54 protein-coding genes (1 of these 54 running past the window's edge) are annotated in these 57,671 nt (G+C 37.5%); 26 read left to right on the top strand and 28 right to left on the bottom strand.

The genetic code is table 11. The features are described 5' to 3' along the window. The 19 genes from BUC06_RS18770 to BUC06_RS18680 all read right to left on the bottom strand — a co-directional run. Positions 1-685, bottom strand: the 5' portion of a protein-coding gene (locus BUC06_RS18770; RefSeq protein WP_073335532.1) for an SMUG2 DNA glycosylase family protein. It extends 2 nt beyond the left edge of the window; only the first 685 of its 687 coding nucleotides appear in the window; it begins with the start codon at positions 683-685; its stop codon straddles the left edge of the window (only 1 of its three bases is visible, at position 1). After that, entirely contained in the window at positions 678-1,412 is a 735-nt protein-coding gene (locus BUC06_RS18765; RefSeq protein WP_073335531.1) for a DUF4241 domain-containing protein, read from the bottom strand. The genes BUC06_RS18770 and BUC06_RS18765 overlap by 8 nt, the downstream gene beginning before the upstream one ends. A gap of 48 nt (positions 1,413-1,460) precedes the next feature. Continuing rightward, on the bottom strand, positions 1,461-1,997 hold the full coding sequence (locus BUC06_RS18760) for an SMI1/KNR4 family protein (RefSeq protein WP_073335530.1): 537 nt from the start codon (positions 1,995-1,997) through the stop codon (positions 1,461-1,463). 185 nt (positions 1,998-2,182) lie between these two features. Next, the gene (paaZ, locus tag BUC06_RS18755) at positions 2,183-4,678 is read right to left on the bottom strand and encodes a phenylacetic acid degradation bifunctional protein PaaZ (protein ID WP_073335529.1); all 2,496 of its coding nucleotides are present in this window, start codon (positions 4,676-4,678) and stop codon (positions 2,183-2,185) included. Between the two features lie 26 nt (positions 4,679-4,704). After that, positions 4,705-4,974 (bottom strand): hypothetical protein, encoded by a 270-nt coding sequence (locus BUC06_RS18750; RefSeq protein ID WP_073335528.1) that lies wholly within the window; start codon positions 4,972-4,974, stop codon positions 4,705-4,707. Beyond that, positions 4,971-5,663, bottom strand: coding sequence for a DUF6624 domain-containing protein (locus BUC06_RS18745; RefSeq protein ID WP_228423831.1), 693 nt, complete (start codon positions 5,661-5,663; stop codon positions 4,971-4,973). Before BUC06_RS18745 ends, BUC06_RS18750 begins: the two co-directional genes overlap by 4 nt. Before the next feature lie 3 nt (positions 5,664-5,666). Further along, positions 5,667-6,509, bottom strand: coding sequence for an alpha/beta hydrolase (locus tag BUC06_RS18740; protein WP_228423829.1), 843 nt, complete (start codon positions 6,507-6,509; stop codon positions 5,667-5,669). A gap of 41 nt (positions 6,510-6,550) precedes the next feature. Further along, positions 6,551-7,144 (bottom strand): acyltransferase, encoded by a 594-nt coding sequence (locus BUC06_RS18735; protein ID WP_073335526.1) that lies wholly within the window; start codon positions 7,142-7,144, stop codon positions 6,551-6,553. Between the two features lie 132 nt (positions 7,145-7,276). After that, the gene (pcaF, locus tag BUC06_RS18730) at positions 7,277-8,482 is read right to left on the bottom strand and encodes a 3-oxoadipyl-CoA thiolase (RefSeq protein ID WP_073335525.1); all 1,206 of its coding nucleotides are present in this window, start codon (positions 8,480-8,482) and stop codon (positions 7,277-7,279) included. An 82-nt stretch (positions 8,483-8,564) separates the two neighbouring features. Then, positions 8,565-8,978: a PaaI family thioesterase gene (locus BUC06_RS18725; protein ID WP_073335524.1), complete on the bottom strand. Its 414-nt coding sequence runs from the start codon at positions 8,976-8,978 to the stop codon at positions 8,565-8,567. Positions 8,979-9,057: 79 nt separating this feature from the next. After that, positions 9,058-10,191 carry a 3-hydroxyacyl-CoA dehydrogenase NAD-binding domain-containing protein gene (locus BUC06_RS18720; RefSeq protein WP_073335523.1) on the bottom strand — a complete coding sequence of 378 codons (1,134 nt, stop codon included), beginning with the start codon at positions 10,189-10,191 and terminating at the stop codon, positions 9,058-9,060. 89 nt (positions 10,192-10,280) lie between these two features. Continuing rightward, on the bottom strand, positions 10,281-11,081 hold the full coding sequence (locus BUC06_RS18715; RefSeq protein ID WP_073335522.1) for an enoyl-CoA hydratase/isomerase family protein: 801 nt from the start codon (positions 11,079-11,081) through the stop codon (positions 10,281-10,283). A 204-nt stretch (positions 11,082-11,285) separates the two neighbouring features. Continuing rightward, positions 11,286-11,750: a 1,2-phenylacetyl-CoA epoxidase subunit PaaD gene (paaD, locus tag BUC06_RS18710; RefSeq protein WP_073335521.1), complete on the bottom strand. Its 465-nt coding sequence runs from the start codon at positions 11,748-11,750 to the stop codon at positions 11,286-11,288. A 75-nt stretch (positions 11,751-11,825) separates the two neighbouring features. Beyond that, positions 11,826-12,575, bottom strand: a complete 750-nt coding sequence (paaC, locus tag BUC06_RS18705; RefSeq protein ID WP_073335520.1) for a 1,2-phenylacetyl-CoA epoxidase subunit PaaC — start codon at positions 12,573-12,575, stop codon at positions 11,826-11,828. A gap of 73 nt (positions 12,576-12,648) precedes the next feature. Next, entirely contained in the window at positions 12,649-12,930 is a 282-nt protein-coding gene (gene paaB, locus BUC06_RS18700) for a 1,2-phenylacetyl-CoA epoxidase subunit PaaB (protein ID WP_034725794.1), read from the bottom strand. Between the two features lie 109 nt (positions 12,931-13,039). Continuing rightward, positions 13,040-13,978, bottom strand: coding sequence for a 1,2-phenylacetyl-CoA epoxidase subunit PaaA (gene paaA, locus BUC06_RS18695; RefSeq protein WP_073335519.1), 939 nt, complete (start codon positions 13,976-13,978; stop codon positions 13,040-13,042). Between the two features lie 87 nt (positions 13,979-14,065). Beyond that, positions 14,066-15,151 (bottom strand): 2Fe-2S iron-sulfur cluster-binding protein, encoded by a 1,086-nt coding sequence (locus tag BUC06_RS18690; protein WP_073335518.1) that lies wholly within the window; start codon positions 15,149-15,151, stop codon positions 14,066-14,068. Beyond that, positions 15,151-16,467: a phenylacetate--CoA ligase family protein gene (locus BUC06_RS18685; RefSeq protein WP_073335517.1), complete on the bottom strand. Its 1,317-nt coding sequence runs from the start codon at positions 16,465-16,467 to the stop codon at positions 15,151-15,153. Before BUC06_RS18685 ends, BUC06_RS18690 begins: the two co-directional genes overlap by 1 nt. 395 nt (positions 16,468-16,862) lie before the next feature. After that, a complete protein-coding gene (locus tag BUC06_RS18680; RefSeq protein WP_073335516.1) occupies positions 16,863-17,441 on the bottom strand; it encodes a TetR/AcrR family transcriptional regulator in 579 nt (192 codons plus the stop codon). Between the two features lie 471 nt (positions 17,442-17,912). Here BUC06_RS18680 and clpB point away from each other — a divergent pair, with 471 nt between their 5' ends. The 8 genes from clpB to BUC06_RS18640 all read left to right on the top strand — a co-directional run bounded on the left by clpB (position 17,913) and on the right by BUC06_RS18640 (position 26,353). Next, positions 17,913-20,507 carry an ATP-dependent chaperone ClpB gene (gene clpB / locus BUC06_RS18675; protein WP_073335515.1) on the top strand — a complete coding sequence of 865 codons (2,595 nt, stop codon included), beginning with the start codon at positions 17,913-17,915 and terminating at the stop codon, positions 20,505-20,507. A gap of 149 nt (positions 20,508-20,656) precedes the next feature. Next, entirely contained in the window at positions 20,657-20,833 is a 177-nt protein-coding gene (locus BUC06_RS23905) for a hypothetical protein (protein WP_164466313.1), read from the top strand. A gap of 16 nt (positions 20,834-20,849) precedes the next feature. Beyond that, positions 20,850-21,005, top strand: a complete 156-nt coding sequence (locus BUC06_RS23900) for a hypothetical protein (protein ID WP_164466315.1) — start codon at positions 20,850-20,852, stop codon at positions 21,003-21,005. A 270-nt stretch (positions 21,006-21,275) separates the two neighbouring features. Continuing rightward, on the top strand, positions 21,276-22,277 hold the full coding sequence (locus BUC06_RS18665; RefSeq protein ID WP_073335513.1) for a zinc metalloprotease: 1,002 nt from the start codon (positions 21,276-21,278) through the stop codon (positions 22,275-22,277). A 177-nt stretch (positions 22,278-22,454) separates the two neighbouring features. Next, positions 22,455-22,994, top strand: a complete 540-nt coding sequence (locus BUC06_RS18660) for a hypothetical protein (protein WP_073335512.1) — start codon at positions 22,455-22,457, stop codon at positions 22,992-22,994. Between the two features lie 657 nt (positions 22,995-23,651). Further along, complete coding sequence (locus tag BUC06_RS18650) at positions 23,652-24,437, top strand: sensor histidine kinase (RefSeq protein ID WP_073335510.1); 786 nt, start codon at positions 23,652-23,654, stop codon at positions 24,435-24,437. After that, positions 24,434-25,075, top strand: a complete 642-nt coding sequence (locus BUC06_RS18645) for a response regulator transcription factor (RefSeq protein WP_073335509.1) — start codon at positions 24,434-24,436, stop codon at positions 25,073-25,075. The genes BUC06_RS18650 and BUC06_RS18645 overlap by 4 nt, the downstream gene beginning before the upstream one ends. Before the next feature lie 261 nt (positions 25,076-25,336). After that, entirely contained in the window at positions 25,337-26,353 is a 1,017-nt protein-coding gene (locus tag BUC06_RS18640) for a zinc metalloprotease (RefSeq protein WP_073335508.1), read from the top strand. 60 nt (positions 26,354-26,413) lie between these two features. Here the strand turns inward: BUC06_RS18640 and BUC06_RS18635 are convergent, their stop codons facing one another. Both BUC06_RS18635 and BUC06_RS18630 read right to left on the bottom strand, forming a co-directional pair. Continuing rightward, positions 26,414-28,279 (bottom strand): M1 family metallopeptidase, encoded by a 1,866-nt coding sequence (locus tag BUC06_RS18635; protein WP_073335507.1) that lies wholly within the window; start codon positions 28,277-28,279, stop codon positions 26,414-26,416. A 142-nt stretch (positions 28,280-28,421) separates the two neighbouring features. Further along, a complete protein-coding gene (locus BUC06_RS18630; RefSeq protein ID WP_073335506.1) occupies positions 28,422-30,794 on the bottom strand; it encodes an outer membrane beta-barrel family protein in 2,373 nt (790 codons plus the stop codon). Between the two features lie 139 nt (positions 30,795-30,933). Here BUC06_RS18630 and BUC06_RS18625 point away from each other — a divergent pair, with 139 nt between their 5' ends. Both BUC06_RS18625 and BUC06_RS18620 read left to right on the top strand, forming a co-directional pair. Beyond that, the gene (locus BUC06_RS18625; RefSeq protein ID WP_073335505.1) at positions 30,934-32,250 is read left to right on the top strand and encodes a sensor histidine kinase; all 1,317 of its coding nucleotides are present in this window, start codon (positions 30,934-30,936) and stop codon (positions 32,248-32,250) included. Continuing rightward, entirely contained in the window at positions 32,240-32,923 is a 684-nt protein-coding gene (locus BUC06_RS18620; RefSeq protein ID WP_073335504.1) for a response regulator transcription factor, read from the top strand. The genes BUC06_RS18625 and BUC06_RS18620 overlap by 11 nt, the downstream gene beginning before the upstream one ends. 7 nt (positions 32,924-32,930) lie before the next feature. Here BUC06_RS18620 and BUC06_RS18615 read toward each other — a convergent pair whose 3' ends face one another. The 4 genes from BUC06_RS18615 to BUC06_RS18600 all read right to left on the bottom strand — a co-directional run bounded on the left by BUC06_RS18615 (position 32,931) and on the right by BUC06_RS18600 (position 37,717). Further along, positions 32,931-33,758, bottom strand: coding sequence for an endonuclease/exonuclease/phosphatase family protein (locus tag BUC06_RS18615; RefSeq protein ID WP_073335503.1), 828 nt, complete (start codon positions 33,756-33,758; stop codon positions 32,931-32,933). 178 nt (positions 33,759-33,936) lie between these two features. Further along, on the bottom strand, positions 33,937-36,135 hold the full coding sequence (locus BUC06_RS18610) for a M1 family metallopeptidase (RefSeq protein ID WP_073335502.1): 2,199 nt from the start codon (positions 36,133-36,135) through the stop codon (positions 33,937-33,939). 87 nt (positions 36,136-36,222) lie between these two features. Then, positions 36,223-37,104: an SDR family oxidoreductase gene (locus BUC06_RS18605; protein ID WP_073335501.1), complete on the bottom strand. Its 882-nt coding sequence runs from the start codon at positions 37,102-37,104 to the stop codon at positions 36,223-36,225. 202 nt (positions 37,105-37,306) lie between these two features. Next, positions 37,307-37,717: a DUF1573 domain-containing protein gene (locus BUC06_RS18600; protein ID WP_073335500.1), complete on the bottom strand. Its 411-nt coding sequence runs from the start codon at positions 37,715-37,717 to the stop codon at positions 37,307-37,309. Positions 37,718-37,890: 173 nt separating this feature from the next. Between BUC06_RS18600 and BUC06_RS18595 the strand changes: the two genes are divergently transcribed. The 3 genes from BUC06_RS18595 (at position 37,891) to BUC06_RS18585 (ending at position 42,240) form a co-directional block, all read left to right on the top strand. Beyond that, positions 37,891-39,138 (top strand): sensor histidine kinase, encoded by a 1,248-nt coding sequence (locus BUC06_RS18595; RefSeq protein ID WP_073335499.1) that lies wholly within the window; start codon positions 37,891-37,893, stop codon positions 39,136-39,138. A 17-nt stretch (positions 39,139-39,155) separates the two neighbouring features. Beyond that, positions 39,156-39,836: a response regulator transcription factor gene (locus BUC06_RS18590; RefSeq protein ID WP_073335498.1), complete on the top strand. Its 681-nt coding sequence runs from the start codon at positions 39,156-39,158 to the stop codon at positions 39,834-39,836. A gap of 106 nt (positions 39,837-39,942) precedes the next feature. Continuing rightward, positions 39,943-42,240 (top strand): GH92 family glycosyl hydrolase, encoded by a 2,298-nt coding sequence (locus tag BUC06_RS18585; RefSeq protein ID WP_073335497.1) that lies wholly within the window; start codon positions 39,943-39,945, stop codon positions 42,238-42,240. Positions 42,241-42,545: 305 nt separating this feature from the next. On the opposite strand, the gene BUC06_RS18580 is transcribed toward BUC06_RS18585, so the two are convergent. Beyond that, positions 42,546-43,883, bottom strand: a complete 1,338-nt coding sequence (locus BUC06_RS18580; protein WP_073335496.1) for a dihydroorotase — start codon at positions 43,881-43,883, stop codon at positions 42,546-42,548. A 211-nt stretch (positions 43,884-44,094) separates the two neighbouring features. On the opposite strand from BUC06_RS18580, the gene BUC06_RS18575 reads away from it, so the two are divergent. From BUC06_RS18575 to ribA, 8 genes are all read left to right on the top strand, one after another. After that, positions 44,095-45,549, top strand: coding sequence for a lipopolysaccharide biosynthesis protein (locus BUC06_RS18575; RefSeq protein WP_073335495.1), 1,455 nt, complete (start codon positions 44,095-44,097; stop codon positions 45,547-45,549). A gap of 150 nt (positions 45,550-45,699) precedes the next feature. Beyond that, positions 45,700-46,716 (top strand): sugar phosphate nucleotidyltransferase, encoded by a 1,017-nt coding sequence (locus tag BUC06_RS18570; protein ID WP_073335494.1) that lies wholly within the window; start codon positions 45,700-45,702, stop codon positions 46,714-46,716. Between the two features lie 108 nt (positions 46,717-46,824). Then, positions 46,825-47,670 carry a lipoprotein insertase outer membrane protein LolB1 gene (locus BUC06_RS18565; protein ID WP_073335493.1) on the top strand — a complete coding sequence of 282 codons (846 nt, stop codon included), beginning with the start codon at positions 46,825-46,827 and terminating at the stop codon, positions 47,668-47,670. Beyond that, positions 47,667-49,229: a murein hydrolase activator EnvC family protein gene (locus tag BUC06_RS18560; protein WP_073335492.1), complete on the top strand. Its 1,563-nt coding sequence runs from the start codon at positions 47,667-47,669 to the stop codon at positions 49,227-49,229. The genes BUC06_RS18565 and BUC06_RS18560 overlap by 4 nt, the downstream gene beginning before the upstream one ends. Positions 49,230-49,261: 32 nt before the next feature. Beyond that, positions 49,262-49,480 (top strand): twin-arginine translocase TatA/TatE family subunit, encoded by a 219-nt coding sequence (locus BUC06_RS18555; protein WP_073335491.1) that lies wholly within the window; start codon positions 49,262-49,264, stop codon positions 49,478-49,480. A gap of 17 nt (positions 49,481-49,497) precedes the next feature. Next, positions 49,498-50,112: a DUF4254 domain-containing protein gene (locus tag BUC06_RS18550; protein ID WP_073335490.1), complete on the top strand. Its 615-nt coding sequence runs from the start codon at positions 49,498-49,500 to the stop codon at positions 50,110-50,112. Next, complete coding sequence (locus BUC06_RS18545) at positions 50,109-50,564, top strand: hypothetical protein (RefSeq protein ID WP_073335489.1); 456 nt, start codon at positions 50,109-50,111, stop codon at positions 50,562-50,564. The genes BUC06_RS18550 and BUC06_RS18545 overlap by 4 nt, the downstream gene beginning before the upstream one ends. Before the next feature lie 16 nt (positions 50,565-50,580). Next, a complete protein-coding gene (gene ribA, locus BUC06_RS18540) occupies positions 50,581-51,177 on the top strand; it encodes a GTP cyclohydrolase II (RefSeq protein ID WP_073335488.1) in 597 nt (198 codons plus the stop codon). Positions 51,178-51,237: 60 nt separating this feature from the next. On the opposite strand, the gene BUC06_RS18535 is transcribed toward ribA, so the two are convergent. Both BUC06_RS18535 and BUC06_RS18530 read right to left on the bottom strand, forming a co-directional pair. Next, positions 51,238-51,639 carry a hypothetical protein gene (locus BUC06_RS18535; protein ID WP_139263398.1) on the bottom strand — a complete coding sequence of 134 codons (402 nt, stop codon included), beginning with the start codon at positions 51,637-51,639 and terminating at the stop codon, positions 51,238-51,240. A 148-nt stretch (positions 51,640-51,787) separates the two neighbouring features. Continuing rightward, a complete protein-coding gene (locus BUC06_RS18530) occupies positions 51,788-52,336 on the bottom strand; it encodes a hypothetical protein (RefSeq protein WP_073335486.1) in 549 nt (182 codons plus the stop codon). 115 nt (positions 52,337-52,451) lie between these two features. Here BUC06_RS18530 and BUC06_RS18525 point away from each other — a divergent pair, with 115 nt between their 5' ends. The 5 genes from BUC06_RS18525 to BUC06_RS18505 all read left to right on the top strand — a co-directional run bounded on the left by BUC06_RS18525 (position 52,452) and on the right by BUC06_RS18505 (position 57,584). Next, on the top strand, positions 52,452-54,185 hold the full coding sequence (locus BUC06_RS18525; protein WP_073335485.1) for a glycoside hydrolase family 3 protein: 1,734 nt from the start codon (positions 52,452-52,454) through the stop codon (positions 54,183-54,185). Positions 54,186-54,189: 4 nt separating this feature from the next. Continuing rightward, positions 54,190-55,338, top strand: a complete 1,149-nt coding sequence (gene bshA / locus BUC06_RS18520) for an N-acetyl-alpha-D-glucosaminyl L-malate synthase BshA (RefSeq protein ID WP_073335484.1) — start codon at positions 54,190-54,192, stop codon at positions 55,336-55,338. Positions 55,339-55,580: 242 nt separating this feature from the next. Further along, a complete protein-coding gene (locus tag BUC06_RS18515) occupies positions 55,581-56,852 on the top strand; it encodes a DUF2851 family protein (protein ID WP_073335483.1) in 1,272 nt (423 codons plus the stop codon). Beyond that, entirely contained in the window at positions 56,845-57,066 is a 222-nt protein-coding gene (locus tag BUC06_RS18510) for a PspC family transcriptional regulator (RefSeq protein WP_034725857.1), read from the top strand. Before BUC06_RS18515 ends, BUC06_RS18510 begins: the two co-directional genes overlap by 8 nt. A gap of 2 nt (positions 57,067-57,068) precedes the next feature. After that, entirely contained in the window at positions 57,069-57,584 is a 516-nt protein-coding gene (locus BUC06_RS18505) for a GNAT family N-acetyltransferase (protein ID WP_073335482.1), read from the top strand. Positions 57,585-57,671: the final 87 nt, after the last annotated feature.

Genomic DNA, 57,671 nt, shown 5'->3' with positions numbered 1-57,671 from the left:
ATTTTTTTAATGCTAAAATATATTTGTCGATGTAGAGTTGTTTTTCTTTTGTTTTATACTGCTGGATATATCTTGGATGCTCAAGAACGGTCATCTTTTCAAATAGCTGAGCTTCTTTATTAAGCGCTGAAATAAATTCTGAATTCTTTTTCCCGAGAACAAAGACCTCGGAAGTATCTACTCCCAGACTGATATGCTTCTTCAGCGACTCGATCATGAAGTCTTTTACTGCTTCAAAGAGTTTTTTATCATCATAATAATTTGCGTTGAGCCAGCCTGTTTTTGTTTTTCTTACGATAGCCAGCGGAAAGGGCGAATTGATATAAATATCCTGATAAAATTCTTCTGCTCCTCCGTACTCAGACATCATATCATACATGAAAACTGATGAAACTTCATGGGTTCGCGCCGACTGCATTGTAATGCCACAAACAGCATCAAGCCTTTTGGTATCGGTAAAGGGAACGCCTGTCACTCCTGCTCCATGCCGGCTGGGATTGATTCCGATGATGAATTTCCTCCGGTTCAGATCATTATAATATTTGTGATAAAATTCCTGCATGACTATCATGGTTTCCGGATTATCAAGATATGGATTCAAGGCCTGAAAGCCGTCAGGAAGATCTCCTGAAAACTGTAAATTTTTATTGAAGGCTATGACTTTGTCGGCAAATGTTTTATTCATCTTCCCCATCTTCGTCCTCATCTGATAATGCCAGTTCAATATCAATAAACTGGATATACAATCCACAGATTTCACCTTTTGAATCGTATGCGAAATAGACAGGATAGCCTCCATCTCCGAAACCGCTTGCAAACATTGGAATATGATAGTCTGTACCGGGAACTTTCCAGTTGATCCAGTCTCCCAGCTCTCTCTGGTTTTGTGGGTATTCTTTAAAACTTTGTGCAAAATGCTCTGCAAAATAATCATCGTACATATTATCTACCTTCAGATTGGTACGGAATGTATCAAAATAAGACAGCACTTCTGCATCGGTAATAGAACCCAGTCCGGCATCTACCATGAATCCGAAATAGTCGCCTTCATTTAAATCTTCAAGATTTTCTATTCCAATCAGTGCTTCTCTATACAGGACAGGTTTTTCGTGAGTGAATTCTACTTTTACTGCAGCATAGCGGTTCCCCCATTCTTCCGATTTCACCACCGCAATTTTTACAGGAAAATCCCCTTTAGGAGCTTGCAGGAAATACGGTTTTTCTCCGGCATTCAAAAATACCAAAGGGTCTCTTACAATGAGTTTTCCGGAAGGCAGGGATACATTTCCGATCTCCATTACCTCCATTTTCTGCTCCAGAATTTCATCTGAAGTAAAATAGGTCTCCAAATCTACGGGACAGGTAAGAATGTCTTTTACCTCATCCCATTTTTGCATCCAGCTTTCATTCATTGTTTTATTTTTATGATTTGATTTTAAAGTTTAAAAATACCTGTTTATTTATTCATTGTCAAATTCATCTTCCTCTTTCAACCCTTTGATGAACGTTTCAAAGTCTTTGGCAAGAAATGTTTTCTTATAATCATCTTCCTGATCGATATGCACCACTTCCGGTTCTCCATCTTTACCACAATTGGAATAATCCAGTAAAACCATATCGTGACCCGCTGAAGGACAATCGCAGATATAAATACCGATTGGCGGATATCCCCATTCCTCAATCATAAACTGACTTCCGAGTTCTCCACAAATGGAATAGGTTTTCTCTCTTCCGATTCCCATAATCCCCGTAATGGCTATGTGATCATCTGCCCATGAGGTCTCTTCTGAAGTAGGAAAGCAGGATTTGTCAACCAATCCGCCATTTTGCAACCTCATCAGTTCAATATAAGACGCGGGAAGCTTATACCCTAGTTCTTCTTCTATTGAAGCAATAAGATCATCCTCCGGAAAAGGTTCTATATAATCTCTTACGGAATAAGTGCTTTCATTCCAGAAATCCGTAAAGTCAAAGTCTTTGAAAAATTGTAGTTCCATATTTTGTTTTAAATAAATGTGATTGTGTTGTAAAAGTAATTATCATTTTTAATAAAAACCCTTACTAAACCAAGATTTTTCATGCAGCAGATCCTTGTCAAGGTTTTGAACCTTGACAAGGATAATTAAAAAAATCCCTTTCGGTAAAAACCAAAAGGGATTATCAATTTATATTTTATTTTGCATTAAATCAATCCAAACTGTTCAAAGTGGTGGGTAAAATGCTTTTTATGCATCAGCTCCCACATTTCTTTATTCAGTTTTCCGAAGACATAATTCATATGCTCTGCCTGTGGATTTTCTTTGTAATAGACTGAAAATCTTTTTAAATTATCCAGGAAAGACTGTTTTGCAGCTTCAAGATTTTTATGTTTTAATTCCAGCAGAGTTTCATCTTCCGCAAGGAAAGGTGCCGGAAAATCTTTTGGCATTTTTCTGTGATTGTAAAGGGAGTCCTGCCATTTTTCCAATTGCTCTTCAGGCGTGAAACATTTATCCGCTTCCGGTTCGCCTAAACTTACCAAAACTCCGTGTTCCAGATGTTCAATCATTTGTTGAGGCGACATTTTACCCCAGTTTAATGATGTCGTTTCTGTTAAACCACCCAATATTTTCTGAACATTTTTCACATTCAGATCAATGAAAGGAGAATGCTTTGCCACCAATGTTAAGATGGTTGCTACGCAAACAACTTCCTCTCTCTGGTTAACTACTTCCACCAACCATTTTACAACGCCTGAAGGAATATTTCTTCCTTTTACGCCTCTGTTTATTTTTTCCTTTGCCGTTAAATAAACGGTGATGGTATCTCCTGCATAGACAGGTTTAAAGAATGAACAGTTTTCTAATCCGTAGTTGGCGATAACAGGTCCTTTTTTCCCTGAAACGAACAATCCTGCAGCTGCAGAAAGAATGAAATATCCGTGAGCTACCGTTTTATCGAAAATAGTTCCCGTTAAGCTTGTAGCATCGGTATGCGCATAGAAATGATCCCATGAAACATTGGAGAAGTTAACGATATCTGCATCAGTAACTGTTCTTCCAGCTGTTTCTAATGAATCTCCCACCTCAACCTCTTCAAAATATTTCTGGAACGGATGTTTATCCGAAAATTTCTTCTCTGCCCCCTGCTGATAAACTTTTGTAATGGCTGTCAAAACATCCGGAGAACCTTGAATCGCTGTCTTCTGAAGGAAAAAATGAAGACCGTTCAATCCACCCATTTCTTCACCTCCACCAGCTCTACCGGGACCACCGTGCATCAATGTAGGAAGTGGCGAACCGTGACCTGTACTTTCTTTGGCGTTATCTCTGTTCAGTACAAAAATTCTACCGTGCTGAGAAGCCATTTTCCATGAAGTTTCTGCGATAAATTTTTCGTCATGGGAAATAATAGATCCTACCAAACTTCCTTTTCCTCTTTTTGCCAGAGCTGCCGCTTCTTCTGCATCCTTGTAAGGCATTAAAGTGGAAACCGGTCCGAATGCTTCTACATCATGAGAGATGTTTTTCTCGAACGGTTTGTCGTTTAAGAATAATTTCGGGCTCATGAAAGCTCCGTTATCGTAATCTGCATCTATAAGTTCATGTTTTCCGTCGTAAACTAATTCTGTTTCTGTTTTTAAAATATTTACTTTTCTTACGACCTCATCATACTGCTGCTTTCCTACCAGTGATCCCATTCTGGTTTCCCTGCTCAATGGATTTCCAATTTTGGTTTGATCTAAAGCTTTAGATAAAGCATTCTGAACCTCTCCAATGAGGTGCTCAGGAACAATGATTCTTCTGATTGCTGTACATTTCTGACCTGCTTTAGTGGTCATTTCAGTACGAACTTCTTTGATGAAGAGATCAAATTCCGGAGTTCCGGGTTTTGCATCAAGACCCAAAATTGAACAGTTCAGTGAATCTGCTTCCATATTGAAACGTACTGCATTTCCAGCGATAGAAGGCATTGATTTCAGTTTTCTTCCTGTATTGGCAGAACCGGTAAATAACACAGAATCTCCATCCTGAACATAATCCAGAATATTTCCCGGCTCACCGCAAACCAATTGAAGAGCCCCTTCCGGAAGCACTCCGCTTTCGATCATATCCTGAAAAACAGCGTTTGTAAGATAAGAACCGTAAGGAGATGGTTTTACAATGGAAGGAACCCCCGCCAGCAATGATGTTGATAGTTTTTCAAGCATTCCCCAAACCGGAAAGTTATAGGCATTGATCTGTATAGAAACGCATTCACTTGGTGTCAGAATGTGAGTTCCCAGAAAAGTTCCGTTGGCAGAAATCTTCTGAGTTTCGCCATCTACCCAGAACGGAGTGTTTGGAAGCATTCTTTTCGCTAATCCGGAATAGGTAAAGAAAGTACCGAAACCTCCTTCTATATCTACCCATGAATCTGCGTGAGTAGCTCCGGTTTTATATGATAATTCGTAATATTTTTTCTTTCTTTCCAAAAGATAAAGAGCCACTTTTTTCAGCATCTCTCCTCTGTCATAGAACGTCATGGAAGAAAGGTTTTTGTAGCCTACTGTTCTTCCGTAGTCAAGAGCCTGCTCAAAATTAAGCCCTTCTGTATCTGAAACAGCGACCTGTTCTCCTGTAACGGCATTGTATAAAGGAACTCCGTTTCCGGTACCTTCTACCCATTCTCCGTAGATGTAATTTTTCAGTTTTTCCATATTATTTTTAACTTTTTACCTGACTTTTATTCTTTAACAATGAGTTGTACTATTTTTCTTCCTCCCATAAACAGCAAGAACAGAATAAGGGAAAAATCCAAAATCATGACTGCATCTACAAACAGAGTGTAGAGAAAGTCTTTCTGCTTTAATTTTCTGATCACTGTCTCTGATTCTACATGTTCAAGCGCATCAGAGATCCCTATTGATTCTTTAAGCAAATAGAATCCTGCATAATTGATTCCGATAAGAGCAATAAACAGGAACATCCAATATTTCTTCAGATGATCTATCATTTCTTTTTCTGAAGAAGATCCAAAGCTTCTTTCAATGTATATTTTTTGTATTCGATGCCTCCTGCATCTTTAGCATAATCTTCGATAGTCATGCCAAATCCGGAATTCTTTCTCAGTTCGTTGACATGGTCGGGATCTTTTATCGGCCATACAAACGACAGCGTTTCCGTTTTTCCTTCTTTTGTTGTAAAAATCGAACGGATCTGAGTCCCATAGATTTGCTCTTTGTTGTCGTACATCAGCTTCCTGTCCAACATCATGGCATACAGTCTGAATGGCAGTTCTTTTTCATCGGCTGCTTTTTTGATCAGAGGAAAGTATTTTTCGATTTTAGGAGAATGCTGGATTACATACCATACGGCATAATTCTCAGGCTCGCCCACCATAGATTTTCCTGGGTACCCATATTTTTCAATTATCTTCTCAACTTTAACAAGATTCTCCTGATCCTGATCGTCCATCTTTTTGATGAGTCCACTACCCACATCTTCCTTAGACAGGTTTTTCTCTTTTATGATCTCTGCCTTTCTTTCGGGCGTAATATTGGGCTGCATCAATTCCCGGTAGATCTGGTCGTCTTTATAGATCTGTGCTAGCTCTTTCTTAAGCTCAACATTGATATTTTTTTCATCAGGCTTCTGGCTGCTCATTAGAACAGAAAAGAAAATTGTAAAAAATAAATATCTCATCATTTACTTTTGGGGTTCTTTATAAGGGAACATTTTCACCAAACCTTCATACAAACTTCTATGAAGAATTGTTGCATGATTATCTCCTTCCATCATTTTATATTCTACCGTCCAGTTTTTTTTATTTGATTTTTTAAGAGTATCATAGAGATCTTCTGCATCTTTGACCATTACCGGATGCTCACCTTTTCCTACAGAAACATAAACGAATTTTTTGGTATCCGGGCTTTTTGAAAGTGCGTTCGGAGCCTGTTTTAACAAACTTTGATCATCCCACCACAAACTTGGGCTGATGATAAAATAATTACTGAACATTTCAGGCTTGTTTAAAAGAATTTCTGTGGCCAGAAGGCCTCCGAGTGACTGTCCGAAAAGGTATTTATCCGTTGTTTTATATTGATTTCCTATGTAAGGGAGCAACTCTTTTTGCAGAAAATCGATAAACTTAGCTGAATGACCTGTGGTAGGATAATCCTGCTGCAAATCTTTTAAATCTGTATGATAAGTAAAATCCCGTTTTCTATCAACATTGGCTATTCCAACAATGATGGTTTCCGGCATGGCATACATTTGATTAAAGAATTGTACCAGTCCTGAAACATGAATAAAGTCTTCATTCATTGATCCATCCAGAAGATAGATCACCGGATATGATTTTGTTTTATCAAAGCCTTGTGGAAGATAGATGTTTAAAGTTCTGTCTTCGTTTAAGATTCTGGACTTGAATGTTCTGATCTCTCCAATAGTCAACGGTTTTACTTTTTCATTCTGGGCTAAAACCATGAATTGAAAAGCAAACAGTATACTACAGGCAATGAGCATCTTTTTGATCATATTCGTTTTCATTGTATCATCAAACCTTATACGTTTTGATAAGGTTTAAAAGTTTATTTTAAATCCGCCCAGATGCTGTAATCCACAGTTTTGGTAGCGGTCTGTTCTACATATTCTGAGAACGGTTCACATGGCAGAATAGCCTCTTTTCCTTCTCTGGCAAGTTGTTGGTACAGCTTGGTTCCTTCTGTTTTCCATTTCATCATTTCATCGGAAACATCCCGAATAATTTTTGCAGGGCTCCCGACAATAAGCTTCCTAGGTCCACAGGTGAAATTAGCAGGAACAAAAGCCAATGCTCCAATGATGCATTCATCTCCGATAACCGCTTTATCCATCACTACTGAATTCATTCCTACAAGGCAATTTTTACCGATATGTCCTGAATGGATAATGGCTCCATGTCCTATATGGGCAGACTCTTCAAGAATCGTTTCAATATTCGGGAACACATGCAGGGTGCAGTTTTCCTGGACATTGGCTCCGTCTTTAATGATAATTTTTCCCCAGTCACCTCGGATCACGGCATTGGGTCCGATGTATACTTCTTCACCAATTTCCACGTTTCCGATGATCACTGCCTGCGGATGAATATAGGCAGAGGGTTTAATGATAGGACGTATACCGTGGTATGAATAGATGTTCATAAAATTTTTGTTAAAAATTTAATTTAACAATGTATCAATCTAACAGTTTACCAATTGAAATGCTTCAACAGACTCAACATGACAGGAATTGTTAGATTGATACATTTTTATATTATTACATTATTGAAAAAATTACACTTTTTCGATCACCATTGCATAGCCTTGTCCGACACCGATACAAAGGGTACACAATGCGTATTTTTTATCCTGCTTCTGAAGTTCCATAGCGGCAGAGCCAATGATTCTTGCTCCTGAAACTCCCAGTGGATGGCCAATAGCAATAGCTCCACCGTTTGGATTCACTCTAGAATCATCATCTTTTAGACCTAAGCTTCTGGTCACGGCTAAAGCCTGTGCTGCAAATGCTTCGTTCAATTCAATGATATCCATATCGTCCAGAGAAAGATGTAATCTTTTTAATAGTTTTTGGGTAGCTTCTACAGGCCCTATTCCCATAATTCTGGGTTCTACGCCAGCAACAGCAGATCCTAAGATTTTAGCTTTTGGTTTTAAACCATATTTTTTCACCGCTTCTCCGCTTGCCAGAATAAGAGCTGCTGCTCCGTCATTCATTCCTGAAGCATTTCCGGCAGTTACGGTGCCTTCTTTTCTGAAAGCGGGACGCAGCTTTCCTAAACCTTCCATGGAAGAGGTCGGTTTGATGAATTCGTCCTGAGCAAAAATTTTAGGCTCGCCTTTTTTCTGAGGAATTTCAACTTTTACAATTTCTTCCGCCAGTCTTCCGCTTTCCTGAGCTTTGGTAGCCTTCTGCTGAGACCAAAGAGCAAATTTATCCTGATCTTCTCTGCTGATATGGTGCATCTCTGCTAAATTTTCAGCGGTATCACCCATTCCGTCAACACCATACATTTCTTTCATTTTTGGATTGACAAAACGCCATCCGAAAGTGGTATCAAACATCTGGCTGTCTCTTCCGAAAGCAGCACCAGGTTTTGACATTACGTAAGGTGAACGCGTCATATGCTCTACTCCACCTGCTATATAAATTTCACCTTCGCCTGCAGCAATAGAACGGAAAGCATTGGCTACTGCCGACATTCCCGAAGCACAAAGCCTGTTTACCGTTTCTCCTCCTATTTTGTAAGGAAGTCCAGCCAATAGAAGAGCCATTCTCGCTACGTTACGGTTATCTTCTCCCGCCTGGTTGGCACATCCGAAAATAACGTCCTCAATTTCCTCAGCAGGAACTTCAGGATTCCTGGCCATAACTTCTTTGATAACCACGGCTGCGAGATCATCAGCTCTTACTTCTGATAATCCTCCCTGTAGTTTTGAGATTGGGGTTCTTACGTAGTCTATGATGTATACGTTGTTCATTTTTTATTAGATTTTTCGATTTCAGATTTCAGACTTCAGACATTTTTTAATCTAATATCTGGCATCTGATGTCTTTATCTTTTTATAGTTCTGTTACTTTTTTTCCAATTTTATAGACGGTTCCGACGAATTTTGCGATCAGCTCATTGTTTTGATTGGTGATCCTGATGTCGTAAACGGCTGTTTTTCTGGTATCATTGACCAGAATGCTTTCTGCTCTGAAAACATCACCTTCTTTTCCGGCTTTGGTAAAATTGATGATACAGTTCAGGGCTACGGCTGCATCTCCGGTATTGTTGGATGAGAATGCCAGTGCAGAATCTGCAAAAGCAAACGTAACCCCACCGTGAACCGTTTTCAACCCATTGATCATCTCTTTCCTGATGGGCATTTCTATTAAGCAATAGTTTTCTTTGACTTCGATCATTTTGATATTCATCCACTGGGAAAAATAATCCTGACCGAACATATAATCTGCAACTTGTCTCGGCGTCATAATTTTTTAATTAACAATGTAACAGTGTAAAAATGTACCAATTATGGTTACACTGTTATCCTGTTACATTTTTATATTTTTACATTTTTCTGAGTAAAGGGCTCTGTCTGTATCTTTCTTCCTGATATTCTTCGTAAAGGCTTTGTAGAGTTTCGGAGATTTTGGAATACCCGATTTCTTTTCCCCAGCTTAATAATCCTTTTGGATAATTGACTCCTTTCTGCATAGCCAGCTCAATGTCTTCCTCGTTAGCAACGCCTAATCTTTTGGCTTCTACAGCTTCATTGATCAGCATTGAAATAATTCTTAAAAAAATTTGCTGATACAATGCATCGTCTTTCTGAGCAACAGGCTTCTCTGCACCTTCAGAGTAATCATAGAAACCTTTTCCTGTTTTTCTGCCGTGAAGTTTGGCTTCAGCCATTCTTTGCTGAAGAAGGGACGGTTTGTATTTAGGATCGTAGAAATAATCTTTGTAAACGGTAGTGGTTACGGCAAAATTAACATCAACACCAATCAAATCCATTAATTCAAATGGTCCCATTTTGAAGTTTCCTATCGTTTTCATGGCTTCGTCAACCTGTTCCGGTGTTGCTATGTTTTCTTCAACAATCCTTAATCCTTCCCCATAGTAAGGGCGGGCAATTCTGTTGACGATAAATCCGGGAATATCTTTGGCAATCACTGGCGTTTTTCCCCAATCTTTCATAAGACTGTAGATTTTTTCAGGTAATGATTTTTCTGTTAATAAAGAAGGAATCACCTCAACCAAAGGCATCAGTGGCGCCGGATTGAAAAAGTGAATTCCAATGAAACGCTCCGGTTTCTTTAGCTCTGCACCCAGAGAGGTGATAGAAATGGATGAAGTATTGGAACCAATGATACAGTCTTCGGAAACATAGGTTTCAAGTTCTGTAAATACTTTGGTCTTTATGTCTTTGTTTTCAATGATGGCTTCGATCACGAGATCGGAATCTTTAAGATCCTGTAAAGCTTCACCTTTAACGATGTTGTTTCTGATTTCTGTGGCTTTTTCCTGAGAAATTTTAGCTTTATCCACTAATTTCTGAAGGGTTTTCTCTAAGCCTGATAATGCTTTATCAATCTGCGGAGTATTTGCATCGAATAATACGACTTTGCATCCCGCTGTTGCAGCTACCTGAGCAATTCCTACGCCCATGGTTCCTGCCCCAATAATTCCGATATTGTTCATGTTCTGTATTATGTAAAATGTACAATGTAAAAAGTATAACAATGACAACGTACCTTGTACATTGTAATTTTTACATTGTACAAAATCTTTTATTTTCCTTTATACTCAGGTTTTCTTTTCTGTAAAAAGGCATTTACCCCTTCGATGAAATCTTCTGTTTCGGCAGCTTCCTGTTGTAGGTCGCCTTCCAGTTCAAGTTGCTCTTTTAATGTGTTGTTATAAGATTGAGCAAAGGCTTTTTTAGTTAATTTAATAGCAGCCGTCGGCATATTTGACATTTTCTCAAGGATCTCCATAGATTTCGGAGCAAATTCTTCCTCGGTAAACACTTCAGCTACCAAACCGTAAGATTTAGATTCTTCAGCGGATAATCTTTTTCCTGTAAATGCTAAATAATTGGCTAATTGTCTTCCTAATAATTTTGGCAGGAAATAAGTTCCTCCCGTATCAGGAATCAATCCTATATTGGAGAATGCCTGAGCAAAATAGGATTTATCAACTGCCAGAACAAAATCACAGATCAATGCCAACATTGCACCGGCACCTACTGCCGGGCCATTAACCAATGCCACAACCGGTTTTCTGCATTTTGTAATTTCGGTAACCAGAGGATTGTAATAGTCTACTACAATTTTTCTGATGATATCATTATCATGGTGTTCGTTACCCTGTACGAAAGCATCATCCAGATTCTGACCGGAACAAAAAGCTCTTCCTCTTCCAGAAATTGCTACGCATCGTACTGTTTCATCGTTACTACATTCTTTGATAAAATCTCGTAAGTCTGATAAAGAAGGCTTTGTAAGCGCATTCATAGTTTCCGGCTGATTGAGGTAGGCAATTTTCAGTTTGCCATCAAAATGCGTTTCAATATCGAGTTGTGTATACATGGTTTTAAATTTAAAATTAAATGATTAAGAAATTAAAAAATTACACTGCTCTAATTTAACAATATAAAATAATGTGGCAATCGCTGTAATGTAACAATCTAACAGATTAACGATGCAGCAAATAATTTAACAATCTATCAATGTACAGTGTAACAATTATTTTGGCATTGGTAAACGGGTACATTGATTCATTGATATATTAATTTAGTGGCATTTAAAATAATCAAACGGTTCCAGACAGTCCAGGCATTGGTAAGAAGCCTTACACAATGTAGACCCGAATCTGCTGATCTGTTTTGAATTTATGGAGCCACAACGCGGACATTTTTTCGGTTTTCCGATGTGATGTTCGTCTGCTCCTTTTTCGGGAGGTGAAATTCCGTACACACGAAGTTTTTCTCTCGCTTCATCCGTCAGCCAATCTGTTGTCCAGATCGGAAACATTTTGGTGACCACTTTCGCATCCCAACCGTTCTCTTTCATGATTTTCATGATGTCTTCCTCAATGGTAAACATAGCGGGACAGGCAGAATAAGTCGGCGTAATTGTTATTTCACAAGAATTCTCGCTTGTAACTTTAGCTTCTCTTACAATACCTAATTCCACGATATTGATTACCGGAATTTCGGGATCGGGAACTAATTCTAATATTTCTAAAGGATTTTTCATTTTTAAAATGTACCAATTTATCAATCTAACAGTCTAGCAATTAATTGTTAAACTGCTAGATTGTTACATTTAGAATTACCACGTACATCCCGGATATGCTCTTTGCATGTACTGAAGCTCGCAAAGAATAAATCCGAAATATTCTGTATGGTAACCCGTTCTGGATTTTGGCTGCATGAAAGGATTTGCCGGATATTCTAAACCGAAGTCCTGAAAATCCTTTTGTGTAATAGAAAGGAAATCTTCATACAACGCATCAACATTTGGAGCGATATTTAAAGCAATTAAATCATCTTCTCCTTCCACTTTTGCAAATAATCCTTTTGAATATTCCCAGATATTATCAAGGGCTTTCACCAAACGCTCACGGCTTTCTTCTGTTCCCTGAGCGAAGATTTTCATCCATGAAGAAGCATGTGTATAGTGGTATCTTACTTCTTTTAAAGATTTCTGTGCCAGTGCAGAAAGTTCTTCATCTGCAGAATTTGACAATGCTTCGTACATCAATTTCTGATACACGGAGAATACATATACTTTAAGAATTGTCTGCGCATAATCTTCATTCGGCAGTTCCACCCAATGTGCGTTGACATATTCGTGCTCGTATCTTAAAAAGGCTAAGTCATCTTCACTTTTACCGTTATCAGCCACTCTTGATGCATACACATAAAAGTTATTGGCCTGACCAAGTTCATCCAATGCGATGTTTGTTAATGCAATATCTTCTTCCAGATAAGGCCCTTCACCACACCATGCAGACAATCTTTGCCCCATGATGAAGCTGTCATCAGCAAACTTTAATAAATAATTATATAATGAATTCATTGTTTTATTTTTTTGTAAAACGTAAAATGTCGGTTGTACTTTGTACTTTTTACAGCCTACCTTTTACAGAAAATTACATGTTTTTTACATCATTAGGAATATCGTAGAATGTCGGGTGACGGTATAATTTGTCATCTGCCGGATCAAAGAATGCTTCCTTGTCTACTCCTTCTGAAGTCACAATATATTTACTTGGAACTACCCAAACGGAAGTTCCTTCTTTTCTTCTTGTGTAAACGTCTCTTGCGTTTTGCAAAGCCATTTCCGCTGTCGGAGCCTGTACTATTCCTGCGTGTTTGTGAGATAATCCCGGTTTAGTCTGAATAAACACTTCCCACATATCTAAATTTGCCATAATCAAATTGTAATTTAGCAATGTATCAGTGTAACAGTTTACCAATTAAAGATTCTTCGCTTTGCTCAGAATGATCAACGAATTGTTACATTTTTACATTGGTATATTGTTATATTGAAATTTTTTCCTGTTTCTCTGCAAAAGCGATCGCTGCTTCTTTTACCCAAAGGTTTTCCTGCTGTGCTTTTACTTTGGTCTGTAATCTCTTCTTATTACAAGGTCCGTTTCCTTTTAAGATCTCCATGAATTCATCCCACGGAAGTTCTCCGAAATCGTAATGCTGTCTTTCTTCATTCCACTTCAGATCTTTATCCGGAACGGTTAATCCTAAAAATTCAGCCTGAGAAACGGTAACGTCGATAAATCTCTGACGAAGGCTGTCGTTACTTTCTCTTTTTACTCTATAATTCATAGAGATTTTAGAGTTGGGTGAACTGTCGTCATTCGGGCCAAACATCATTAAAGCCGGCCACCAGAAACGATTTAACGAAGCCTGAGCCATTTCTTTCTGTTGTTTTGTACCACGACAAAGTGCCATTAGAATTTCGTAGCCCTGTCTTTGGTGGAAAGATTCTTCTTTACAGATTTTCACCATCGCTCTTGAATAAGGACCATAAGAATTCCCCATCAGCATCACCTGATTCATAATGGCTGCCCCATCAACCAACCAACCGATGGCACCGATATCGGCCCAACTTAGTGTTGGATAGTTGAAAATACTTGAGTATTTGGCTTTACCTTCAAGCATATCTTCATAAGTAGCATCTCTATCCGCTCTGATGGTTCCGTTTCCTAACGTTTCAGTTGCAGAATAAAGGTATAAACCATGACCTGCTTCATCCTGAACTTTAGCTAAAAGAGCCATTTTTCTTCTCAATGAAGGCGCTCTTGAAATCCAGTTGGCTTCCGGCAACATTCCTACAATTTCAGAATGGGCGTGCTGTGAAATCTGGCGAACCAATAGTTTTCTGTAATCATCGGGCATTACATCTTTTGGTTCTACTTTATTTTCGTCGTGTACGTATTGTACAAATTTTTCTAAATCCATAATTTTTCCAATTTAACAATGTATCAGTCTAACAATGTACCAATGATTGTTACACTGGTAAATTGATATATTGTTACATTAATTTAATTATACGTCATAATTAAGCATCACCACATTTGTTGTCGGGTGACATTGACAAGTCAGAACATAACCTCTGGCTACTTCGTCTTCGGTAAGCGCGAAATTTTTCTCCATGAAAACTTCTCCTTCCAAAACCTGCGCTTTACACGTACAACAAACTCCTCCTTTGCAAGCAAAAGGTACCGGAAGATTGTCTTTCAATGCTTTATCTAAGATACTCTCTTTTTTAGAATTAAGGTGGAACGAATATTCATCATCATCAATGATCACGGTGACCATACTTTCCAAATTGGCAATGGCCTTGAATTCATCACTCATTTCTTCAGAATTCTCGTCGTCAGGAGCAGTGAAATATTCAAATAGAACCTGAATAGCAGGTACTTTTTTATCCTTCTTTAAATAATCAGAAATTCCTTTAATCATTTCTGCAGGACCACAGATGAAATAAGTGGATTCTTTTACATCAATATCTGTATATCTTTCAAATAGCTGCTCTAGCTTCTCAGCAGAAATTCTTCCTTCAAATACAGGATCTTCATGCTTTTCACGGCTTACCAGATAAATTACTTTCAGTCTTCCGTTGAAGTGCTCCACCAATTGATCAATCTCAGCTCTTTTCATGACATGATTCATGCTTCTGTTACTGTAGAAAAGATAAGCGCAGCTGTTGGGTTCCTGATAAAGACTTTCCTTAATGTTGGATAGAACCGGGCTGATCCCGCTTCCTGCTGCTAAACCTACATAGGTTTTCACATTGGTAGGGTGATAAGAAGTATTAAAACCACCCATTGGAGGCATTACTTCCAGCAACTCATCCATATGCAGGTGTTCATTGAAATATCCTGAAACTTTTCCGCCTTCCAGAAGCTTTACCAAAACTTCAAGAGTGTTGCTCTTTTCGCTTGGAGCGTTGCAGATAGAATAAGAACGTCTTTCTTCATTCCCGTTGATCATCATACGGAAATTAAGATACTGCCCCTGTTTGAATCTGAATTTATCCTTCAGTTCCTCAGGAATTTCTACTGCTACGTTTACCGCCTCAGGAGTATCTTTCTGAACTCTTACCGTTTTAAGTTTATAAAATGAATTCATTATTTTTTAAGTATTCTATTAATTTTTCCGCCTTCGCACTTCGGCAGGCTGTCCTGAGTATGAATTTTCACTTTCGTGGTAATCCCTACTCTCTTTTTTATTTCGTTTTCTATGTTTTTTTCAAAGTTGCCAACAAAATTAAAATAATCATCGGTATCTGTATCTATTTTTTGATCTTTTACCAATTCATCATCAATTTCTACATCAATATCCAGGGCTACACACATCTGTTCTTTTTCAATAGGGGTAAGATAGTAGTTGGGAACGACTCCTTTTACGTGAGAAAATGCTTCTTCAATCTGGCTTGGATAGACATTAACTCCTCTTACAATCAACATATCATCTGCTCTTCCTTTGATGGGTCTCATCTTCACCATGCTTCGCTTGGCATCCTCATCATAATAAAGACTTGTAATATCATTCGTCCAATATCTTAAAAGCGGCATTGCCTTTTTCGTTAAAGTTGTGATCACTAACACCCCTTCTTCCCCAAAAGGAACGGGCTGCTTTGTAATGGGATCTAAAATTTCAGGATAAAAATGGTCTTCCCAAATATAAGATCCTCCTTTTTCTTCAAAATCCTCCATGGATACTCCGGGACCGATGATCTCACTTAATCCATAAATATTTGTAGCATGAAGTCCCAGTTTTTCTTCTATGTGACTTCTGATAATTTCGGTCCAAGGCTCGGAACCTAAAACAGCATATTTCAAACTGATCTCTTCCGCAGTGATTCCTCTTTTTGCAAATTCATCAGCGATGGTCAATGCATAAGATGGTGAACAACAAATCACTTCAGGCTTAAAATCAATAATCAGGTCTACCTGTCTTGCGGTCATTCCTCCTGAAATCGGAAGAACGCTCATTCCCAATTTCTCCGCACCATAATGAAGTCCTAATCCACCAGTGAAAATCCCGTATCCGTAAGCATTGTGCAGCTGCATTCCCGGTCTTGCTCCCGCTGCATATAATGATCTGGCAACTACTTCACTGAAAAGGTCAACATCTTCTTTGGTGTAGCCTACCACTGTAGGCTTTCCCGTTGTTCCGCTTGAGCAGTGAATTCTCTGAAGTTCATTCTTCGGAACAGCAAACAATCCAAACGGATAATTGTCCCTTAAATCCTGTTTGTAAGTAATGGGAAGTTTCGTAATATCATCAATCGACCTTATATCGTGTGGAGATATTCCTGATTCATTAAATTTCCCTTTATAAAATTCTGATCTCTCTCCCAGATAGCCGACCAAATCTGTCAACCGGTCAGACTGAAGCAGCCTCAACTGGTCGAGTTTTAAATATTCAACTGAAAAATCCATATCCTTACTAACTAACATTTGTTAGGTGTAAATTTAAAAAGAATTTCAATCCTGACAAAATATTTATGACTTTTGTCATATTTTGAATGATTCTAAATAACTGAATAACGAATCAATCAGTTATTTCGCCAGTGAATGGGACCAAATATGTAGGTTATTTAAGAGACTTCTTTACTTGAAATATTAAGATTTTTTAGGAGTAAAGAATAATTAAGGAAATATCAAAGCCATTGTCATTCATACTTACAAGAAAGCAACTATCCTGTCTTTCCTGAATATCCTTGGCAAGGTTTTAAACCTTGCCAAGGATAAAAAATACGTTTTTCATCACTAAAGCTTTCAGCTTAAAATTAAACTGAAATATTTAAAAACTTTTGTTCTTTCTGTGGTAAAAATTATTGTTTCTGATTTCCTAATAAACCGTAAAGAAGCTTTGCTCTTATCTCATCGGTAATTTCGGTGGTAGATTCTGTATTTCTTTTGAACCAGAAATAGGAATTATTAAGGGTATGAAGAATGAATCTTGTGGTAAATGTTGGTGACTGAAGTTCCCAGTTCTGGGCTTTGTAGATTTCAGAAATGAGTTGCTCTACTTCATCCTGATAATTTTTTCTTAGTTCTATAAATTCAGGAAGCCTTTCTTCAAGGTGTCTCCATTCATTAGAATAAATATGGGTAACATCCCTGTTTTGAAGAACCACGGATAAGTGTTTATCCAGAAATAAATTCAATTTATCCTTTGGAGGCAGATCTGTATTTTTCACTTCCTGAAGTTCGTCAAAAAATTCGCGGGCAATTCCAAAACAGATCCATTCCAGGATTTCTTCCTTAGAACGGATGTGAGCATACAGTGATGCAGCTTTGATATTAAGCTTTGTGGCCAGATCTCGTACTGAGCTGCCCATATATCCTTTCTCTTTGAAAAGCTCTACTGCTACGTCTAAAATTTTCCTTTGTTTTTCTTTAAGCTCCATCTGGTAAAATGCAAAAGTAATTATTCTGAGGTTAATAAGTCAATTTAACCTGATGATTTTAAACACGGAAGCGGGAGTTTTGTCTGAGCACCCCCGTCAAATCTTCGATTTGCCACCCCTCAGGCGGAGGGGAATTTCCGGTTAAGTTGATATAAAGAAGTCTGGAAACACCTTAATTCCTACTTCTTTCAATCCTGGATTTTTTCTTACACTGACGGTTTTTCCATTATTTGAAGGTAAATATCAAGGAATCGGAAATTTTGTCAAGTTAATATAACGTTAAAAATAGATATTTCGGAAATTTTGTCCATTTTTTTTGTAAATTTAATAATTGAACAGTTTTTGCGGTAATACCATCGATTAAATGATTAAATAATGATGGCATTAAGAAACTGGGCCTTACAATTTAGTTTCTTGATGTCTTTTTAAAAAGCAAACCAAAAACAAAGTATTACAAAAAACATAAAAAATATGAACTTAAACCAATATACTGTAAAATCACAAGAAGCCATTCAGGCAGCTCAGCAGACTGCTATGGAATTTGGTAATCAGAGTATCGAGCCACAACATATACTTGAAGGTATTTTTCAGGTAGATGAAAATATTTCGCCTTTCTTATTAAAAAAATCTGAAGCAGATGCCAATTTGGTAAGAGAGCGCAACCGCGAAAATATTGAGAAACTTCCAAAAGTAGAGGGAGGCAATATTTATCTTTCACAATCAGCGAACAAAGTTTTGCTGGACGCCCCGAATATTGCTAAAAAAATGGGCGATGAATATGTAACGATTGAGCATTTATGGCTTTCATTACTGGAGACCAGTTCGGAGGCATCCAAGATGCTTAAAGACATGGGCGTTACTAAAAGTCTTTTGGAAGGAGCAATTAAAGAATTAAGAAAAGGAAGCAAAGCTACTTCTGCGAGTTCAGAAGAGACTTATCAATCCCTGAATAAATATGCTAAAAATTTCAATGAATTAGCAGCAGAGGGAAAACTGGATCCTGTCATCGGGCGAGATGAGGAAATAAGAAGGGTGCTTCAGATTCTTTCGAGAAGAACTAAAAACAATCCCATCCTTATCGGAGAACCCGGTGTAGGTAAAACAGCGATTGCGGAGGGAATTGCCCACAGAATTATTTCGGGAGATATTCCGGAAAATCTGATGGACAAAACATTATACTCATTAGATATGGGGGCTTTAATTGCCGGAGCAAAATACAAAGGTGAATTTGAGGAGCGTCTGAAATCTGTGGTGAATGAAGTCATCAAATCGGAGGGACAAATTATCCTTTTCATTGATGAGATTCATACTCTGGTAGGAGCCGGAGGTGGCGAGGGAGCCATGGATGCTGCGAATATTCTTAAACCGGCTTTAGCAAGAGGTGAATTAAGAGCGATTGGTGCCACTACTTTAAATGAATACCAAAAGTATTTCGAAAAAGACAAGGCATTGGAAAGACGTTTCCAGAAAGTCATGGTGGAAGAACCGGATACGGAATCTGCGATTTCGATTCTTCGCGGTATCAAAGATAAATATGAAGCTCACCACAAGGTACGAATCAAAGATGAGGCGATCATTGCTGCAGTGGAAATGTCTCAGAGATATATTTCAGACCGTTTTTTACCGGATAAAGCGATTGACCTTATTGATGAAGCTTCTGCCAAACTGAGAATGGAGATCAATTCAAAACCTGAGGAGCTTGATGTTCTGGACAGAAGGCTGATGCAGCTGGAAATTGAATTGGCCGCCATTTCGAGAGAAGGCAACCAGACCAAGATTGATCATTTGAAAGAAGATATTTCAAAAATTTCTGAGGAAAGAAATGAGATCAATGCTAAATGGCTGAAGGAAAAACAAAAATCTGAGGATTTAACGCAGATCAAAAAAGATATTGAATCTTTGAAACTGGAAGCAGAAAAAGCATCAAGAGCAGGAGATTATGCGAAAGTAGCAGAAATTCAGTACGGAAAAATAAAGGAAAAAGAAGATGCTTTGCAAAAACTTGAACTGGAGATGCAAAACCATCAGAATGAATTGATTAAGGAGGAAGTTACTTCTGAGAATATTTCTGAAGTGATTGCGAAATGGACGGGCATTCCCGTGACGAAGCTTATTCAGTCTGAAAGAGAAAAATTATTGAATCTTGAGGGTGAACTTCACCATCGTGTGGTAGGACAGGATGAAGCTATCGGAGCGGTGGCAGATGCCATCAGGAGAAACAGAGCTGGATTGAGTGATGATAAAAAACCTATCGGATCTTTCTTATTCTTAGGAACAACGGGTGTAGGTAAAACTGAGCTGGCTAAAGCTTTGGCAGAATACCTATTCGATGATGAGAATAATATGACAAGAATCGATATGAGTGAGTATCAGGAGAGACACAGTGTTTCGAGATTGGTAGGAGCTCCTCCGGGATATGTGGGATATGATGAAGGCGGACAACTGACGGAAGCGGTACGTAGAAGACCTTATTCTGTAGTGCTTCTGGATGAAATTGAGAAAGCGCATCCGGATGTTTTCAACACTTTATTACAAGTTTTAGATGACGGACGTCTGACTGATAATAAAGGGCGTGTGGTGAATTTTAAGAATTCAATCATTATAATGACTTCGAATTTAGGTTCACACCTGATCCAGGAGAATTTTGAACATATTACAGAGGAAAATCAAGACGAAATCGTCAGCAAAACCAAGGATGAAGTTTTTGATCTTCTGAAACAGACCTTACGTCCTGAATTCCTGAACAGAATTGATGAGGTAGTCCTGTTCCAACCTCTGAACAAAAAAGAAATCGGAAAAATTGTTCAGTACCAGTTGAGAGGGTATAATGATATGTTAGGCAAACGCAATATTATCATGACCGCCACTCAGGATGCTGTGGATTATCTGATGAATAAAGGATATGACCCTTCTTTTGGAGCAAGACCTCTGAAAAGAGTGATCCAACAGGAAGTTTTAAATAAATTGTCAAGAGAGCTTCTTGCAGGAACCGTTAATGAAGGAGACCGAATCACTTTAGATTATTTCGAAGAGACCGGTTTGGTATTCAGACCGACTGATCAATAAGGAGTTTTTTTCATCTATATTATTTTTGTAAGTAAGTGGTGCAGCCCAATCTGCATCACTTATTTTTTTATTGCAAATCTTATCAATAACTGGTGATATATTTGTATATTTATAGCACCAAACAAATTAATAACTAAAACAAAATCAGTATGAAAAAGCTAAAAAGAAGCTCACTAAAAACCATTTTGGGAGGAAAAATTGACTGCCGATGCAATATATTAATTTACCCTGATGGCTCTACCAGCGGAACTTGTGCAACAGAACAATGTTCACAAATCAACATCAATTGCGGACAACTTGAATGTCGTCCTGGACTTATTGATTAACCCTTAAAATCATCATATGAAAAAGTTAAAAAGAAATGATTTAAAGAAAATCAACGGTGGCATTAATCCACTTTCAGAAATTGACTGCTCGGTTGATATGACCTGCCCTACCGGCCTTTGCTGTTCGACAGGATACATCTGCAGGGACTGGAGAAGATACCCTTGTATTTAAAATAACTGACCGGAGATTTTTTCTCTGGTTTTTTTTGCTCTTTAATCCTATTTTTAATTTTCCGGCTAAACTCAAAAGAAAATAACCTGCCTATTAAAATATCAATGAAATTATTAAAATATTTCTGTAAAATAAATATTTTAATGAATAATTTAAACATATACAAAATATCATATTCGCAGCAAAATACACCTAAAAGAAGAATAAAAATCAAATAATACATATTTTTCATACATTTGTGATACATTTAAACCACAAAACAATAATTTTATGAAAAAAGCAGTATTAGGAGTATTGATTACTCTTTTTGTATCATGTAACAACGAATCCGAAAATCTCGGCTCCGAAAACACAACTCCGGATCAGCCTGCCATGGCAGATAAAACAGCAGCTATTTGCGGCTCAGATCTGGTACGACAAAAATTTCTTTCAGAAAACCCTGATGCAGCACAGCGCATGTTTCAGATCGAAAACAACACCGCAGATTATATTGAGCAAAAGAAAGTGGGCAAAGTACTGCCTGACGGCAGCGTGGAAATCCCGGTTATTTTCAATGTCCTATACACCAATTCAACGAATAATGTATCTGATGCAAGAATCAACTCGCAGATTGATGTTCTGAACAAAGCTTTTGCTTCAACCCATGCTAATGTTTCCAATATTCCTGCTGCATTCCAGCCTGTGAATGCCGGAGATACAAAGATCAAATTCAGACTGGCTCAGATCAACAGAAAATCTACGACTACCTCCAACTGGGCTCCTAATGATAATATGAAAAAGACCTCAACAGGAGGAATCAATGCTACTGACCCTTCTAAATACCTGAACATCTGGGTAGTAAACTATATGCCATACCAAACCGGATACGTACTTGGATATGCTACTTTCCCTGAATCTGCAGGCCTTTGGAATGACGGAGTTGTGATGATGGACGAATATGTAGGTGAAGGCGGGCCAGTTGCTACACACAATAAAGGAAGAGTAACGGTACACGAAGTAGGACACTACCTTAACCTTAGACATATCTGGGGTGATGCTAACTGTGGAAATGACCTTGTAGACGATACTCCACAACAGATCACCAACCACAGAGGCGTACCTTCTTATCCTAAAATGGAAACATGCGGAGGCGTATCCCGTTCCACTATGTTCATGAACTACATGGATTATTCTGATGAAACTACCTTATTCATGTTCACAAAAAAACAAAACGACAGAATGCAGGCTGCCATTTCAGCTAACGGTCCAAGAGCCGGATTAAGAATATTGTAAATCTAATTACAGTCCATACATAAGGTCTCCAAATAATTTGGGGACCTTATTGTTTTATAGTGTAATTTACAATCCGTAAAAACCCTGAAAAATAAACAGGAAAAAACACATCGGTATAACATAAAATTTTCACGAAATTTGCGCTACTAACTAATATTCTTTTATAAAACTAACGTTATGAAACCAAAATCTACTTCAGAAGCGGGAAGCCTTGAATCCGCTTCAAGTACAAACACCATTGCTTCAGAGCTTGTTAAGAAGTTGATCTCTAATTACAGAAACAACCAGATGCAGGCGGTAAATAAGGAAATGGGGATTACTGATTCGCATGCGATATGGTTTGACCTTCCAAAACTTAAAAAATTCATTTCATGTATAGAAAATGAAGCAGCAAAAGTAAATCCTACTATTTCTGAAGAGGATTTAGGCATCAGATTTTATTATGCTGCCTATCCAAAAGCGGACGACTGGGCAATAATGGAGGGGCATCCAGTAGAAAAAGAATATGCGGAAAGACATACCCTGGTGATGATTCCTACCTTGAAAAAAGAAGATGAAACGGGAGCTATTCTTGACTATGATTTCTGTCCTTCAAATTCGGATTCAACACTGGCTATGGCTGAAAGAAAAGGTCCAGCATTACCTACCGATACAATTGCTGAAAACCACGGAACGTTATCTCCACCACACGACACAAAAATTGAACAATTCCCTTAATTCGTAATTTTTTTATTTTACAACCCATATGACTGATTTTCAGAAGATACTTCAGGAGTCTCTGATCTGGATAGAAGGACTCGCTGCTATCATATCGATCATTTACTATAAACGTGGTAATAATGATGGGTATTGGAAGTATTTCTCTTTTTATCTTATTCTTATGTTCCTATGTGAAGTAATGGGAAAATGGGGACATCAACTCATAGCATATGATAAACCAAAATTTTTTAATTATTTCGTAATCCCAATTGAGTTTCTTTTCTTTTACTGGTTATATGCTGCAAAGTCCCTAGGAAAGCCGAAACTTTTCTATACTTTGTCAGGCTTATATTTATTATCATTTTTACCAAGTGAAGTATTTTTTACTACAAAAAAAATAATCTTTTCTTTCAATTATACATTTGGATGTCTTATGCTGATGGTGCTTGTGATTATGGAATATTACAAACAGATTAATTCTGCTGAGATTTTAAACTTCAGTAAGAATAAAATGTTTTACATTAATTTAGGTGTCACGCTATTTTATATAGGGACACTTCCTTTTTGGACATTTTTTAGTTTGCTGGCCAAGTATAAGGAACTATGGGATATGTATTTTAATTATTTTCTGATATCCGGAATTACAATGTATCTTTTATTTTCAATTTCATTCATATGGGGAAAACGGAGCTCATAATAACCATCATTCTATTCAATATCTTCTTTGTTCTGTTTGTAGCTGCCGTAATGGTTTACATACGAAAGTACAAACAGAGGAAGAGAGAGTATATGAATGAAATTGAAGTAAAAAACGAAATCCACAAAAGGGAACTTCTGGCTACCCAACTGGAAATTCAACAGGCCACGATGCAGCAGATCGGGCGTGAACTCCATGACAATATTGGCCAGAAACTGACTTTGGTAAGCCTTTACACCCAGCAGCTTCTCTACGAAAATAGAGTCCCTGAAGTAAGTGAAAGAATCGATCAGGTATCCCAAATTATCAATCAGTCATTGCAGGATCTGAGAAGTCTCTCCAAAACACTGACAGACGACAATATAACCCAAAAGGAAATTGTAACTTTGATTCAGGAGGAAGTAGATAACACCAATACTTTTAAAAGATGTAAGGTTACTTTTGAGCATAATTTTAATCAGCTTGACCTGGGATTTGCCCATAAAAATGTACTGCTAAGAATTACGCAGGAATTTATTCAGAACAGCATTAAACATGCTCATTGCAAAAATATTTTTATCAACCTGAGTACTTCTGAAGAGGTATTATGGGAACTTCATCTGAGGGATGACGGCATCGGATTCGACAATAGCAAAATAAAATCTAGCGGCATCGGCCTGACGAATATGAAAAACAGAGCGGCTATTATAGGAGCCGATTTTACTTTTGAAAGCCGGGAAAACACCGGAACCAGCCTTCATATTATATTAAAAAAACAGCCATGAAAAAAACAATAGTAATCGTTGACGACCATGTTCTTATCGCTAAAGCACTAGAAGGAATCATTGATAATTTTAATGAATTTGAAGTGATTTATGTATGTGAAAACGGCAAAGACCTGATTGATAAGTTTAACAATAACGAAAAAATCCCGGATATCATTTTACTGGATATCAGTATGCCTATCATGGACGGTTTTGAAACGGCTGCATGGCTTACCCAAAACCATCCAAACATTCAGGTAATGGCTCTGAGCATGCAGGGTGACGACAACAGTGTTATCAAAATGATTAAAAACGGTGCAAAAGGATATCTGTTAAAAAATACCCATCCGAAAGATCTTGAAACAGCATTAATAAAATTAAATTCAGACGGATTCTTTTATCCTGAATGGGCTTCAAAAATAATATTCTCCAATCTGAACAAGGACAAGGAAATAGAAAGTGCTGTAAGAATTTCGGATCGTGAAAGAGAATTTCTGAAATATACTGTCACTGAGCTGAGCTATAAAGAAATTGCAGACAGGATGTGCTGCAGTCCGAGAACCGTAGAAAGCTACCGGGACCAATTGTGTGATAAATTAGATCTCAAAACACGCGTAGGACTGGCTGTTTTCGCCATTAAGAACGGTTTTGCAGGATAATCATTCTTAAAGAAATTAAACTTAAAAATATAAATCAATTCAGTATTTTTGTTTAATAATTTTCAATTAATACAAATTAAAAAGTAAAATAATTAAACACACGTTAGTGATATGATTAAAATTCAACTAAAACAACTAAAACACACATAATATTCAATAGAAACAGGCATTGAATGAAAAATATTTAAATATTTTATCAAATGTTTTGTTTTTTAATTTTTTATAATATAAATTTGGAGACCAAACCATTAACAATATATTATGAAAAAGCTATTTTTCGGAGCTCTTATACTGAGCTTTATGTCTGCCTGTAACAATGATACTCTTTCCAATCAGGAGGATGCATCACAGGACCCAGGTACAACGCCTAATATGCTGGCATCAAAAAGATCCTGCCCTTCTGACCTTATTAGAGAGAAGGCCCTCAAAAGTGATCCTGCATTAAGAGCCAGATTTGAAGCTAACGAATTACAGTCTGATAAATTTTTAAGAGATCTGTCAATGGGTAAAGTGCTTGCAGACGGAACTGTTGAAATTCCAGTGGTCTTCAATGTGATCTATAATACCACTTCCCAAAATATTTCTGATGCAAGAATTGCAGAACAAATCGCCGTATTGAATGCTGATTACGGTGCTACAAATTCTGATATTAATAAAATACCGGCAGCATTTCAGCCTTCTGCAGCCGGCAATGTAAAAATCAGCTTTAAATTGGTAGCAACCAATCGTAAGCAAAGCACAAAAACCGCCTGGAGATCTGATCTTGAAGAAATGAAAAAATCAACTACCGGAGGCATCAATGCTACTGATCCAACCAAAAACATGAATATCTGGGTAGTTAATTCTATCCTTGATGAGAACAATCAGCCGGGAACACTGGGATATGCCTACTATCCGGAATCTGCAGGATTATGGTATGATGGTCTGGTAATAGGTTACCAGTATATAGGAAAAACAGGTGCTTCAGCTCCATTTAATTTAGGAAGAACAGTTACACACGAAGTAGGTCACTACTTAAACCTGCCTCACCTTTGGGGATCATCTAACGCTGGATGTCAGACAGATTACTCTAATGATACTCCTACTTCTCCTGGCCCTAACTATGGAACACCATCTTATCCTTTAAACAGAGTTTGTGGAGGAGTAAGCCGTTCTCAAATGTTTATGAACTATATGGATTATGTAGACGACAAAGCAATGTTTATGTTCTCTGCTAACCAAAAAACAAGAATGCAGGCTGTAGTAGCAGCAGCTGGCCCAAGAGCTGGATTAAGATAATAACACCCAAATTAACTTTACATAAAAGAGCCTGAATTTTCATTCAGGCTTTTTGCTTTTTTATAATTTTCTTGTGTTATTATCCGGAGTATAATCCATAAAGAGATCTCCATCCAACGTAACCGATTTTACTTTCTTTTTAATAGGAACGGTAAGATCTGCATGCTTTTCATTTTTCTCCCATAAGCCGGGTGAGAAGTGAAGTTTTTCAACAGATCCGTCTTCATAATTTAAAACAGCATCAAACGGGATGGCAAATCCACCCACATTATCCACATTAACGGTAAGAAGATCGTTAAGCTGTGAAGCACCGGTTATTTTTAAATCAATATAATTATTCGTGTAGAACCAGTTTTGAAAGAACCAGTTCAGATTTTTACCTGAGCCTGTATTCATAGAATTAAAATAATCCCACGGTACCGGATGTTTTCCATTCCAGTTGTCCATATAGTGCAGAAGCGCTTTCTTGAACAGATCATCTCCTAAATAATCTTTCAATGCAAGATAAGACAGGGATGCTTTTACATAGGAATTGTTTCCGTATCCTGCACCACTTACCTGTGTGCTCATCGTAATCACGGGCTGATCCTGTTCAGCAGAGGGATCTTTAATCCACTTTTTTACCCGGAAATTCTTATAAAATTCTTTTGCTGCGGTTTCCTCGTTTTCATCGATTCCGATCAGATATTCAAGGGTGGTAGCCCAGCCTTCATCCATAAAGGCGTAACGGGTTTCATTGATCCCCATATAGAAAGGAAAATAGGTATGGGCGATCTCATGATCTGCTGTCAGCCTTGCATCACGAAGATCATCAGGAATGCTGGTATCGTTGATCATCATTGGATATTCCATATCTGCATAGCCCTGGATAGCGGTCATCACATTATAAGGATATTCCACACCCGGCCATTTCTTTGAAAACCAGTCCAGATTATAACGCATCCAGTCTACATATTGTTCAAAATCCTTAGCGCCTGTTTTATATGCGGATTGAACACTTGCTCTCTTTGTTTTTAACTGAACACTTGCCCCATCCCAAACATAATGATTGCTTAGCGCAAAACAGAAATCTGTAATATGACTGGCTTTGAATTTCCAGACATTCCATTTGTTCTGCTTCGTTACTTTTCCGGATCTCATTTCCTGCTCAGAGGCAATATGCATTACCTTATCGCTTTTGAGAGAGGCCTTGTATCTTTTCAAATATTCCGGCTGAAGTACGGCATCAGGATTCAGAAAATCCCCGGTAGCCCATACAACAAAATTCTTCGGAGCAGAGATGGTGAAATTATAATCATTGAAATCATTGTAAAATTCCTGTCTGTCTGAGTGAGGAAGCATATCCCAGCCATTATAGTCATCATACACAGAAATTCTGGGGAAAGAATAGGCTACATAAAAAGTCTCAGGATCTATCTGCCCTTCTCTTCCACTTTGCACAGAAAGCGGGTACTCCCACTCTATTTTCACTTCAGCTTTAGCGCCGGCTTTCAACGCTTTATTCAGTTTTACTTTTTCTACAGTTCCCCAGTCGTCACTGTTTATCGCATATTTTTCACCGTTTACGATAAACGATCTGATATGAAGTCCTGAAGACAGAAAATCTTTAGATACCAGCCCAGATCTTGGAGACTGCGGTTTATGAAGATTATTTACAAATCTGATCGCCAGCTCATGGAGTTCGTCCGGACTGTTGTTGCTGTATACGATCGTTTCTTTTCCTGAAACTGTTTTCGTTGCAGCATCTACTTTTACCTCAACATTGTAAATTCCTTTGTTCTGCCAATAATTTTTGCCCGGCGCCCCGGAAATATCACGGGTTCCTTTCTCAAAGGCTTTTTTAATATTTCTCGGCATATACAGCTCCTGCGCAGCGATTTGCTGCATAGAAACAACCACTACCAGAGCATAAAGAAATCGTTTCATAACTCTAATTTTTAAAAATAAGTATCAAAATTAGCGAAAATGTAACACCAGCCAGCCATTTCTTTTATAATAATGTTTTATGAATATCAGTTTTTTATTTCTTTGAAAGGAAAACAGGTATCGGAAGATTGGAGTTGCCTGATTAAAGCCTGTCAGCCTCCTCTGTTTTTTTTATTGTTTTAGCATTCTTGACAGACTGGTTCCCGAAATTGAATTTCAAAGAAAGGGTAAATCCTTGGGTATCTCCATAATCCAGGAAGTAATTATCCTGATTGGCGTATTTTGTACTCACTTTCTGCCCCATAGTCCTGAATATATCATTACAGATAAGGGAAGCTTCCAGCTTCTTATTAAAAAATTTCCGATTCATCACAAAATAAGCAGACCAAGCACCGGAGATTCTGAAAGTCCCCTGTATCCCAGGTGAATAATATTTGTGGCCAATTTCCATTTTCCAATCATTGGTTTTATTTAAAGTAATTCCGGTTGAAATAGTAGAGCCCCAGTTCCAGACCTTGTTTTCATAGAGAAGCCCGTCGATTCCTTTGAAATAATTTTCATTGTGTTCAAGATTCTCAGAAAGGATCACAGTCCACCAGGGTTTGATCTGGAAATTTTTATAAAGACTTGCTCCAAAAGCCTGTCCTTTTTCAATATTGGTAAAATAGTAGATCAGATTATGGGTACTGGGTTCCTGAAATGAAATTTCCATGGATGGATAGATCTCTTTCCTGTAATAAAGGTCCAGATTCCAGCCTTTCCATGAATAAGTAAAATTGAGATTATGAATGATCGTCGCTTTCAGCTTTGGGTCTCCCTGATAATAAGAGAATAAATTATAGTAAGATTTGGCAGGATTCAGCCATGAGTACGATGGCCTGCTGATTCTTTTTCCGTAGGAGAATCCAAATTCATGTTTGTTCTCTGTGGAATACTGAGCGTAAAAAGTAGGAAAAAGATTCCAATACTTATTTTTGTTTTGTTCATAAGGTTCAGAAACCACACCTTCCAGATCCGTCATTTCTGCACGAAGCCCTCCTTTAAAATTCCATTTTCCAAGATGGTACGCTAATGAAGAATAAAGGCCCATATTGTGTTCTTTATAATCAAACAGACTGCTTTTTTCAGGTCTGAGCTGCAGGTTTCCATTTTCGTTATCTGAAAAATCCAGTCGGCTCATTGTTTTTACAAAACTATATTTCACCCCGGATTCAAGCTCCAGGTTTTTATTTTTCCACTGATAATCTGCCTGCGTGGAATAGAGCTTAACATCTGTTGTATTTTGAGTAAAAAAATTATCATCTCTGGGTGATTCTCCCGCAAAATTCAGATGAGTAAGCACATTCTGATATTTATCCCCATTGTTTCCTGTAAAATAACTGATCCATGAAAGGCTGCTTTTCTTATTAAGTTTTCTGTCCAGCTGAAAGCTTAATGAATTATTGATCGTTCCGGACTGATGGTCATTGATGGTTGTATAATTGGATTCAGCTATATCCTGACTGTTATAGATTAAGGTAGGTACCATGTAAGTTCCAAAAGATTTCGGACTGAAGTATCCTGAATAATTTAAGCTCAGGTTGGTGAGGCTATCAATTTCATATTCAGCGTTGAAGTTAATGGTATTCTGTGCTTTATTTTTATCTTTCCTGTTCATGGTACTTACCCACCTGGTCTGACTTCCCTGATAATTTACATAATCTGTTCCTTCCCGATAATACGTTCCAAAGCCTCTGTAATAACTTCCCATCAAGGATAGCTTATCTTTTTTATAATACTGGGATATTCCTGCAACCCCTTTTGCATATTGAGTCTGAACATATTTTGACGAAATAATCCCCCGGTAACCTTCGATCTTATTTTTTTTCATGACAATATTCAGGACTGCGCTGCCTGATGCTTCATATTTTGCTGGCGGATTGGTGATGACTTCTACAGATTTTATTTCGCCACCCTCCGTGTTTTCAAGAAAATTCTTAAGCTCGTCTCCTGTCAGCATTACTTTTTTATCATTGATCGTGACCAGAATTCCCGTCCCTCCTTTAATGGCAATTACCTCATTGTTTATCGTCACACCTGGCGTTTTCTTTACTATCTCCCAGGCATTGAGAGAAGAAATATTGCTGTTTTCTACATTGAATTCCAGACGGTCTACTTTTCTGGTGACCAGAGGTTTCTGTTGGGTCATAACGACTGCCTCTATTTCCTGTGTGTTTTTCTTAAGAATGATTTTTAAAAGCGCACTTTCCTTATTTACATTCATTCTTTTTTCAAACGGAGCATAGTCTGTTTTTTTTACTGTTATTTTTACAGAATCTGCTACTATTCCTTCTACAGTAAAGTGACCGTCACGATCTGTTCTCGCTGTTTTGATCAGTTCATTTTTTAAATTATAAACGTCAATATCTGCGGAAGGAACTTTTCCATTCTCAGTATCCTCTACTGAACCTTTGATGATCTGTGTCTGAGCAGACATCAACATTGGAAACAGCAGCAAAAGAAAAATTTTATACATAATTGATTTTGAAAAGCATGGATGTTACTCTGCCTGACGGTTCAAAATTCATTATTTGTAAAGAGAATTTCGGTTAATGGAAGGTTAATGATGGGTTAATGTCCATAAAGAGAAAGGCTAAAGTTTTATCTTTGTTTCAATGATGTCCAAAAGTAAATCCCTCATCGCTCTTTTCGCTGCACTATTCCTTCTTTTGTTGGGAATACAGGGATACTTTATGTACAAAACGTATCAGGTGAAAGAACGTGAGATCTACAGGACCGTCCATGAAAAAATCACTCATTATACCGATCAGCTGGAAGATCTGGGTGGAATAAAAAACAGAACAGATGATACGATCCAGAAAATTCTGATCGAATATCACGACAAAAAAATAAGCAAAAAAGACTTTCTTGAATACTTTAATAAGAATAAAAAAGAAAATGAAGCGCGCTTAAACACCTATGTAGACAACAGTTTTAAAAAAGAAGGTTATAAAATTGCGGCAAAAATTGAATACACTTCTATAGTCTATCTTCCTGACGGCTCTCCCCTAATTGAATGCCCCCTCGTCCTGTACGAGACTTCCAATAAAGTAGTCAAACCAAAGATCTCCAATACCGGAACCTGGGAAACAACCTCAAAATTTTCTCCTAAAGACGGCGGACCGAGTAAAAATGAGTCCTTTTTAGTGAAAAGCAATACAGGTTTTGAAATTTTAAATATCAAAACAATTATATTTAAAGAGCTTGCCCTTCTTACGATATGCTGTGCTGCAATTCTTTTAAGTGTCCTTTTGATTTACATTTTTACCGTTAAAAATCTCGCAAGACAACAGAAACAGGTAGAAGTTCTCCACACCGTTGTGGATAACATCTCTCATGAATTCAAAACCCCGATCGCCACTTTGAAGATCGCATCGAAAGCGTTAAAAAAGGAATGGAATCCGGAAACCCTGCCCCTTATCGACCGGCAGATTACTCGCCTTGAAAACCTGATGTCCCAGATTCATAAAGATGAAACACCAGAAACATCCCAATCTATACAACCTGATGACTGGAATTATTTTGTACAGGATATTGATTTTACCTATCCTGAAACCGATTTCGAGTTGATCAACCAGGTTTCGGAAGAACTTCCTTTTGACAAAAATTTGATGGAAACCATTATCAAAAACCTGTGCGAGAACAGTGTAAAATATGGAGCTTCTTATGTGAAAATGCACATCACCACCATTTCTCAATGTCTTAAAATAGAAGTAAGTGATAATGGTTGTGGTATAGAGAAAAGTGAACTCACTGATATTTTTGAAAAATTTTACAGGATTCAGTCAAATAATATCCATAATACGAAAGGTTTGGGACTCGGACTTTATTTCGTCAAAAATATCGTCACAAAATATCATGGTACTATAGACGTTTCCAGCTATCTCCAATCCGGAACCACATTTAAAATATCGATTCCTTATGAAAACTAAGATCCTTTTGGCGGAAGATGACCCGGATTTCGGTCTGATCCTGAAGCAGTATCTTGAACTGGAAGATTTTGAAGTCTCATGGTTTCAGAACCCTGAAGATATTGTCCGTCTTCTCCCAACGGATTTCCCATTTCACATGGGTATTCTGGATATTATGATGCCTTCAATTGACGGTTTTTCTTTAGCAAAAATGATTTTAAAGGAGAAAAAAAACTTCCCTCTGCTTTTTCTGACCGCCAAAAACCAGAAAATAGACCGCCTGATGGGTTTAAAGATCGGAGCGGACGATTATATTGCCAAACCCTGTGATCCGGAAGAACTGGTTTTAAGGATTAAAAATATTATTAAAAGAACACGGCCTGCTTATTCTCCACAAATAAAAATTGGTGAATATTCATTGGATACCGAAAAACTGTTGCTTTCTCATCATTCAGGAAATATACGCCTTACGATCCGAGAACAGGAACTTCTGCTTTATCTCCTGCACCATAATGGGACGATGATCAAAAGAGATGATATTCTGGATACTCTCTGGGAAACGAATGATTATTTTACAGGAAGAAGCCTTGACGTATTTATCAGCAGGCTCCGAAAATATTTCATCAATGATCCTGCAATAAAAATCCAATCCCTGCGAGGAATTGGATTTGAAGTTGATTTTCCCGTTACCTGATCTCTCATTAAAAAGAAAGCTCTGCCAATACAGGAAAGTGATCTGATGGATAGAGTAGATTTTCTCTTCTGTCGTTGATATGTCTCAGGGATTTTATCTTGAATCCTTTGACGAAAATATAATCAATTCTGTCTTTAGGAATTTCATTAACGTTGAAAGCGGTGAATGTTCCTTTAGGCCCATAAGGTTTCGATTCGGAATGATAAAAACTGTCATTTAAATTCTGGGAGAGTATTTTGATCGGCTCAGAATCTTCTGTCAAATTAAAATCTCCGGTTAATGTTAACGGAAGATTTTTAGTATTGATTTCTTTGATCTTTTTCAAAATAAGTTCAGAAGATTTCACTCTCGCCACATTTCCGATATGATCAAAGTGAAGGTTCATCGCCAGAAATTCTTTTTTTGATTTTTTATCTTTGAAAACTGCGTAGGTACATATTCTGTTAAGAGCTGCGTCCCATCCTCTTGAAGGCTTTTCCGGTGTTTCAGAAAGCCAGAATGTTCCGGATTTTACCACCTGAAGTCTGTTGGTATCATAAAAAATAGCTGAAAATTCTCCTTTTTCTTTTCCATCGTCTCTTCCAACACCGATGTAATCATAATTCTTAAGTCCTGCCTTGATATCTTTCATCTGCTCCGGAAGTGCTTCCTGAACTCCGAAATAATCAGGATGATAATAATTCAATAAATCTACAGCATCCTGTTTTCTTTCTGTCCATGCATTTTCCTTATCTGATGTTACCTGTAGTCTGACATTAAAGCTCATCACCTTAAGATCCTGCGAAAATCCAAGTGCAAAAAACAGTAAGGATACAATTGAAAATCTGAAATTCATATGTCTATTTTTTAATTAGAATAACAAAAATAGAACTTCTTTGCGAGAGAAGAGGACGGTTTGAAACTACATTATGATTAATTAATCTAGAGAGGAAAGTACAACCTAGTTTACATCAACAAAAAACCTAAACTTCACTTGAAGTTTAGGTTTCTCCATAAGAACCAAATCTATGTTTTTATTCTCTGGTAAATTTGTATTCTCTGTCTGCCTGCTTAAAGACAAGATCCTTTTTATCTTTGCTGAATGTCAGCGTTATTCCCGCTTCATCGAAAGTAAACTGATTACTGCCAGCATATTCAAGAGGAAACTCCGGCTGGTTACCTGCTTTGACATAAAGCTGCCCATTTTTATCAGTAAAAACCAATTTGATGGCATCACTTTTAGTCCCATAGGTTCCTGCAAATTCTTTTGTATTGACCTTTTCAACTGTTTTTGTTTGTGCTGAAGGCCAGATATTGTTTTTCATATTCACATCAGGAATCATAGAATCCGGATCAAGCATTACCTCATCAATTTCTTTATTGGAATTCACTTTCAGCGTGCATTCTGTATTACGCTTCCAGACTTCAACAGGAATTTTTAAGATTTGTTTGGTTCCGTCTTTAAATTTCACCTGAACAGTGGTAGGCATTGGTAGCTGACCAAGGTTTTCAACAGTGACCTGAGCTCCATTTTTAAAATCACCATTGACATATCTCACATCTTTAACAGACTGATCAATCTTCCATTTATTGATAAACCATCCTCTCCAGAACCAGTTCAGTTCTTCTCCTGAAACGTTTTCCATGGTATGAAAGAAGTCCCAAGGTGTAGGATGTTTGAACGCCCATCTGTCTACGTAAGTTTTGAAAGCTTTATCAAATTTTTCAGGGCCTAAAACAGATTCTCTTAAAACCTGCAGTCCCATTCCGGGCTTAAAATAAGCCAAAGCGCCGATGCTTCTTTCTTTCATATTGTCCGGCCCTACCATGATGGGTTCAAGATTGTCCCCCATCATAAAGCCTCCGGCTCTGGCAATATTTTTTTTGGTGTAATATTCTCCATTGTTAAAAGCCTTTGTGGATAACTCGTTGATAAAGGTGTTAAACCCTTCATCCATCCAGGCAAACAGTCTCTCATTGGAACCCACGATCATTGGAAACCAGTTGTGACCAAATTCATGATCCGTAACTCCCCAAAGGTCTTCACCCGCGGAATTCATATGACAGAAGACAATTCCCGGATATTCCATTCCCCCTTCATTTCCGGCTACATTTGTCGCTGCCGGATAAGTGTATTCATACCATTTTTGGGAATAATGCTCAATCGCTGCTTTTGTATATTCCGTAGATCTGCCCCAGGCTTTTTCTCCAGCACTTTCTGCGGGATACGCTGATATAGCTACGGATTTTTTGCCACTCGGGAGATTTATTTTTGCCGCATCCAGAATAAATGCCGGTGATGATGCCCAGGCAAAATCACGGGTCTGATCAATTTTAAATTTCCATGTTTTAGTTCCGGAAGACTGATTTTTTCCGATTTCAGATTCCGGACGGATCATCACCGTCTTATCACTGTTTCTGGCCTGCTCCCATCGGTTGTTTTCTTCTTTGGTGTATACTTCTTTATAATTCAAAAGATCACCGGAAGCTACCACATAATGATTCGCTGGCACTGTGATATTGGCATTAATATGACCATATTCCAAATAAAATTCAGCTGCTCCAAGATAAGGCAGCGTATTCCATCCCATTACATCATCATAGACACACATTCTCGGGTACCACTGAGCTACCGTAAATATTTTGCCGTTTTTCGTCTTCTGTATTCCCATTCGATCTGATCCGTATTCCGGAGAGATAAATGAATATTCAATTTTGATCTTTGCAATACCCCCTTTAGCTTTTAATTCTTTTGGGAGATCGATCTGCATTCTGGTATCAGTCACTGTATATTTAACGTCTTTACCATCAAGCTTTACCGATTTAATTTTATATCCTCCTTCCAACTCTTCACCATGCGCTCCGTTTCTGCTGCCCGATGCCGGAACTACCGCATTACCACGGGAGTCTTTTGCAAATAAATTCTGGTCAAGCTGAAGCCATAAAAACCCCATCTGATCAGGACTGTTATTGGTGTAAGTAATTTCAGCAGTCCCTGTAATTTCATTTTTAGCTTCATTAAGGCTTACATTCAGATCATAATCTGCAGAATTCTGCCAGTAAGCATGTCCGGGTTGTCCACTTGCAGAGCGTGTCTCGGTAGCTGTCTGAGGGTAAAAGAAAGGCTTAAATGCTTCTACATAGCTGTATTTTGGAGTATCCTGGGCCAAAGCAGATCCCGATAAAAGGAAAACTGCTGCCGCAGCTACAAGACTTGGAAGTTTATAATTCATTGGAAATAATTTATAATATTTCTATGATAAGTTACAAAAGATCCCGGAATCGTTACAAGTCCGGGATCTTTTTATGAAAATTTTAATTTAATTTGTTTTTTTTGCCTTGATCATGGCTTCAAGTGCATCCCACATTTCTTTCGGAATATCTTCAAGCATATTGAATTCTCCGGCTCCCTGAAGCCACTCGCCACCATCTATGGTAACAACCTCTCCATTCATATAAGCTGAATAATCTGAAACGAGATACGCGGCAAGATTGGCAAGCTCCTGATGTTCTCCTACTCTTCTCAAAGGAACTTTTTTCTTCATATCAAATTTTTCCTGAAGATCTCCGGGAAGCAATCGGTCCCATGCTCCTTTAGTAGGAAAAGGTCCGGGCGCAATTGCATTGAAACGGATACCATACTTTGCCCATTCTACTGCCAGTGATCTGGTCATCGCCAGAACTCCTGCCTTTGCACACGCTGAAGGAACTACATAGGCAGATCCTGTCCATGCATAGGTGGTCACAATATTCAGAACTGTTCCCGGGCTTTTGGAATCAATCCAATGTTTACCAATAGAAAGGGTACAGTTTTTTGTTCCTTTTAAAACGATATCTAAAATAGAATCAAAAGCGGAGTGCGTCAGTCTTTCGGTTGGTGAGATGAAATTTCCGGCTGCATTGTTCAATAAAATATCAATTCTTCCAAATTCTTTCAGTGTTGCTTCTTTCATCGCTTCCACCTCATCCCAGTTCCTTACATCACACGCAACACACAGAACTTTACCTCCCGTTTCCTCTTCCAGTTCTTTTGCTGTTCCCTGTAATTTCTCAAGATTACGGGAAGTGATGACCACTTTTGCTCCCAGTTCCAGAAAATATTTGGTCATTGCTTTTCCCAGACCGCTTCCGCCTCCCGTTACAATCGCTACTTTATCCTGTAATGCCCCTTCGCGCAACATAGGCTGTGTATATAAGTTCATATGATTTTATTTTTCCTAAAAATACTAAATATTGAATGGATGCCATTTAAAATAATGGGATAAATAATAATGTTATAAATAGTTATTCTCTCCACGGGAAAAACAATACTGTTTCTACCCATTCACACCCATAAAAAAAACAACCCTGTACAGATGACAAGGTTGCTGAATTTTATATTGACCGTCTGGTCGTAAAAACTGATTATGAAACAACTACACCTTTGAAAGAAAGGGTTTTAGGGGTTTTGCTCTCACTTGTCGTTACATTGACTGTTTTCATGAACGCTCCGGCAGCTGCTGCATTGTAGCTAGCTTCTACAAATCCTTTTTTACCAGGAAGAATCGGAGTTTTAGTGTAGTCTGCTGTTGTGCAACCACATGACGGAGCTACGTTTTCAATAACGATTGGCTTTGAAGAGGTATTGGTAAACTCAAATCTGATAAGCTTTGGTTTTCCCTGAGGAATATTTCCTACGTCAATAGATTCTGATTTCCATTTAATAGCATCTGCCACCATTTTTACTACTGAAGTAGTTTCACCTGGAAATACATTTGCATAAAACGGAGAGAATGCAAAAACGGCTAAAAGAGCTGAGATTGTTAATTTTTTCATGAGTATAAATTTTAATAGTTAATAAAAATCAAAGAAACGGGTTGTGATCTTTTGATGATTCAAATATAAAGAGGAAAATGATGATATATTGTTAACTGATACCAAACATTTGTTAACGAGTTGTTAATGATAAAAAATTAATAGATATTTTTGGATAATATTGCTTCTGGAAAATGGAAATTAAAAAACTCAATATTATTATAACGCTCGGGTTCATCGCCATCATCGGGATTATGATTGCTCAGCTTTTATGGACCAGACAGGCGTATAATCTTGAAGATAAAAAATTTAACCAAAAGGTTAATATCGCTTTGGCAGAGGTGGTGGAAAAATTATCCGGAGGAAAAACATCTTTCACTGAAAATCCGGTGCAAAATATTTCTAACGATTATTATGTCGTTAATATTAACAATGAATTTCATCCCGCAGTTCTCGAATATTATCTCAGAACAGAATTTACCCGTTTCCAAATCAATACAGATTATGTGTATGCCCTTTACAATTGCCACAGTGACAAAATGATCTACGGAAAATATATGTCGAAAAACCAGGAAGCTCCGAGTGATAAAGTTATAAATTTTCCAAAACATAAAAACCTGATCTATTATTTCTCCATACGCTTTCCAGATAAAACGACGTATCTTATCAGTTCATTAAGGTTCTGGTACTTGCTCACCTTTGCCCTCATCATCATTCTTTTGGTCTACGTTTATTCTATTTACACCATTATTCAGCAAAAGAAATTCTCGGAACTGCAAAGAGATTTTATCAATAATATGACCCACGAGTTTAAAACGCCGTTATCTTCTATACTTTTAGCATCAGAGGCTCTCAACAAAAACCATATCATTCAGGAAGATTCCAAACTGCAAACCTATACTTCCATCATTATCAATCAAAGTTACAAGCTCAATAATCATATTGAAAAAATATTAAACATTGCCAAGAATGACGCTTCCGGCCTATCTCTGAAGCCTCAAAAAATAGTCCTCCTTCCTTTTATTCAGGAAATAGCTGACAACCTGCAACAAAAAAATGAAGATCTCACCCTCCGCATAGACGTCGAAGATCATAGCTCCATCATTGCTGATGAATTTCACTTCACCAATATCGTTTATAATATTGTAGATAATTCGATTAAGTATTGCGAAACAAAACCCGAGATTACCATTTCATCAGGTAAAGATTCAAAAGGGTTATATTTAAAGTTTAAAGATAACGGAATGGGGATTCCTGCTAAAAATATACCTCATATTTTTGATAAATTTTACAGGGTTACTACCAAAAAAAGTGATGAGGTCAATGGTTTTGGACTGGGATTGTTTTATGTAAAAAAGATCGTGCAGCAACACCAATGGAAAATATCAGTTGAAAACAATATCGATAAGGGAATTACCATAACTTTGTTTTTTCCGTTTTAAATTAATAAAAGTCAGTAATGGAAAAATCTAAAATTTTATATGCGGAAGATGATAAGACGATCGCTTTTCTGATTCAGGATAGTCTTGAAAGCTATTATGAAATAGATCATTATCCCGATGGAAAATCTGCACTTGCGGCCTTCAATACCCAAAGTTTCGATATCTGTCTCCTGGACATCATGATGCCTGAGCTCAACGGATTTGAGCTGGCACAATATATTCGTGATAAAAATTCTGAAATCCCTATCATTTTTATTTCCGCAAAAGCTCTGAAAGAAGACAGGATCAAAGGGCTAAAAATAGGCGCTGATGATTATCTGGTAAAACCATTCAGTATAGAAGAATTAATTCTGAAGATTGAAGTCTTCTTAAAACGCTCCAGAAAAACAGATTCGTCACCGCTACAATATAAAGTGGGAAAATATTATTTTGATCCTAAAAACTACATTTTGCAGGATACAGAAAATACAGTTACCCTTACCCAAAGAGAATCTGAGCTGCTGTTATATTTTATCCGCCACAAGAACACCGTCTTAAGAAGGCAGGACATACTGAAGGCAGTTTGGGGAAATGATGATTATTTTATGGGGCGAAGTCTGGATGTTTTTATTTCCAGATTGCGAAAAGTATTTGCAGATGAACACAATATAATCATAGAGAATTTACACGGTATTGGATTTCGCTTTTCTGAAAAATAAGAAATGTTGAATATCTTTGAACGACCTTGAATTCAGGTTAAATTTCAGCAATAAATAGTTATTATTCAATTTTTAATTATTTTTACTGTTGAAAATCTATTCATTCATGAAAAATACGGCAACTTTTGCAGTTTTATTCCTTTTACTTCTCAGTCAGTATTCAAAAGCTCAGCAGTTTGAAAAACTGATCCAATATGTAAATCCTCTGATCGGCACCGAAAAAATGGGACATACCTATCCGGGAGCTACCGTGCCATTTGGAGCCGTACAGCTGAGTCCTGAAACGGATACGATATCTTATGAACTCAATGGGAAATACAATGGAGAAGTGTATAAATATTGCGCCGGATACCGTTACGAAGACCAAACGATTGTAGGTTTCAGTTCAACCCATTTCAGCGGAACAGGACATTCGGACCTTGGAGATTTTCTGATTATGCCGACGGTCGGAAAATTACAGCTTAACCCCGGAACAGCCTCCAATCCTGAAAGCGGCTACAGAAGCAGATTTTCTCACCAAAACGAAAAAGCTGAAGCCGGATATTATAGAGTTAAGCTGGATGATCATAATATTGTAGCCGAACTTACAGCCTCAACAAGAACCGGAGTTCACCGATATACCTTCCCGAAGTCTGATCAGGCACACATCATTTTAGACCTGACTGCAGGAATCTACAATTACGATGGTAAAAATGTATGGACTTATGTACGTGTAGAAAATGACGGTACCATAAGCGGTTACCGACAAACGAATGGTTGGGCAAGAACCAGAACCGTTTATTTCGCCATGAAATTTTCAAAACCTTTTAAATCGTACGGTCAGAAAAATTTTGACGGACCGCAAGCTTATAAAGGATTCTGGAGAAAATTTGACCAGAATAAAAACTTCCCGGAGATCTCAGGCAAAAACCTGAAAATGTATTTTGATTTCGATACACAAGAAAATGAAGCAGTAGAAGTAAAACTTGCCATTTCTCCGGTAAGCCAGACCAATGCACTTGAAAATCTTGAAAAAGAAACTGGAAATCTGTCTTTTGATCACATCAAAGCACAGGCTCAGGAAAACTGGAATAAGGAGCTGAATAAAATTGTCATCAAAGGTTCCGAAACAGAAAAGACGAATTTTTATACTGCAATGTATCACACGTTCATCAGTCCTACCACTTATATGGACATCAATGGGGAGTATAAAGGTTTAGATCAGAACATTCACAAAGCGGAAGGTTTCACTAACTATACGACTTTCTCCATCTGGGATACCTACCGCGCTCTTCATCCTTTCTTTAATATTATTCAGCCTAAGCGGAATAACGACATGGTCAAGTCGATGATGGCCCATTATGATCAATTTTCCATGAAGATGCTTCCGATCTGGTCACATTATGCCAACGACAATTGGTGTATGAGTGGATACCACAGTGTAAGCGTAGCAGCCGACGCCGTGATTAAAGGGAATTACAGTGGCGATCCTAAAGAAGTTTTGAAAGCCTGTATCGCTACAGCCAATAAAAGAGATTACGAAGGCATCGGATATTATATCGATATGGGCTATATTCCCGCTGAGAAAAACGGAACGTCAGTTTCCAACACTCTGGAATATGCTTATGATGACTGGGCGATCGCTCAACTGGCAAAATATTTAGGCGAAACTGAAATTTATAATCAGTTTATCAAACGTTCTGAAAACTGGAAAAACAACTTTGATCCCAAAGCAGGTTTCATGCGTCCCAGATTAGCAGACGGAAGCTTCAAAAAAGATTTTGATGTATTGAGCACGCACGGACAAGGTTTCATCGAAGGAAATTCCTGGAATTACAGTTTTTTTGTTCCTCAAAATCCCGATGAACTAATCCAGTTAATGGGCGGCAAGAAGAAATTCGCCTCGAAACTGGATGAACTGTTCACCATGCATCTTCCTGATGAGTTTTTTGCAGACACAGAAGACATTACCCGTGAAGGAATCATCGGCGGTTATGTTCATGGAAACGAGCCAGCCCACCATGTGGCCTACTTTTATAACTGGGCAGGACAGCCGTGGAAAACCCAGGCACAGATCCGTCGTATTTTAGAAATGCAGTATAAAGCCACGCCAGACGGTCTTGGCGGAAACGATGATGCAGGACAGATGAGTGCATGGTATATTTTAAGTTCACTCGGATTTTATCCTGTAGCACCGGGCTCTGAAGATTATGCGATCGGAAGTCCGGCTGTCGACCATGCTATCCTGAATCTTGAGAACGGGAAAACTTTCGAAATTGATACAGCCAACCAAAGTCCGAGGAATGTCTATGTTCAAAAGATCCTCCTGAACGGTAAAGAAATCAAGAATTTCACATTAAAGCATTCGGAGATCGTTGATGGTGGAAAACTGACTTTTTATATGAGTGCTAAACCTAAGAAATAGATCTTTTTCAACCACAAAAGTTGCAAAAGTCTTTTTTACACTTTAGTAAACTTTAAGTTGAATCCTTTTCGCATAATAGTTCACCTAAGTTTTAAGAAAAATCTTTAATTTTCTTTTTATAAATTTAATTCGATTGAGCAAAAAACCGTCACCCTTCAAACGACAGAAATTCCCCTCCCATGGAGGGGTGGCAAGAATTCAAAGAATTTTTGACGGGGTGGTTTAACTCCCACAAATCAATATCAATAAAAAAAAGACAAACGTGTAAAACATTTGCCTTTTTTTATTTCGTTTTTAGCACTCAATTACTCTCCTACTTCAAAAAGCAGTCTTTCCCCGAATTTTTCATCTGCTATCTTCCCGTTATCATACACAAGATGTCCATTCACAAAAGTATGCGTTACTTTAGAATGTAAATTCATTCCTTCTAAAGGACTCCAGCCACATTTGTACAAAAGATTTTCTTTAGCTACAGTCCAGTCTTCATTTAAGTCCACCAAAACAAGATCTGCCTTATAACCTTCTCTTACAAAACCTCTTTTCTCAACTCTGAAAAGTATCGCAGGATTATGAGACATTTTTTCAACAATTTTTTCCAGAGAAATCTTTCCTGTCTTATAGTTCTCCAACATGACCACCAAAGAATGCTGAACCAAAGGTGCTCCTGAAGGACATTTTGTATACACGTTCTGCTTTTCTTCCCAGGTATGAGGAGCATGATCTGTAGCAATAACATCTATCCTGTCATCCAGCAATGCTTCCCAAAGTCCATCTTTATCTGCCTGTGTTTTTACGGCTGGATTCCATTTAATTAATCCACCTTTGGTGTCATAGTCTTCATTAGTAAATGTAAGATGATGAACACAAACTTCTGCTGTGATTTTTTTATCTTTTAAAGGAATATCATTTCTGAAAAGTTCCATTTCCTTTGCTGTTGAAAGATGAAAGACATGAAGTCTCGCTCCTGTCTTTTTTGCTAACTCAATGGCTTTTGAAGACGATTTGTAGCAGGCTTCCTCACTTCTGATCAGGTGATGGAATTTTACAGGAATATCTTCTCCATATTCATCCATATATTTTTGGGTATTGGCCTTAATCGTAGCTTCATCTTCGCAATGAACGGCGATCAGCATTTTTGTGCTGCCAAAGATATTTTCCAGTGTCTCAGGATTGTCTACCAACATATTTCCGGTAGAAGAACCTAAGAATAATTTTATTCCGGGAACATTTCTTGGATTGGTTTTTAAAACTTCCTCGAGATTGTCATTGGTCCCTCCCATCATAAAACCGTAGTTGGCATAGGCTTTACGGGCTCCAATTTCGTATTTATCTGCCAATAATTCCTGAGTAACTGCATTAGGAACCGTGTTCGGCTGATCGATAAAACTTGTTATTCCACCAGCAATCGCAGCTCTTGATTCACTTTCAACATCTCCTTTATGTGTCAGTCCTGGATCTCTGAAATGAACCTGATCATCTATTACACCTGGCAGAAGATATTTCCCTGAGCCGTCAATGATCTGATCTGCCGCTTCAGAAATATTAGATTCTATTTTAGAGATAAGGTCATTTTCAATTAAAATATCGCTTTCAAAGATATTGCCTTCGTTCACGATTTTCACATTTTTGATTAAGGTCTTCATTTTTACTTGTATAGAAATTAGATTTAAGAGATTAGAAGTTAGGAAAAACTTTGGGTTAAAACCATGAGTGATCAAAAAATGCAACCCTTAATTTCTAACATCTAGCTTCTAACTTCTGTTAAACAACAAAATTAAGGTTTATGAATGAATTTTTTGCCTGCCGATTATAAATCAATTTCTAAATATTTACATTTGCATAAAATTTTCGAGTTTGTATAAGAAGTTATTCGGTCAGACCGCCGTTTATGGGCTTAGTTCAGTATTAGTCCGTATTTTCCCGTTCATCATTGCACCTATCGTGACAAAGGCTTTCGGGCCTGCGGCTTCATCACCCTTTGTAGACTGGTATTCTATCGCCGGGGTGATTACAGTTCTCCTTACCCATGGTATGGAAACCTCTTTTTTCCGGTTTGCTCAGGAAGAAAGTATTGATAAAAAAACATTGATTTCAACATGCTCGGTAAGTATTATCAGCATTGCTCTGATGTATCTTGGCTTAGGATATGTCTTCCGGAATGAACTTGCGGTAGCTTTTGAAACTCCAGACCAAGTTAATTATCTCATCATATTTTTATTCATACTTTCTCTGGATGCTTTTTCTACAATTCCGTCAGCTATATTAAGGCTGCAGGGCAAAGCTTTCAAGTATATGTTTTCCAAAGTAGCCGGATCTGTAGTTTACTTTCTATTGGTTATATTTTTTATCCAGTGGCTGCCAAAACATCCGGAAGGAATCTTCGGTTTGAAATATGATCCCCAATTGGGTGTAGGCTATGTATTTATTGCCAATTTGGTACAGAGTATCATTACATTACTGATTGTTGGAAAAGAATTTTTAAGCTTTAGTATATCCAAATTTGATTTTAAATTATGGAAAAGAATCATGAATTATTCATGGCCGGTAATGATCGCAGGGCTCGCAGGAATCGTCAACCAAACTCTTGACAGACAGTTTCTGAAATATCTTCTTCCGCCTGACGAAGCACGCCACCAAATTGGAGTGTATGGAGCAGTGTATAAAATCGCGACTTTTATTACAGTTTTCCGACAGGCATACCAGCTGGGTATCGAACCCTATTTCTTTTCAAGTTTCAAGAATAAAGATGCCCATAAAACCTACGCCGTACTGATGGATGTCTTTGTGATATGCAGTTGCATTATTTACATGGGGCTAATGGTGAACCTTCAGTGGATCTCGGAAAAATATCTTAGTAATCCACTTTATTATGAAGGTATTGAAATTATCCCGTTTGTGATGCTCGGAGCTTTATTTTTAGGAATCTATCTTAATCTTTCTATTTGGTATAAATTATCTGATCACACCAGAGTTGGTTTATATATTTCGGTTATAGGTGCATGTATTACCGTTTTCATTAACTTCTTCTTTATCCCGGAATACGGGTATTGGGCAAGTGCTATGGCAGCACTGATTACCTTTATGTCTATGATGGTTATTTCCTATATTTGGGGGCAAAAGCAATATCCAATTCACTATAATACAAGAAAAATTACGCTCTATCTGGTCTTTACCATTACATTTTCTCTGGTATCTTTTTATTTTTTCAGAACCAATTATATTATAGGAAATCTATTCCTGCTTCTTTTTATTGCCCTTGTAGTTTATAAAGAAAAAACTATTGTTTCCAAAATACTGAAGAAGTCTTAATATGGCCTCTAATTTGATACTAATGAATTCTTTTTAAAAAAAACATCGGTTTATAAAGATGATAAATATTACGATCAGCAATGATTTAAATTATTACCTTTAGCACAATCAAAATAAAAACTAACAAATAAAAACATTGTCATATAGTCTATGAAAATAATTGTTCCTATGGCTGGACGCGGTTCCAGATTACGTCCACATACCCTGACTGTTCCAAAACCTCTTATTCCGATCGCAGGAAAACCTATCGTCCAGAGACTGGTAGAAGATATTGCTAAAGTAGCAGGTGAAGAAATTGAAGAAGTAGCATTTATCATTGGAGATTTTGGACCGGAGATTGAAAAATCTCTACTTCAGATAGCCGAAAAACTGGGAGCAAAAGGCAGCATATACTACCAGACTGATCCGCTGGGAACAGCCCACGCAATTAAATGTGCCGAAGACTCTATGCAGGGAGATGTGGTGATTGCTTTTGCAGACACTCTGTTCCGAGCAGATTTCCAGCTGGATAAAAATTCAGACGGGGTGATCTGGGTAAAAAGTGTAGAAGATCCTTCCGCTTTCGGAGTGGTAAAATTAGACAACTATGGTTTTATTACCGACTTTGTTGAAAAACCTCAAACCTTCGTTTCAGACCTTGCCATCATTGGTATTTATTATTTCAACAGTGCTGAAAAACTGATGGAAGAGATCAACTATATTATGGATAATAATATAAAAAACGGCAACGAATATCAATTAACAACTGCACTTGAAAATCTTAGAGCTAAAGGAGCAAAATTTTCTTTGGGGAAAGTCAATGACTGGATGGATTGCGGAAACAAAAATGCTACCGTAGAAACCAACAGCAAAATTCTTGAATACGAAAGAGAAGAAATGCTTAAGTATCCTGCCTCTGCAGTTATTGAAAATTCATTAATCATACAGCCATGCTTTATCGGTGAAAACGTGAAAGTTTCCAATTCAAAAGTAGGTCCGGGCGTTTCATTGGGAAACAATACCATTATTGTAAATTCAAATATCGAACATTCATTGATTCAGGAAAATACAAGAATCAATCACGGAAATCTTTCCAACTCCATGATCGGAAATTCCGCACAGTACTTTGGCGTTTCCAGAGAGATCTCTTTAGGTGACTACTCAGTTTTAGATTTTTTATCTAAATAACTACAGAAATATTTAATACAAAACAAGATACAACCCAACCACACAACATTTTTTGTGTGGTTTGGCTTTAATATTGCAGCGTATTTTTTTTAATTGAAAGATAAATACATGAAAAACTGGATCCCGATACTTCTTATATTTCTTACCCTGTCATCGTGTAAAACGAGAAATGCTGCCAAAAACAATAATGGCAACACACAAGACAGCACAGTCGTAGAACAAGACAACAGAAATCCCAAAGATGCTAATGAACCTGTAAGAGATAAATTTTCCTTTTATGAACACGTAGTAGTTCCACTTAAATTTGATCAGGTTAAAATCAACAGTAAAGTGAATGTAGAAACAGGAAGCTTTATCCCAACCCTTGATGCTACGATCTATATTGAAAATGATAAAAAAGTGTGGATGAATCTTCAGGCATTTTTTATTGGTGTTGCCAAAGGAATTGCTACTCCTGAAGGAATCAAAGGACAGGACAAAACAAGCAAAACCTATATAGATTCAGATTTTGATTATCTGAACAGACTGCTGAATGTCAACTTCATCGATTATAAAGCACTGGAGAAAATATTGATGGGAAGAACTTTTGTGAAGATCAGCGATTCTCAGTTTACCCTGACGCAAAATGCACAGGGTTTTAAGATGGTTTCCAATACCAACCAGAAAATTGTCACCGATGAGAAAACAAGAGAGTATAAAATTGTTCTTAACTATGATACCAATTATGATTTGCTAAGTGTGAATTTAAAGGATGTATTATCTACTGATGAACTTGAAATCTCTTACAGCAACTGGAATGAATACAATGGAATCCGCCTTCCGAAAAATGTTAAAATAATTATAAAAGGCTCAAAATCTAGTCAGATTTTACTGGAAAACACGAAATTTGACTTTTCGAGGATGGAAACAGCTTATTCTGTACCATCCAGTTATAAGAAAATTGAGATTAAATGATTAAAAAATTTAGCTTTTTAATAGGTATTCTACTGTTCGGACTGCATCAGGGACAGCAGAACAAGGAACAGCTTCAAAAACAGAATGCCGATCTTAAAAAACAAATTGTTCAGATAAATACAGATCTGGCTAAAACCAGAACTGAATCCAAACTTTCAGTCGCCTATCTTACCAACGTCAATAAAAAACTTTCTTTACGAGAAAAGGTATACACCAACACTCAGAAAGAAAAAAGATTTATTGAGGATGAGATCTATCTGCGTCAGCTGGAAATCAACCGCCAGAACAAAGAACTCGCAGTTCTTAGAAAAAATTATGCTGAAGTTTTAGTCAATGCGTATAAAAACAAAGGGGTACAGAATAAAGTAACCTTCATTCTTTCCTCCAAAAATTTGGGGGAAGCTATAAGAAGAGTACAGTATCTGAAGCAATATGCAGACTATCAGGATAAAAAAGCTGCGGAAATCAGTAATGCTGCCGCTCAAATTAAAAAATCAATCGCACAAAAGCAAAGTTCTGCAAGAGAGAAAGAAAGTCTTCTGGTTAACCAGCAAAAAGATCTTGCAACTATTAATGCAGAAAGAGCACAGAAAGAACAGTTATTAGCAGATTTCAAGAAAAATGAATCTAAGCTTACAGCAGAGCTTAAGCAAAAACAGGTTCAGTCTAAAGCTTTGGAAGGACAGATCAGAGCCATTATCGCGGAAGAAATCAGAATAGCAAAAGCGGAGGAAGAAGCAAGAAGAAAAGCAGAAGCTGAAAAAATCCGTATGGCTAAACTCATTGCAGAGAGAGAGAAAGCCAGAATTGAAGCGGAAGCAAAAGCAAGATCTGAAGCATTGGAAAGAGAAAGAAAACTGGCAGAAATCGAAGCTAAAAAAGCAGCTGATTTCGCAGCAAAAAGAGCTGAAGAAGAAAGAAAACGTAATGAAGAAGCAGCAAGAGCTGAAGCCAGCGCAAAAGACGAGGCCCGAAGAGTTGCTGCAAAAAAAGCATCTGACGAAGCTAACATAAAAGCAAAAGAAGCTACTGACAAACTTGTTGCCGCCAGAGCAGCAGAAGCAGCCCTGAATAAGAAAAAAGAAGAAGAGAAAAAAGCTGCTGAAACAAAAGCTATGACCAGCTATGGAGTTACCACTACCACCGAAAGCAGTTTTGCAGACAGCAGAGGAAAACTTGGATATCCTGCAGACAGAGCAGGCCAGGTAACCCATCGATTTGGAAGACAGCCGCATCCGGTTTTCAAAAATATTGTTGAGGAAAATACAGGTATTAAAATTGCTGTACCTTCCGGTACGCGTGCAAAATCTGTATTTCCTGGATCAGTCTCTTCTGTATTGGCCAACAGTGACGGAACAAAAACCGTTATGGTGAAACACGGAAGTTATTTTACCATCTATTCTAACTTAGGAAGCGTAAGTGTATCCAAAGGACAACAGGTTTCTTCAGGTACTCCTGTAGGGACCGTAGCCCAGGATTTTGATGGATCTTATACCCTTGATTTCCAAGTATGGAACGGAAATACACCAGTTGATCCATTAGGATGGATTTCGTATTAAAAAAAGCTTTAACTTTGTAAAAATCTTAAGAGATGAATACACTAACAATATTAGCCTTATCTTGGCAACACATCCTTATCGTAGCGATCCTTTTGGTATTGCTTTTTGGAGGAAAGAAAATTCCGGAACTAATGAGAGGAGTTGGTTCAGGAATCAAAGAATTTAAAGATGCGGTGAAGGAAGAAGACAAACCAGGTTCTGAAAACAAAACCTCTTCTACCAACAACAGTAATAATACACCCAGCAACTAAAAATTTCTTTAGAATTAATGAATTTCACTGAGACTGCATGGAAAGTCTTCAATCAATCTATTGAAGACTATCACGTGTTCGATGACGTTAACGCTCTAATTAATAACCCGTTCGAAAAAGACAGTTTGGAACGGATTTTGTATGCAAAGAACTGGATTGATACCGTTCAATGGCATTTAGAAGATATTATTAGAGATGAAAATATTGATCCGGCTGAAGCTCTTCAATTGAAGAGAACAATTGATGCATCCAACCAGAAAAGAACAGATCTGGTAGAATTTATCGACAGTTGGTTCCTTACAAAGTTTGAAAATATAACTCCTAAACCTGATGCAAAAATCAATACTGAAACACCCGCTTGGGCAGTAGACAGATTATCAATTCTTGCGTTAAAGGTTTATCATATGTCATTAGAGGCCAATAGAGAATCCGCTTCTGAAGAGCACCGTGCCAACTGCCAGGCAAAACTGGATGTACTGCTGAATCAGAAAGAAGACCTATCAACCTCTATAAATCAGTTGCTTACTGATATTGAATCCGGTAATGTTAAGATGAAAGTATACAAACAAATGAAAATGTATAACGATGATAGTCTTAACCCGATCCTTTATCAAAAGGGGCAACAGAAATGAGAAAACTATTTTTTTTTGGAGTACTACTAATTATAACTTCCTGTGCAACGGAAAAGCTTAATCTTTCGCCGTTGTCCAATAATTTTTATAGCGAGACTAAAGGTTCTGATTCCAACAGAGGGGCAAAAAAAGGCTTTGAAATCAATATCAAAGAAAATGTAAATGCTTCTGAAATTTCAAATCTGATTTCTACTTTTCCAAAGTTCAAGAACAACAGTTTGAATGACGAAATAACAAGCTTGAAATATAGCCTTCAGAATTATTTATATGCCATTGATGCCAACAACTTGGCGGGAAAAAACAGAGCCGTTAAAAGCTTCGAAAAATCATATAAGAAAATTCAAAAACTCAGACAGCAACTCGAAAAAGATGATGATGAAGTTTTAAACAGATATCTGGTACGTCTAAAAACCAATATTTCTGTCATCGAAGATTCTTTAAAAGGAAATTAAAAACGAACCATTATTAATGATTAAAATTCAGGCAGAAGCCAATGTTCCTACAGAACACGGCTCTTTCCGAATGATCGCTTTCTCCGAAAACGAAAACGACTGGATGCCGCATATGGCCATCGTAGCAGAAAATACAGATTTCTCAAAACCGGTGAACGTACGTTTCCATTCAGAATGCATTACCGGAGAAGTTTTCCATTCAAAAAAATGTGAATGTGGCCAGCAATTGGATGCCGCAATGAAATATACTCACGAACACGGAGGCATTATTGTTTATCTTCGTCAGGAAGGTAGAAATATAGGAATCATCAATAAACTGAAAGCTTATTCATTACAGGAAAAAGGTCTTGATACCGTACAGGCAAATCTTGAACTCGGACTTCCCGCTGATGACAGAAAGTTCGGTGTTGCTATTGATATTCTGAACCTGTTGGATGTAAAAGATATTAATCTTCTTACGAATAATCCTGAAAAGGTAAAATACGTAGTAGAAAGCAATATTCACCTCAACTCAAGGATTCCTTTACAAATTCCTGCCAATGAGATGAGTAAGGGATATTTAAAGACAAAAAAAGATTTCTTTGGTCATTTATTAGATGATAATGACAATTAGATAAAACATAAAAGCTCCGGAAGAAATTCTGGAGCTTTTTATCTTACTATTAATGTCTGGTTATAAAGGAGTAGGCAGCTTTTTCACGGACCAGCTTCCACTCCAGTACTTCTGTTTCCATGTACCGGACTTGGTTTCCAGACTTCCAGTTAGAACAAAACCTTTTGGAGAGGTAGAAGGACTTATAGCAGCACTTCCTGCACTTTGAAGGTTAGCGTAATATACTTCCTCCACATTAGAATCGACAATCCTTGTCACCTCAATACTTCCGCTTTTAGAAACATTCAGAATTAAAGTTCCATTTATTTCTCCTGTGTAGGTACCCGTCCATTTTCCCATGTAAGGAGAGACGTAGTTTTCCTGCTCTCTTTTACGATCAAGATTGTCTTCGATCTCACTGCATGAAGATAAAAAAAGCAAGGGAGTGATGATTAACAATTTTAAATAATGGCTTTTTATCATGGCTCTATAATGAATTACTATTAGTATTTTTCTAAGCTTCTAAATTAACTCTTTTATCATATTCTGACGAAAATAAATTCAAAAGCTCCGGGAATTTCTCCCGGAGCTTTTTTTAATTATAAAAAACTGAAAAGATATTCTTAATTATTTACTTTAGTACCTGTACTTTAGATTCATCAAGATTGTAATATTTAACTACTGCATTGTAATCACTTGTATCTACACTTGCTTTTTTATTGCTACCTCCAACACCTGTAGTATTAGCAGGAACAAGTACGATTCTAAACGTTTGGTTATTTAAGTAACTTGTAATTTCGCCAGATGTAAGATCTGATGCTAAATTAAAATTCTCATCATCAATTCTGATCTCCACATTTTGAGAATTGAAAAGAAAATTATAATCAAAAACTCTGTTGGTCGGTTTACCACTTACGTCCGGCAAATAAACAGATTTTGGGATCTGCTGCCAGGCATTGCCTCCAACCAATCTGTATACTAGTACAACATATGTACTTGGTATACCAAGCCCTTGAGAAATAGTATAGTTACCAGAATTTGAAAAGGTACCTGTAATATCTTTCATTTGAGCAATTGTATCATAATCTACTGTCTGAACAGGGGTATCATCATTATTATCACAACTGTAAGCGGTAAAACCTACAGCTCCCAGAAATAAAAATAGAAGAATTTTTTTCATTTTTAGAAATGTTTAGTTATTATTTATAAAGCGTATTCAAATCATATACCAAAAGTTGCAAAAACTTTGTTTTCATCATTTTTTTAATTGTATTTTTGTTCTTATTCAAAAGATCATGAAGAAATTGCTATATACTTCCCTCTTTATTTTTTCATTAATAAGCTTTACAGCCAAAGCTCAATACCAGCCTAAAAACATTTCCAGAGAAGATTTGAAAAAGGCGCATCACTGGGTAGATAAAACCTACAGATCACTTTCTCAGGATGAAAAACTAGGTCAGTTGTTTATTGTGGCGCTTTACACAAATAAAGGTGAAGATTATATTAATCAGATCAGAAATATTGTTCTTAAAGATAAAATCGGAGGACTGATTTTAATGCAGGACGATGCAGCCAGAGAAATTAATCTGGTTAATGAGTTCCAGCAGAAGTCAAAAGTTCCGATGTTGATCGGGATGGACGCAGAATGGGGACTGTTTCAAAGAATTGCTACAGCGCATAAATTCCCCTGGGCAATGACTCTTGGTGCTATACAGGACAAGAGCCTTATTTATCAGATGTCTGCGAAAATTGCCGAAGATTGCCACAGAATGGGAATTAACTGGGATTTCGCACCGGTTGTTGACGTCAATACCAACCCCAACAATCCAATCATCGGAAACAGAAGTTTTGGTTCTGAAGTGGATAATGTGATCAGTTCCGCTCTGTCCTATTCTAACGGACTTCAGGACAACACAATTCTTGCTGCTATCAAACATTTCCCAGGACATGGTGATACAAGTACAGACTCACATCTGGATCTGCCCGTCGTTTCCCATAGTTTAGAAAGACTAAATACGGTTGAGCTGGCTCCATTTAAAGCTTTAATGGATAAAGGAATCGGTGGTGTTATGGTTGCCCATCTTTATGTACCCAGTCTGGAATCCGGAAAAGGAATTCCCGCATCAGTTTCTAAAAATATTGTTACAGGTGTACTAAAAGATCAATTAGGATATAAAGGCCTGATTATCACTGATGCTTTAAACATGGGAGCTGTAGCCAATAAATATAAACCGGGTGAACTGGATGCCCTTGCATTTAAAGCAGGAAATGATATCATGCTTTTCTCTCAAGGCGTTTCGGAAGGAAAAAAATTAATACAGAAAGGCATTGAAAATGGGGAAATTTCTCAATCAAGAGTTGAAGAAAGTGTAAAGAAAATTTTATTGACCAAATACTACCTTGGTCTTGATCAATACAGCCCTAAAAATCCAGAAAATATTAATCGTGATATTAATAATGATTCACACAAAATATTGGTGCAGAATCTATATGCCAATGCTCTGACTTTACTGAAAGATGACAAGAATCTACTTCCTATTACTGGAAAACAGGTCTATTATGTTCCTCTGGAAGAAGCCCCTTATCAGACTTTCGCTAACCAATTGGGATCTGATGTTATCATCAAAAAAGCAAACGAGATCAATACAATCCCTTCAGGCTCAACCGTCATTGCAGGAGTTCATAAAGATAATTCAACGGCCTACAAACCTTATAAAATTTCGGCAGAATCTAAGAAAATCATTGCTGATCTTACCAAAAACCAAAACGTAATTTTAAATATTTTCGGGAGTGCTTATGCATTGAAAGACATTGATATTTCAAAAATATCCACGGTTCTTGTATCTTATGAAAATAATGATGACTCAATGACCGCTACCGCTGATGCACTGAACGGAAAGACAAAAATAGGGGGCAGACTGCCCGTCCTGGTCAATGACCAGCTGAAAGCAGGAATGGGAATGGATAAAGTTCCGGCTTCTGCTTCCCATGTGAACACAACAGTTTTTACAACATCAAAACAACAATAATCTAATGAAAATAGGCATACTTTGCTATCCAACATACGGAGGAAGCGGAATCGTAGCAACAGAACTGGGAATGTCTCTGGCCAACAAAGGCTATGAGGTCCATTTTATAAGTTCTGCGCTCCCTGCAAGACTGGACATCACCAATCCGAATATTTTCTTTCACAGAGTTAATGTACAGACCTATCCGCTTTTCCAGTATCAGCCTTATGATATTGCATTAAGCTCTATGATCTATCGTGTGGTGAATCTTTATAAGCTTGATTTGCTACACGCTCATTACGCCATCCCATATGCATACGCCGCGTTTACCGCTAAACAAATGCTGAAGGAGGATAATAATGACGTCCCATTGGTAACAACCCTTCACGGAACGGATATTACCCTTGTGGGGCAGCATCCAAGTTACAAACATGCTGTAGAATTTTCAATCAACCAGTCTGATGCGATCACCTCAGTTTCTGAAAGTTTGAAAAAAGATACCCTTCAGTTTTTCAATATTAAAAAGGAAATCCAGGTGATTACCAATTTTATTGATAATTCTGAATTTGATGACTGCTCGGAATGCCAGAGAACACAGTTTGCTAATCCGGACGAGAAAATTCTGATCCACGTATCCAATCTTCGTCCTGTAAAACGTGTCGATGAAGTGCTGCAGATCTTTAAAAGTGTAGAGAAAAAAGTAAAATCGAAACTGATTATCATCGGTGAAGGACCGGATATGGAAAAGGTGAATCAGTTTCTGGAAGAAAATCCGGAACTTATCTCCAAGATCCGTCTGCTAGGAAAAGTGAATGATCTGTATAAAATCTTACAGCTTTCTGATGTGTTTTTACTTCCTTCCGAACAGGAAAGTTTCGGTCTTGCAGCTCTGGAAGCTATGGCGGCTTACACTCCTGTGATCAGCTCCAATGCCGGTGGAATTCCTGAGGTAAATATTCAGGGAGAAACAGGATTCTTGGCTGAGATCGGAAATGTAGAAGCAATGAGTAACTATACGATTAAACTATTGAGCAATGAAGAACTTTTAGCTACGATGAAAAAGAATGCGAAAGAACAGGCTATCAAGTTCGACTTAAAAAACATTCTTCCTATCTACGAAGAAATGTACAGAACAACGATAGAAAATTTTAATAAGCAGCTGACAAAAGCTTAACGAATATTCTTCAGCAAATCTGCTTTGCCGGAGAACACAGTTATTTTAATGCCTTCCACATATTGCTGGAGGGCATTTTATATTTTTAGTCAAAACAACTACAAAAGTGAAAGAACAGAACGTAAATTACTATTGTATAAATTATGTTTCTATGTATATAAAATTGTTTAGTACGGAGCTGGAAAATCTACTGATGAAGCTGATGAAAGTATAAAATTTCTATTATATTTATCATTACACTTATGACAGAAAAATTGCTTCAATATCTTTGGAACTACAAAGTTTTCAAACATTTTGACTTCAGGGATATTGAAGGCAACGCTATTGAAATCCTTAACTTCGGAAAATGGAATACGAACGCAGGACCTGATTTTCTTGAGGCAAAAATTAAAAGTAAAGGTCTTGTCATTGCCGGAAATATTGAACTGCACATTCGTACCTCCGACTGGATTTTCCACAACCATTCCCAGGATCCCAATTATCAAAACATCATTCTGCATGTCGTCTATCAAAATGATGCAGACATCGATGTTCTCAACCATAAAAATGTTCCTACTCTGGAGCTGAGAGATCATATTGATCAAAATATTCTGTGGAAATATGAAAAATTAATCAACGGAACGCAATTCATTGCCTGTGAAAATATTTTTTCGCCTGATACCATACCCGTTAATTTTCATGAATCTAATGTCATCAAGAAACTGGATGAAAAGTCTCGGGAATTCGAAAAAAGCCTAGAACTCTACAAGAATGATTTTGAGGCCGTTCTTTTTCACAGTCTCGCCTACTCTTTCGGATTAAAAGTCAACGCACAGATCTTCAGGCTTATTGCAGAATCTGTAGATTTCAGAGTCATCAACAGAATCCGTCAGAATGAATCACAGCTGGAAGCACTTCTTTTTGGTATTTCTGGATGGCTGGAAAACCCGAAAGACAGTCAAATGGTGGTCTGGAAAAGAGAATTTGATTTTTTAAGAAAAAAGTTCTGCATTCCGGATCTGAGATTCCGTCCAAAGTTTCTGAGACTTCGTCCTCCTAACTTCCCTACGGTTCGTCTATCCCAGCTGGCAGATCTTTATTTCAGACATCAGAATTTATTTTCAAAAATGATTAAAGCTGATAATATAGAAGAATTGTATGAAGTTTTTGCCCCTGTTAAAGCCTCGGATTATTGGGATTTTCACTTTAATTTCGGAACTGTTTCAAAATTTCAGCCTAAGACATTAAGTAAGGATTTTATTGAACTGGTCATTCTCAATACAGTTCTTCCTCTGAAATATACCTACCACAGATATCAAAGTGAGGAAATCACAGGTGAGATTCTGGAATTTTACAGAAATGCTGCTTCTGAAAAAAATGCTATTATTTACGGTTGGAAAAAAATGGGTTTAAACGTAAAAAATGCATTGGAAAGTCAGAGCCTGATTTATCACTACAAAACCTCGTGTGAAGAAAAAAATTGCTTAAATTGCGGTATTGGATTTAAACTTTTAAAAGAATCTTCAAATGTTTGATAATATCCGCCACAAAATGGAAAGAGAATGGTTCGGTGTTCTTACGAGAACAGGAGCTAAACTGGGGATCCCTGTATCTAAATTAAGGATCTTCTTTATCTATTCTACTTTTGCAACAGCCGGTTTCTTCTTTTTAATCTATCTGGGACTCGCCTTCACGCTCTGGATCAAAGATATTTTCATTACAAGAAGACCCAGTGTTTTTGATTTATAATTATGGAATTTTTACCGATTAATTCTGCCGAAGACTTTAGAGTACAGCAAATCTATAAGTCTTATTCCAGCACTTTCCCCGCAGATGAGCAACGGGACTGGAATCAATTTACCGCACTATTTTCAAACCCTCATGTGAAGGTTATATCCGTATTACATGAATCTCAGACCATTGGCTACCTGATCATCTGGGAGTTGAGTTCTTATGTTTTTGTAGAGCATTTTGAAGTTTTTGAAGCATTCAGAAGCCAGAAACTTGGATCGCATATTACACGATATCTGTTTGAGAATTATCCGAGAATTATTCTGGAAATAGAACCTGATCATTTGGGCGATGATGCCAAAAGACGTTATTCTTTCTATCTGAAAAACGGATTCACGCTGATTGACGAAATGTATGTTCAGCCAAGTTATGGTGAAGGAAAAAAATCTTTAGATCTTTGGCTGCTGGCCAATTATACTCCTGAAGATCTCAAGAGTATCAAAGAAGAAATTTATGATATTGTGTATCATGACTAGTCCTGAAAATCTGATACAGATTAAAGGACAAAAATAAATAATTAAACCAGAGCAAATTTGTTTTTGCTTTGGTTTTTGTTTTTATAA

It is taken from the genome of Chryseobacterium carnipullorum (genome assembly GCF_900142785.1).
GTDB lineage: Bacteria > Bacteroidota > Bacteroidia > Flavobacteriales > Weeksellaceae > Chryseobacterium > Chryseobacterium carnipullorum.
This window is presented reverse-complemented; position numbering and strand designations above follow the sequence as displayed.

What these genes read in the sequence shown, in the direction of transcription:
- BUC06_RS18765 (WP_073335531.1), bottom strand. Translation starts at nt 1,412, where the DNA reads ATGAATGAAAGCTGGATGCAAAAATGGGATGAGGTAAAAGACATTCTT.
- BUC06_RS18760 (WP_073335530.1), bottom strand. Translation starts at nt 1,997, where the DNA reads ATGGAACTACAATTTTTCAAAGACTTTGACTTTACGGATTTCTGGAAT.
- paaZ (WP_073335529.1), bottom strand. Translation starts at nt 4,678, where the DNA reads ATGGAAAAACTGAAAAATTACATCTACGGAGAATGGGTAGAAGGTACC.
- BUC06_RS18750 (WP_073335528.1), bottom strand. Translation starts at nt 4,974, where the DNA reads ATGATAGATCATCTGAAGAAATATTGGATGTTCCTGTTTATTGCTCTT.
- BUC06_RS18745 (WP_228423831.1), bottom strand. Translation starts at nt 5,663, where the DNA reads ATGAGATATTTATTTTTTACAATTTTCTTTTCTGTTCTAATGAGCAGC.
- BUC06_RS18740 (WP_228423829.1), bottom strand. Translation starts at nt 6,509, where the DNA reads ATGAAAACGAATATGATCAAAAAGATGCTCATTGCCTGTAGTATACTG.
- BUC06_RS18735 (WP_073335526.1), bottom strand. Translation starts at nt 7,144, where the DNA reads ATGAACATCTATTCATACCACGGTATACGTCCTATCATTAAACCCTCT.
- pcaF (WP_073335525.1), bottom strand. Translation starts at nt 8,482, where the DNA reads ATGAACAACGTATACATCATAGACTACGTAAGAACCCCAATCTCAAAA.
- BUC06_RS18725 (WP_073335524.1), bottom strand. Translation starts at nt 8,978, where the DNA reads ATGACGCCGAGACAAGTTGCAGATTATATGTTCGGTCAGGATTATTTT.
- BUC06_RS18720 (WP_073335523.1), bottom strand. Translation starts at nt 10,191, where the DNA reads ATGAACAATATCGGAATTATTGGGGCAGGAACCATGGGCGTAGGAATT.
- BUC06_RS18715 (WP_073335522.1), bottom strand. Translation starts at nt 11,081, where the DNA reads ATGTATACACAACTCGATATTGAAACGCATTTTGATGGCAAACTGAAA.
- paaD (WP_073335521.1), bottom strand. Translation starts at nt 11,750, where the DNA reads ATGAAAAATCCTTTAGAAATATTAGAATTAGTTCCCGATCCCGAAATT.
- paaC (WP_073335520.1), bottom strand. Translation starts at nt 12,575, where the DNA reads ATGAATTCATTATATAATTATTTATTAAAGTTTGCTGATGACAGCTTC.
- paaB (WP_034725794.1), bottom strand. Translation starts at nt 12,930, where the DNA reads ATGGCAAATTTAGATATGTGGGAAGTGTTTATTCAGACTAAACCGGGA.
- paaA (WP_073335519.1), bottom strand. Translation starts at nt 13,978, where the DNA reads ATGGATTTAGAAAAATTTGTACAATACGTACACGACGAAAATAAAGTA.
- BUC06_RS18690 (WP_073335518.1), bottom strand. Translation starts at nt 15,151, where the DNA reads ATGAATTCATTTTATAAACTTAAAACGGTAAGAGTTCAGAAAGATACT.
- BUC06_RS18685 (WP_073335517.1), bottom strand. Translation starts at nt 16,467, where the DNA reads ATGGATTTTTCAGTTGAATATTTAAAACTCGACCAGTTGAGGCTGCTT.
- BUC06_RS18680 (WP_073335516.1), bottom strand. Translation starts at nt 17,441, where the DNA reads ATGGAGCTTAAAGAAAAACAAAGGAAAATTTTAGACGTAGCAGTAGAG.
- clpB (WP_073335515.1), top strand. Translation starts at nt 17,913, where the DNA reads ATGAACTTAAACCAATATACTGTAAAATCACAAGAAGCCATTCAGGCA.
- BUC06_RS23905 (WP_164466313.1), top strand. Translation starts at nt 20,657, where the DNA reads ATGAAAAAGCTAAAAAGAAGCTCACTAAAAACCATTTTGGGAGGAAAA.
- BUC06_RS23900 (WP_164466315.1), top strand. Translation starts at nt 20,850, where the DNA reads ATGAAAAAGTTAAAAAGAAATGATTTAAAGAAAATCAACGGTGGCATT.
- BUC06_RS18665 (WP_073335513.1), top strand. Translation starts at nt 21,276, where the DNA reads ATGAAAAAAGCAGTATTAGGAGTATTGATTACTCTTTTTGTATCATGT.
- BUC06_RS18660 (WP_073335512.1), top strand. Translation starts at nt 22,455, where the DNA reads ATGAAACCAAAATCTACTTCAGAAGCGGGAAGCCTTGAATCCGCTTCA.
- BUC06_RS18650 (WP_073335510.1), top strand. Translation starts at nt 23,652, where the DNA reads ATGGGGAAAACGGAGCTCATAATAACCATCATTCTATTCAATATCTTC.
- BUC06_RS18645 (WP_073335509.1), top strand. Translation starts at nt 24,434, where the DNA reads ATGAAAAAAACAATAGTAATCGTTGACGACCATGTTCTTATCGCTAAA.
- BUC06_RS18640 (WP_073335508.1), top strand. Translation starts at nt 25,337, where the DNA reads ATGAAAAAGCTATTTTTCGGAGCTCTTATACTGAGCTTTATGTCTGCC.
- BUC06_RS18635 (WP_073335507.1), bottom strand. Translation starts at nt 28,279, where the DNA reads ATGAAACGATTTCTTTATGCTCTGGTAGTGGTTGTTTCTATGCAGCAA.
- BUC06_RS18630 (WP_073335506.1), bottom strand. Translation starts at nt 30,794, where the DNA reads ATGTATAAAATTTTTCTTTTGCTGCTGTTTCCAATGTTGATGTCTGCT.
- BUC06_RS18625 (WP_073335505.1), top strand. Translation starts at nt 30,934, where the DNA reads ATGATGTCCAAAAGTAAATCCCTCATCGCTCTTTTCGCTGCACTATTC.
- BUC06_RS18620 (WP_073335504.1), top strand. Translation starts at nt 32,240, where the DNA reads ATGAAAACTAAGATCCTTTTGGCGGAAGATGACCCGGATTTCGGTCTG.
- BUC06_RS18615 (WP_073335503.1), bottom strand. Translation starts at nt 33,758, where the DNA reads ATGAATTTCAGATTTTCAATTGTATCCTTACTGTTTTTTGCACTTGGA.
- BUC06_RS18610 (WP_073335502.1), bottom strand. Translation starts at nt 36,135, where the DNA reads ATGAATTATAAACTTCCAAGTCTTGTAGCTGCGGCAGCAGTTTTCCTT.
- BUC06_RS18605 (WP_073335501.1), bottom strand. Translation starts at nt 37,104, where the DNA reads ATGAACTTATATACACAGCCTATGTTGCGCGAAGGGGCATTACAGGAT.
- BUC06_RS18600 (WP_073335500.1), bottom strand. Translation starts at nt 37,717, where the DNA reads ATGAAAAAATTAACAATCTCAGCTCTTTTAGCCGTTTTTGCATTCTCT.
- BUC06_RS18595 (WP_073335499.1), top strand. Translation starts at nt 37,891, where the DNA reads ATGGAAATTAAAAAACTCAATATTATTATAACGCTCGGGTTCATCGCC.
- BUC06_RS18590 (WP_073335498.1), top strand. Translation starts at nt 39,156, where the DNA reads ATGGAAAAATCTAAAATTTTATATGCGGAAGATGATAAGACGATCGCT.
- BUC06_RS18585 (WP_073335497.1), top strand. Translation starts at nt 39,943, where the DNA reads ATGAAAAATACGGCAACTTTTGCAGTTTTATTCCTTTTACTTCTCAGT.
- BUC06_RS18580 (WP_073335496.1), bottom strand. Translation starts at nt 43,883, where the DNA reads ATGAAGACCTTAATCAAAAATGTGAAAATCGTGAACGAAGGCAATATC.
- BUC06_RS18570 (WP_073335494.1), top strand. Translation starts at nt 45,700, where the DNA reads ATGAAAATAATTGTTCCTATGGCTGGACGCGGTTCCAGATTACGTCCA.
- BUC06_RS18565 (WP_073335493.1), top strand. Translation starts at nt 46,825, where the DNA reads ATGAAAAACTGGATCCCGATACTTCTTATATTTCTTACCCTGTCATCG.
- BUC06_RS18560 (WP_073335492.1), top strand. Translation starts at nt 47,667, where the DNA reads ATGATTAAAAAATTTAGCTTTTTAATAGGTATTCTACTGTTCGGACTG.
- BUC06_RS18555 (WP_073335491.1), top strand. Translation starts at nt 49,262, where the DNA reads ATGAATACACTAACAATATTAGCCTTATCTTGGCAACACATCCTTATC.
- BUC06_RS18550 (WP_073335490.1), top strand. Translation starts at nt 49,498, where the DNA reads ATGAATTTCACTGAGACTGCATGGAAAGTCTTCAATCAATCTATTGAA.
- BUC06_RS18545 (WP_073335489.1), top strand. Translation starts at nt 50,109, where the DNA reads ATGAGAAAACTATTTTTTTTTGGAGTACTACTAATTATAACTTCCTGT.
- ribA (WP_073335488.1), top strand. Translation starts at nt 50,581, where the DNA reads ATGATTAAAATTCAGGCAGAAGCCAATGTTCCTACAGAACACGGCTCT.
- BUC06_RS18535 (WP_139263398.1), bottom strand. Translation starts at nt 51,639, where the DNA reads ATGATAAAAAGCCATTATTTAAAATTGTTAATCATCACTCCCTTGCTT.
- BUC06_RS18530 (WP_073335486.1), bottom strand. Translation starts at nt 52,336, where the DNA reads ATGAAAAAAATTCTTCTATTTTTATTTCTGGGAGCTGTAGGTTTTACC.
- BUC06_RS18525 (WP_073335485.1), top strand. Translation starts at nt 52,452, where the DNA reads ATGAAGAAATTGCTATATACTTCCCTCTTTATTTTTTCATTAATAAGC.
- bshA (WP_073335484.1), top strand. Translation starts at nt 54,190, where the DNA reads ATGAAAATAGGCATACTTTGCTATCCAACATACGGAGGAAGCGGAATC.
- BUC06_RS18515 (WP_073335483.1), top strand. Translation starts at nt 55,581, where the DNA reads ATGACAGAAAAATTGCTTCAATATCTTTGGAACTACAAAGTTTTCAAA.
- BUC06_RS18510 (WP_034725857.1), top strand. Translation starts at nt 56,845, where the DNA reads ATGTTTGATAATATCCGCCACAAAATGGAAAGAGAATGGTTCGGTGTT.
- BUC06_RS18505 (WP_073335482.1), top strand. Translation starts at nt 57,069, where the DNA reads ATGGAATTTTTACCGATTAATTCTGCCGAAGACTTTAGAGTACAGCAA.